Origin of the sequence: Nonomuraea mangrovi, assembly GCF_042681425.1 — a bacterium.
Lineage (GTDB): Bacteria > Actinomycetota > Actinomycetes > Streptosporangiales > Streptosporangiaceae > Nonomuraea > Nonomuraea mangrovi.
This window is the reverse complement of record NZ_JBHUFV010000029.1, coordinates 1-56,567: the sequence shown is the minus strand read 5'-3', so window position 1 is coordinate 56,567 and position 56,567 is coordinate 1. Positions and strand designations below refer to the sequence as shown.

The 56,567-nt window shown below is 67.8% G+C and carries 48 protein-coding genes and 7 pseudogenes (1 of these 55 running past the window's edge); 30 read left to right on the top strand and 25 right to left on the bottom strand.

All coding sequences use genetic code 11. The features are described 5' to 3' along the window. Window positions 1-245 carry the final stretch of a hypothetical protein gene (locus ACFSKW_RS18280; protein ID WP_379573455.1) on the top strand. It extends 331 nt beyond the left edge of the window, so the window shows 245 of its 576 coding nt (coding positions 332-576); its start codon lies beyond the left edge, outside the window; it ends in the stop codon at window positions 243-245. A 34-nt stretch (window positions 246-279) separates the two neighbouring features. Here ACFSKW_RS18280 and ACFSKW_RS18275 read toward each other — a convergent pair whose 3' ends face one another. After that, the gene (locus ACFSKW_RS18275) at window positions 280-552 is read right to left on the bottom strand and encodes an AAA family ATPase (protein WP_379573464.1); all 273 of its coding nucleotides are present in this window, start codon (window positions 550-552) and stop codon (window positions 280-282) included. Between the two features lie 567 nt (window positions 553-1,119). Between ACFSKW_RS18275 and ACFSKW_RS18270 the strand changes: the two genes are divergently transcribed. Both ACFSKW_RS18270 and ACFSKW_RS18265 read left to right on the top strand, forming a co-directional pair. Then, a complete protein-coding gene (locus ACFSKW_RS18270) occupies window positions 1,120-1,545 on the top strand; it encodes a nuclear transport factor 2 family protein (RefSeq protein ID WP_379573454.1) in 426 nt (141 codons plus the stop codon). Between the two features lie 304 nt (window positions 1,546-1,849). Then, window positions 1,850-2,461 (top strand): TetR/AcrR family transcriptional regulator, encoded by a 612-nt coding sequence (locus ACFSKW_RS18265; protein ID WP_379573453.1) that lies wholly within the window; start codon window positions 1,850-1,852, stop codon window positions 2,459-2,461. Between the two features lie 210 nt (window positions 2,462-2,671). Here the strand turns inward: ACFSKW_RS18265 and ACFSKW_RS18260 are convergent. Then, a pseudogene (locus ACFSKW_RS18260) lies at window positions 2,672-2,973 on the bottom strand (transposase); the annotation flags it as partial. Window positions 2,974-3,192: 219 nt separating this feature from the next. Then, window positions 3,193-3,938 (bottom strand): annotated as a pseudogene (locus tag ACFSKW_RS18255) (transposase domain-containing protein). Between the two features lie 517 nt (window positions 3,939-4,455). On the opposite strand from ACFSKW_RS18255, the gene ACFSKW_RS18250 reads away from it, so the two are divergent. Further along, window positions 4,456-4,878 (top strand): hypothetical protein, encoded by a 423-nt coding sequence (locus tag ACFSKW_RS18250; RefSeq protein WP_379573452.1) that lies wholly within the window; start codon window positions 4,456-4,458, stop codon window positions 4,876-4,878. Window positions 4,879-5,205: 327 nt separating this feature from the next. Beyond that, window positions 5,206-5,361: a hypothetical protein gene (locus ACFSKW_RS18245; RefSeq protein WP_379573451.1), complete on the top strand. Its 156-nt coding sequence runs from the start codon at window positions 5,206-5,208 to the stop codon at window positions 5,359-5,361. A gap of 670 nt (window positions 5,362-6,031) precedes the next feature. Here ACFSKW_RS18245 and ACFSKW_RS18240 read toward each other — a convergent pair. Then, a complete protein-coding gene (locus ACFSKW_RS18240) occupies window positions 6,032-6,949 on the bottom strand; it encodes a TIGR03619 family F420-dependent LLM class oxidoreductase (RefSeq protein ID WP_379573450.1) in 918 nt (305 codons plus the stop codon). A 146-nt stretch (window positions 6,950-7,095) separates the two neighbouring features. Next, entirely contained in the window at window positions 7,096-7,626 is a 531-nt protein-coding gene (locus ACFSKW_RS18235) for a GNAT family N-acetyltransferase (RefSeq protein ID WP_379573449.1), read from the bottom strand. 292 nt (window positions 7,627-7,918) lie between these two features. On the opposite strand from ACFSKW_RS18235, the gene ACFSKW_RS18230 reads away from it, so the two are divergent. Continuing rightward, on the top strand, window positions 7,919-8,317 hold the full coding sequence (locus tag ACFSKW_RS18230; protein WP_379573448.1) for a hypothetical protein: 399 nt from the start codon (window positions 7,919-7,921) through the stop codon (window positions 8,315-8,317). A gap of 170 nt (window positions 8,318-8,487) precedes the next feature. Continuing rightward, window positions 8,488-9,120 carry a LysE family translocator gene (locus tag ACFSKW_RS18225; protein WP_379573447.1) on the top strand — a complete coding sequence of 211 codons (633 nt, stop codon included), beginning with the start codon at window positions 8,488-8,490 and terminating at the stop codon, window positions 9,118-9,120. A 388-nt stretch (window positions 9,121-9,508) separates the two neighbouring features. Here the strand turns inward: ACFSKW_RS18225 and ACFSKW_RS18220 are convergent, their stop codons facing one another. Continuing rightward, entirely contained in the window at window positions 9,509-10,831 is a 1,323-nt protein-coding gene (locus ACFSKW_RS18220; RefSeq protein ID WP_379573446.1) for an FAD-binding oxidoreductase, read from the bottom strand. A gap of 123 nt (window positions 10,832-10,954) precedes the next feature. Here ACFSKW_RS18220 and ACFSKW_RS18215 point away from each other — a divergent pair, with 123 nt between their 5' ends. Beyond that, window positions 10,955-12,010 (top strand): glycoside hydrolase family protein, encoded by a 1,056-nt coding sequence (locus ACFSKW_RS18215; RefSeq protein ID WP_379573445.1) that lies wholly within the window; start codon window positions 10,955-10,957, stop codon window positions 12,008-12,010. Window positions 12,011-12,016: 6 nt separating this feature from the next. Here ACFSKW_RS18215 and ACFSKW_RS18210 read toward each other — a convergent pair whose 3' ends face one another. Together ACFSKW_RS18210 and ACFSKW_RS18205 are read right to left on the bottom strand one after the other, a co-directional pair. Beyond that, window positions 12,017-12,343: a hypothetical protein gene (locus ACFSKW_RS18210; protein WP_379573444.1), complete on the bottom strand. Its 327-nt coding sequence runs from the start codon at window positions 12,341-12,343 to the stop codon at window positions 12,017-12,019. A 63-nt stretch (window positions 12,344-12,406) separates the two neighbouring features. After that, window positions 12,407-12,586: a hypothetical protein gene (locus ACFSKW_RS18205; RefSeq protein ID WP_379573443.1), complete on the bottom strand. Its 180-nt coding sequence runs from the start codon at window positions 12,584-12,586 to the stop codon at window positions 12,407-12,409. A 788-nt stretch (window positions 12,587-13,374) separates the two neighbouring features. Between ACFSKW_RS18205 and ACFSKW_RS18200 the strand changes: the two are divergent. Both ACFSKW_RS18200 and ACFSKW_RS18195 read left to right on the top strand, forming a co-directional pair. Continuing rightward, a pseudogene (locus tag ACFSKW_RS18200) lies at window positions 13,375-14,305 on the top strand (MBL fold metallo-hydrolase). A 271-nt stretch (window positions 14,306-14,576) separates the two neighbouring features. Continuing rightward, window positions 14,577-14,849: pseudogene (locus tag ACFSKW_RS18195) on the top strand (ABC transporter substrate-binding protein); the annotation flags it as partial. A gap of 17 nt (window positions 14,850-14,866) precedes the next feature. On the opposite strand, the pseudogene ACFSKW_RS18190 reads toward ACFSKW_RS18195, so the two are convergent. After that, window positions 14,867-15,448: pseudogene (locus ACFSKW_RS18190) on the bottom strand (SGNH/GDSL hydrolase family protein); the annotation flags it as partial. 259 nt (window positions 15,449-15,707) lie between these two features. Between ACFSKW_RS18190 and ACFSKW_RS18185 the strand changes: the two are divergent. Further along, the gene (locus tag ACFSKW_RS18185; protein ID WP_379573442.1) at window positions 15,708-17,750 is read left to right on the top strand and encodes an ATP-binding protein; all 2,043 of its coding nucleotides are present in this window, start codon (window positions 15,708-15,710) and stop codon (window positions 17,748-17,750) included. 389 nt (window positions 17,751-18,139) lie between these two features. On the opposite strand, the gene ACFSKW_RS18180 is transcribed toward ACFSKW_RS18185, so the two are convergent. The 4 genes and pseudogenes from ACFSKW_RS18180 to ACFSKW_RS18165 all read right to left on the bottom strand — a co-directional run. After that, on the bottom strand, window positions 18,140-18,310 hold the full coding sequence (locus ACFSKW_RS18180; RefSeq protein ID WP_379573441.1) for a hypothetical protein: 171 nt from the start codon (window positions 18,308-18,310) through the stop codon (window positions 18,140-18,142). A gap of 46 nt (window positions 18,311-18,356) precedes the next feature. Next, on the bottom strand, window positions 18,357-18,644 hold the full coding sequence (locus ACFSKW_RS18175) for a hypothetical protein (RefSeq protein ID WP_379573440.1): 288 nt from the start codon (window positions 18,642-18,644) through the stop codon (window positions 18,357-18,359). Window positions 18,645-19,101: 457 nt separating this feature from the next. After that, window positions 19,102-19,326, bottom strand: coding sequence for a hypothetical protein (locus ACFSKW_RS18170; protein WP_379573463.1), 225 nt, complete (start codon window positions 19,324-19,326; stop codon window positions 19,102-19,104). 67 nt (window positions 19,327-19,393) lie between these two features. Next, a pseudogene (locus tag ACFSKW_RS18165) lies at window positions 19,394-19,504 on the bottom strand (D-alanine--D-alanine ligase family protein); the annotation flags it as partial. Between the two features lie 267 nt (window positions 19,505-19,771). On the opposite strand from ACFSKW_RS18165, the gene ACFSKW_RS18160 reads away from it, so the two are divergent. The 3 genes from ACFSKW_RS18160 to ACFSKW_RS18150 all read left to right on the top strand — a co-directional run bounded on the left by ACFSKW_RS18160 (window position 19,772) and on the right by ACFSKW_RS18150 (window position 22,784). Next, window positions 19,772-20,572, top strand: coding sequence for an NPP1 family protein (locus ACFSKW_RS18160; protein ID WP_379573439.1), 801 nt, complete (start codon window positions 19,772-19,774; stop codon window positions 20,570-20,572). Window positions 20,573-20,979: 407 nt separating this feature from the next. Beyond that, on the top strand, window positions 20,980-21,576 hold the full coding sequence (locus ACFSKW_RS18155; RefSeq protein WP_379573438.1) for a helix-turn-helix domain-containing protein: 597 nt from the start codon (window positions 20,980-20,982) through the stop codon (window positions 21,574-21,576). A 1,052-nt stretch (window positions 21,577-22,628) separates the two neighbouring features. Beyond that, window positions 22,629-22,784 carry a hypothetical protein gene (locus tag ACFSKW_RS18150; RefSeq protein WP_379573437.1) on the top strand — a complete coding sequence of 52 codons (156 nt, stop codon included), beginning with the start codon at window positions 22,629-22,631 and terminating at the stop codon, window positions 22,782-22,784. Between the two features lie 64 nt (window positions 22,785-22,848). Here ACFSKW_RS18150 and ACFSKW_RS18145 read toward each other — a convergent pair whose 3' ends face one another. After that, complete coding sequence (locus ACFSKW_RS18145) at window positions 22,849-23,337, bottom strand: MarR family winged helix-turn-helix transcriptional regulator (protein ID WP_379573436.1); 489 nt, start codon at window positions 23,335-23,337, stop codon at window positions 22,849-22,851. A 146-nt stretch (window positions 23,338-23,483) separates the two neighbouring features. On the opposite strand from ACFSKW_RS18145, the gene ACFSKW_RS18140 reads away from it, so the two are divergent. The 11 genes from ACFSKW_RS18140 (at window position 23,484) to ACFSKW_RS18090 (ending at window position 35,401) form a co-directional block, all read left to right on the top strand. Then, a complete protein-coding gene (locus ACFSKW_RS18140; protein WP_379573435.1) occupies window positions 23,484-24,413 on the top strand; it encodes an NADP-dependent oxidoreductase in 930 nt (309 codons plus the stop codon). Window positions 24,414-24,457: 44 nt separating this feature from the next. Next, the gene (locus ACFSKW_RS18135) at window positions 24,458-25,414 is read left to right on the top strand and encodes an alpha/beta hydrolase (RefSeq protein ID WP_379573434.1); all 957 of its coding nucleotides are present in this window, start codon (window positions 24,458-24,460) and stop codon (window positions 25,412-25,414) included. A 175-nt stretch (window positions 25,415-25,589) separates the two neighbouring features. Further along, on the top strand, window positions 25,590-26,174 hold the full coding sequence (locus tag ACFSKW_RS18130) for an isochorismatase family protein (protein ID WP_379573433.1): 585 nt from the start codon (window positions 25,590-25,592) through the stop codon (window positions 26,172-26,174). A 133-nt stretch (window positions 26,175-26,307) separates the two neighbouring features. Further along, window positions 26,308-29,277, top strand: coding sequence for a helix-turn-helix transcriptional regulator (locus ACFSKW_RS18125; RefSeq protein WP_379573432.1), 2,970 nt, complete (start codon window positions 26,308-26,310; stop codon window positions 29,275-29,277). Between the two features lie 133 nt (window positions 29,278-29,410). Then, window positions 29,411-30,406 carry an alpha/beta hydrolase gene (locus ACFSKW_RS18120; protein WP_379573431.1) on the top strand — a complete coding sequence of 332 codons (996 nt, stop codon included), beginning with the start codon at window positions 29,411-29,413 and terminating at the stop codon, window positions 30,404-30,406. Between the two features lie 165 nt (window positions 30,407-30,571). Beyond that, window positions 30,572-31,531, top strand: coding sequence for an alpha/beta hydrolase (locus ACFSKW_RS18115; RefSeq protein WP_379573430.1), 960 nt, complete (start codon window positions 30,572-30,574; stop codon window positions 31,529-31,531). After that, entirely contained in the window at window positions 31,528-32,238 is a 711-nt protein-coding gene (locus ACFSKW_RS18110; protein ID WP_379573429.1) for an alpha/beta fold hydrolase, read from the top strand. The genes ACFSKW_RS18115 and ACFSKW_RS18110 overlap by 4 nt, the downstream gene beginning before the upstream one ends. A 69-nt stretch (window positions 32,239-32,307) precedes the next feature. Next, the gene (locus ACFSKW_RS18105; protein WP_379573428.1) at window positions 32,308-33,081 is read left to right on the top strand and encodes an alpha/beta hydrolase; all 774 of its coding nucleotides are present in this window, start codon (window positions 32,308-32,310) and stop codon (window positions 33,079-33,081) included. 339 nt (window positions 33,082-33,420) lie between these two features. Next, a complete protein-coding gene (locus tag ACFSKW_RS18100) occupies window positions 33,421-34,164 on the top strand; it encodes an aspartate/glutamate racemase family protein (protein WP_379573427.1) in 744 nt (247 codons plus the stop codon). Window positions 34,165-34,242: 78 nt separating this feature from the next. Beyond that, complete coding sequence (locus ACFSKW_RS18095; protein WP_379573426.1) at window positions 34,243-34,467, top strand: FAD-dependent oxidoreductase; 225 nt, start codon at window positions 34,243-34,245, stop codon at window positions 34,465-34,467. Further along, on the top strand, window positions 34,406-35,401 hold the full coding sequence (locus tag ACFSKW_RS18090; protein ID WP_379573425.1) for an NAD(P)/FAD-dependent oxidoreductase: 996 nt from the start codon (window positions 34,406-34,408) through the stop codon (window positions 35,399-35,401). Before ACFSKW_RS18095 ends, ACFSKW_RS18090 begins: the two co-directional genes overlap by 62 nt. 67 nt (window positions 35,402-35,468) lie before the next feature. Here ACFSKW_RS18090 and ACFSKW_RS18085 read toward each other — a convergent pair whose 3' ends face one another. Continuing rightward, window positions 35,469-36,521, bottom strand: coding sequence for an MBL fold metallo-hydrolase (locus ACFSKW_RS18085; RefSeq protein WP_379573424.1), 1,053 nt, complete (start codon window positions 36,519-36,521; stop codon window positions 35,469-35,471). A gap of 340 nt (window positions 36,522-36,861) precedes the next feature. On the opposite strand from ACFSKW_RS18085, the gene ACFSKW_RS18080 reads away from it, so the two are divergent. Genes ACFSKW_RS18080 through ACFSKW_RS18070 form a run of 3 tightly spaced genes read left to right on the top strand, consistent with a single transcriptional unit; the run spans window position 36,862 to window position 38,129 of the window. Then, window positions 36,862-37,686 carry an alpha/beta fold hydrolase gene (locus tag ACFSKW_RS18080; protein ID WP_379573423.1) on the top strand — a complete coding sequence of 275 codons (825 nt, stop codon included), beginning with the start codon at window positions 36,862-36,864 and terminating at the stop codon, window positions 37,684-37,686. A gap of 17 nt (window positions 37,687-37,703) precedes the next feature. Beyond that, window positions 37,704-37,874, top strand: a complete 171-nt coding sequence (locus ACFSKW_RS18075; protein ID WP_379573422.1) for a nuclear transport factor 2-like protein — start codon at window positions 37,704-37,706, stop codon at window positions 37,872-37,874. Between the two features lie 30 nt (window positions 37,875-37,904). Beyond that, complete coding sequence (locus tag ACFSKW_RS18070) at window positions 37,905-38,129, top strand: nuclear transport factor 2 family protein (protein ID WP_379573421.1); 225 nt, start codon at window positions 37,905-37,907, stop codon at window positions 38,127-38,129. A 17-nt stretch (window positions 38,130-38,146) separates the two neighbouring features. Here ACFSKW_RS18070 and ACFSKW_RS18065 read toward each other — a convergent pair whose 3' ends face one another. After that, window positions 38,147-40,180: an ATP-binding protein gene (locus ACFSKW_RS18065; protein ID WP_379573420.1), complete on the bottom strand. Its 2,034-nt coding sequence runs from the start codon at window positions 40,178-40,180 to the stop codon at window positions 38,147-38,149. Window positions 40,181-40,431: 251 nt separating this feature from the next. Between ACFSKW_RS18065 and ACFSKW_RS18060 the strand changes: the two genes are divergently transcribed. Next, on the top strand, window positions 40,432-41,352 hold the full coding sequence (locus ACFSKW_RS18060) for an SGNH/GDSL hydrolase family protein (protein WP_379573419.1): 921 nt from the start codon (window positions 40,432-40,434) through the stop codon (window positions 41,350-41,352). A gap of 128 nt (window positions 41,353-41,480) precedes the next feature. On the opposite strand, the gene ACFSKW_RS18055 is transcribed toward ACFSKW_RS18060, so the two are convergent. The 9 genes and pseudogenes from ACFSKW_RS18055 to ACFSKW_RS18015 all read right to left on the bottom strand — a co-directional run bounded on the left by ACFSKW_RS18055 (window position 41,481) and on the right by ACFSKW_RS18015 (window position 50,613). Next, on the bottom strand, window positions 41,481-42,860 hold the full coding sequence (locus tag ACFSKW_RS18055; RefSeq protein ID WP_379573418.1) for a UDP-N-acetylmuramoyl-tripeptide--D-alanyl-D-alanine ligase: 1,380 nt from the start codon (window positions 42,858-42,860) through the stop codon (window positions 41,481-41,483). Beyond that, a complete protein-coding gene (locus ACFSKW_RS18050; RefSeq protein ID WP_379573417.1) occupies window positions 42,857-43,813 on the bottom strand; it encodes a D-alanine--D-alanine ligase family protein in 957 nt (318 codons plus the stop codon). The genes ACFSKW_RS18055 and ACFSKW_RS18050 overlap by 4 nt, the downstream gene beginning before the upstream one ends. A gap of 124 nt (window positions 43,814-43,937) precedes the next feature. Then, window positions 43,938-44,639 (bottom strand): ABC transporter ATP-binding protein, encoded by a 702-nt coding sequence (locus ACFSKW_RS18045; RefSeq protein WP_379573416.1) that lies wholly within the window; start codon window positions 44,637-44,639, stop codon window positions 43,938-43,940. Next, window positions 44,627-45,391 (bottom strand): ABC transporter ATP-binding protein, encoded by a 765-nt coding sequence (locus tag ACFSKW_RS18040; protein ID WP_379573415.1) that lies wholly within the window; start codon window positions 45,389-45,391, stop codon window positions 44,627-44,629. Before ACFSKW_RS18040 ends, ACFSKW_RS18045 begins: the two co-directional genes overlap by 13 nt. Then, window positions 45,388-46,974 (bottom strand): branched-chain amino acid ABC transporter permease, encoded by a 1,587-nt coding sequence (locus tag ACFSKW_RS18035; protein WP_379573414.1) that lies wholly within the window; start codon window positions 46,972-46,974, stop codon window positions 45,388-45,390. Before ACFSKW_RS18035 ends, ACFSKW_RS18040 begins: the two co-directional genes overlap by 4 nt. Further along, entirely contained in the window at window positions 46,971-47,882 is a 912-nt protein-coding gene (locus ACFSKW_RS18030; RefSeq protein ID WP_379573413.1) for a branched-chain amino acid ABC transporter permease, read from the bottom strand. Before ACFSKW_RS18030 ends, ACFSKW_RS18035 begins: the two co-directional genes overlap by 4 nt. Before the next feature lie 3 nt (window positions 47,883-47,885). After that, on the bottom strand, window positions 47,886-49,127 hold the full coding sequence (locus ACFSKW_RS18025; RefSeq protein WP_379573412.1) for a branched-chain amino acid ABC transporter substrate-binding protein: 1,242 nt from the start codon (window positions 49,125-49,127) through the stop codon (window positions 47,886-47,888). A 238-nt stretch (window positions 49,128-49,365) separates the two neighbouring features. Beyond that, window positions 49,366-49,983 (bottom strand): annotated as a pseudogene (locus ACFSKW_RS18020) (alpha/beta fold hydrolase); the annotation flags it as partial. A gap of 150 nt (window positions 49,984-50,133) precedes the next feature. Further along, window positions 50,134-50,613, bottom strand: coding sequence for an integrase core domain-containing protein (locus ACFSKW_RS18015; RefSeq protein WP_379573411.1), 480 nt, complete (start codon window positions 50,611-50,613; stop codon window positions 50,134-50,136). Window positions 50,614-51,644: 1,031 nt separating this feature from the next. Between ACFSKW_RS18015 and ACFSKW_RS18010 the strand changes: the two genes are divergently transcribed. After that, a complete protein-coding gene (locus ACFSKW_RS18010) occupies window positions 51,645-55,454 on the top strand; it encodes a LamG-like jellyroll fold domain-containing protein (RefSeq protein WP_379573410.1) in 3,810 nt (1,269 codons plus the stop codon). Window positions 55,455-56,567 lie beyond the last annotated feature (1,113 nt).

Below are 56,567 nucleotides of genomic sequence, written 5' to 3'. Positions count from 1 at the left end.
GCGGCAATCGACTGTTCGTCGCCCGATGCGTGGGCGGCAAGCAGACCCAGAAGTGGGCGTTCAAACTGGCGCTCGACGCTCCGGGTGCCTTCAAGGACGCCTTCGTCATCCAGAACTTCGCGACGAAGAAGTGCCTGACCAGCGCCGAGGCGAATGCGCGGCGCAACGCCGCGGTAGGAGTCGGCTCCTGCAAGAGCAGCAACCCGCTCCAGCAGTGGTTCGCCGCACCGCTCGCGGGCGACTAGTGTCCTGCGCGGCGGTCTAGGTCCATACGACGGCTTACCAGGCGCCTGGAGGCGTCATTGACCTTGGAGCGATGTCAGCATGCTCAGCGAGACCGACCAGAAGATCATCGATGAGCTCCAGACCAGTTCGGCGAAAGGCAGCGCTCTGCTCCTGCTGACGACCATCGGGGGCTGGACGGGCTACAGCCCGGCTCCTGGCCGCCGCGGCGACCAGCGACGACTTCCCGATGCCGGGTTCGCCATCGACCAGGACCACGCCGCCGGTGCCGGCTCGCAGCTGGGCGATGGCATCTCGCAGCACCGCCATCTCGGCCTCGCGTCCGACCAAGGGTGCCGAAGGGTGGAAGGACATCGTCGCGTTCCCCTGCTGCATCGGGACTTGGGGGATCCGTGACCAGTATCCCGCGCATTCGTCGTCATTGACCAGATGTCCCGCTGCCGTACCTGATGTCTCCCAAAGGGTACTTGCACTGCGGGATCATCCTCATCGTGCGGATCACGTCCTGTTGAACTGCCGGCCACGGCCCGCATCCGTGGCCTCACGATCTGACCGGGAATGCGCGCCGCCCTCGGCGTGGCTGACGCTCTATCCGGCTCACGATCCACTCCTGGGAGACGGAGCCAGGTAGCTGACTGAAGCCGCAGGTCACCAGGGGCGGCCCGTCGGCGCGGCGCCCCCGTTGCTGGAGGCAGGTGGTGAACGGCGCCGTACTCCAGATCGCCGCCAGGGCGAATCGCCGCGACAACGCCGGCATGGGCACGCCTGGGCATGAGCACTGCCCGCGCCGGCGTGGACAGGAGTTGGTGGCCGAATGGTCTGGGAAACGAGCAGTCCTTTGAGGTCGTCTAGGCCCAGACGACGAAGGAGCCGTACATGATGGAGATCGAGGCGAAGACCCTCACCCCGACCGAGTCGACCAACCGCAGGACCGTCGCCGAGATCTACTCGGCGCTGGCCACCGGCAACATGGAGGCGTTCGAGGAGCGCCTGGCGCCCAACGTGAAGTGGACGGTGATCGCCGGCGCCGGGAGCGGCGGCACTTTCTACGGCAGGCACAGGATCGTCGGCATGGCCCTCGCACCGATCGCCGCGGACTGGGCCGACTTCGAGGTGACCCCCTTCGAGCTCACTCCGGCCGGCGACAAGCTCTTCGTCGTGGGCGAGTACCGTGGGGTGCACCGAGCGAGCGGGAAGGTGGGAGCGGCCAGGTTCGTCCATGTCTGGCACCTGAGGGATGGGTTGGCGCAACGATTCGAGACTGTCTACGACAGCCACGCCATGTGGCGGGCGACACAGTAGCCTCCGACTTGCCAAGCCGAGACATATCCCGGCCTCTCCCGCTTCAGGCGTGATGCCTTGCGACGGCTGCTCAGATGCCATCGACGGTGACGACTGTCGTCAGTAGTTTCGTTGGTTCCGGGCGCCGCCGAGCTACATCACATTGACGGCCCGTGTGAATGCCCGGACGTGATGCGAGGCCCGCTTCCTGAACCGTCGTGCCTGGCAAAATGAGCACCTTGTGGACACGGACCGGCCTGGGAATTGAGCAACGATCCACCCGAGGCTGGTCCGGCACGATGCCTGACCGAGGGAGCATACGCACATGCTTGCCAAGCCTTCCGCTCCGCAGGAGCGCAGCGCCACCGCCCGCGCCCGGCTTCTGGCCGCTGCCGACGAGCTCTTCTACGCTGAGGGCATCCATGCGGTCGGCATCGACCGCGTCATCCAGCACGCCGGCGTCGCCAAGGCCACCCTCTACAACACCTTCGGTAGTAAGGAAGAACTGGTGCGCGCCTACCTGCGGGCCCGCCACGCCGCCACGCGGGAGCACATGAGCCGCGAGCTCGAACGGCGCTACCGCACGCCACGGGAGCGCCTTACCGGGGTCTTCGAGGTGCAGGGCCTATCCTTCACCGCCCAGGGCTTCCGCGGCTCCGCCTTCGTCACCGCCGGCGCCAACACGCCACCCGGCGGGGCTGTCGAGGAGGTGTCCTCCGACTACCGCGCCTGGCTCCACTCGCTCTTCCACGATCTCGCCGAACAAGCCGGGGCCAACGACCCCAAGGGATTGGCCCGCCAACTCGTCCTGCTGTACGACGGCGCGGGCATCAGTGCCTGGCTGGATCACGACCCGAGCGCCGAAGCCATTGCCCGGACCGGCGCTCAAGCGCTGGTCGACATCGCCATACCCGAGCCCATAGCCGTATCTTCGTGATGACTTTTGGTCACTTCTGGGGAGCGGGATTCGCGGTGGCGCGGTAGTGCCACATGGGCGGCCGTCCTCGGTGTCCAGCCGTCGCAGGCGGCCAGGCGTGATCCGGCCGCTGCAGAGCAGGAGCGCCTCGTACACACGGCGGCATTCGTGTGGCTGGCCGAGCGCCGACACGGCGGCGTCGCGCAGGCGGGTCGCTGACAACCATGCCCAGTCACGCGAAGCCTTCCGAGCCGACGGCGTTCGGTCCTTGGCCACGTAGTACGTCGAGGGAGCCAGCTCGAGCACCTGGCAGATCGGCTCGATGCCGAACTCGTCGCGATGGGCGTCGATGAAGGCGACTCCGCCGACTTCAAGATCTCATTCGCCCGGCGCAGCTCACGAACCTCCCGCTCGAGCTCGGCGATCCGCTGCGCGTCCTGGGTCGACGTGCCGGGCCGCTGCCCGCCGTCGATCTCCGCCTGACGCACCCAGCTGCGCAGCGCCTCGCGGTGCACGCCGAGCTGCTGGGCCACCGCACGCTCACGAAGCTCATCGGGGTACTTCCTGGGGCTGGCATCGCGTGTGAATCTCCCTTCCGCCAGCACGATCATGCTGGCTTTAGGGCCTCCCACCAACCCGGACCGGTTCAAGGATATGAAGTGGTCAGTAAACGGCCTGGGATTCGGACATCGCACCGCCCGAGTATGGGGGCGCAACGCGCACCGAACGTTCGTTCTCAAGCCGAAAGGTCGTCAACAATGTCTGCTCGCGCCAGGACGCGTCGGGGTGCCCCGACGCACGCGCTCTGTTCGGGACCGCAGCCGCCGCGGCCCTGACACTGGGCCTGCTCTCCCCTCCTGCCTCCGCCACAACGGTGGGCACGTCCGGCGCCACCGCCGGGGAGTCAAGGCGGCGGCCCTCCTGTTCAACATCAGCTCCAGTTGGGGATAGCCGCCATGAGCCCGCCGATCGAGCCAGGCCCGGTTCCGGCCGGCATCGGGAACCTTCAGTGAGCTGCAGCCGTCGAAGGAAACCGTCCGATAGCGGCCGAACCGCACCCCGGGCGTCACCGGCTGCGCCAGCGGGCCGCACACAACCTCGAACAGCGCCCGCATCGGCGCACCGCCCACCCGGCGGCGCAGGTCGCGTAACGCCTTCGCGGCCGGTGAAGCAACAGCGGGCAGCCCGGCCAGAGCGCTGGTCATCTTGTCCCAGACGAGCGGTAGCCGACCTCCGGGAACAGGCACATCGCCAGCAGAAAATACACCCCGACCCGCGAGGGAAGCTCCCGGAGCCGGTGCTGCACCCGGCATGTCTCCGCCAGCACCGCATCCACCAGCTCGAACGGCACCACCTGGGTGAGCTCTCCCCGGTGGCCCGGTGCGAACACTCCCGCGGCCACCCGCACCACCCGGGAAATGACAAACTGATCCCCCACCGGGACTCCACTCTTCGGATGATCTTCGCCGACATCTGATCTACAGGAGCCCCGTTGCATCTCTCATCCGATTGACGAGAACTGAAAAGCCTTAACTACCTGGCCTTGAGGCAGGGCCCCTGAACTGGTCGACCCGTTGCAGGTCCATGGCGATGACGCGACATATCCGAAGGGAGCGGACGGCGCCTCCTGAGCCGCCGTCACACGATGCCGAGTCGCGGACCACCACCATGATCTGGCCGTGATCGTGAGCACCGAGGCGGCGCAGGCGTCCATGGCGGTGGTCGTCCGTTGTGCGTCTTGGAGCCGAAGACCACCTCGTCGGAAACCGCCCCCGCAGTGAATCGACGCCCATGTTCCCCGCCGTCTCGATCGCACCCTCAAAGCCGAGAGTGATGACGAGTGAGGTGACCCGGTCAGACCGGCCGCGCTCAGGTGCCCGGACAGTTAGTGAACAGCTTTCGGATTGGTGGACGAATAATTTCGTCTACCAGACTCTGGCTGCTCAGAAACGTTTCTCCGAAAACTTGAGGAGCTATCAGTGTTCAGACCAATTGCCAAGGCGACGAGTTGCGCCATGGCCGCGGTCGCCCTCGCCGGGATCACCGCCGTGGTGACCGCAACCCCGGCACTCGCAGACGGCACCGCCTGTAAGAGCGGAACGCTGAAGTCCGTACGCTCGGACGCCATCAACGCCGAGGGGTGGAGTGCCGAGGCGCGGGTGAAGGTCTGCATCCAGACCAGCAATACAACCAGAAAAGCCCTCGTTTCCAGCTGGATCACCTGGGTGGACACGGACCCCGTCTGCAGCATCAGGTTGCAGTATCTCGGGCCGCGTGGCTGGAGCGACGACGGAGACCCGGTGCCCTGGTACGACAACCGCTACAAGTACCCGCACCCGATGGGCGGGGTGATCGGCAACTACACCGGCCGCGTCAAACTGTGGTGCAAAGGCGAGCGAGCCTACCTGGACTCACCCAGCCGGCATCTGACCTGGTAGTGACACGCCCGCAACTGGCAAGGAGGCGTGCGAGTCCCGGGGGCGACCGGAGTAAGGGACCGCAGTGATCACGCGTGTGCCTTCCCGACTGACGTTGGCGCGTCGGCAGGGAAGGCACATCCCTTTCCGACCGCACCCCTCGCGCTTCCTGGCAAGGCCGCGGAATGGACGTCATCTACGCGGACCAAAGAATCAGGGCACAAGAGTGAGGAGCATCATGCCAATCCCCACGACCGGGGACACCTGGCCGAACCCGTTCACCGCCGTCGCCGACGGAGAGCGGCACGCGATCTACGCGGAGCTCACCGACAAGGGCCCGTCCATCGCGTGACCCTGCCGACCAGCCGGCAGGGCTGGATGGTCACCAGCCACGCCGAGGCCAGGGCGCTGCTGTCGGACCCGCGGCTGGTCAAGGGCGGCTGGCAGACCGGCGTGTACGCGAGCAAACTGGGCAACGCGATCCGCCGCGACTCGCCTCGATGACGTCTACAACACGACGGATCTCGGACCGCCGGCCGACCAGCGTCACAGCGGGCTCGGCCGCACGCGTGACGCTGTGCCCGCCGTCTCTCCGACGCCTGCTCCGGAGGTGCTGGTGGACCGTGCGGGAGGGACACAACCGGTCAGTTCATCCACGGCGTGCTTCCTCTCCTGTCGCATCACTGTCCCGAGGCCTGCGACTACTCGACCATCCCCGCCGCAGCGCCGCAGCGGATTCACGCGTTCTCCCATCCTCCTCACCCAACGGCGGACACCGGGACTGTCCAGTAAACGGCTCTGTCTCTCCTCTTCCTGTCCCAACACTGACGCGTCGGGCGTTTGAAACAACGCGGCCGACGTCGGCCGTCCAATGCGGATTCTGTTTCATGGGTTGTTGCATTCGGCTGGACGACCGAAACACCCACATGAAACGATCTCGGGGCGCGCGACGACGACTTCGTGCGCATGGAAAGCCAACGACTGCCCCATACGGCCGCGAACAGCGCGGCGACAGCGCCGACTCCCCCGTGCGGGGAAGCCGTGCACGTACAACACGCTGCAGTCGGGGTCGTACGGACGGCACCGAAGGCTGCCAGTTCCTCCGCCCCTCCGGCTGAGCATGGCACCACAGCATCGGGCTTGCGACTACTCATTCGGGAAGCCCGTTGTCCGCTCAACCCGCGCGCAGCCCCGTGATGAGGGACTCCGCGACATCCAGCAGTTCGCCGCGCGATCGTGTCGTCGCCTGCACGTCGACGAACACTTCATGAGCGCCCGCCGCGCTCAGGGCGAACAGGTACTCGATGATCTGGCTGACGGTACCGGCATGGGGCACGTGGGCAGGGTCGGCCGGCTCATCAACGATCATCGGATTGAGCCGTATCACCATGCGCAGAGCCGATGGGTCCCGGCCGGCCCGCTCGGCGGCCTGCCGCGCCGTGCCCCACAACAACTCCAGGTACGGCTGAGGCAGTGCCACCCCCAGCCAGCCGTCGGCGCGCCTGCCGACGCGTTCCAGGGCCGCATGGGTGAAACCGGCGAGCAGGATCGGCGGACGGGGTCGTTGGGCGGGCTTGAGGTGAACGTGGGAAGGCGGCACCGTCCACAGCGGCCCCTTGTGCTCCACCACCTCCTCGACCCAGAGGGTCTCCATCAAGTCGAGCGTCTCCTCCAGCCGGACGCCCCTCCCCTGCCAGGGCACCCCCGCCGCCGCGTACTCGTCCCGCAACCAGCCCAGCCCGATGCCCACGTCTAGCCGCCCGCGGCTGAGCAGGTCGAGCGAGGCCAGGCTGCGAGCGAGCACGACGGCCGGCTGCCACAAGGCGTTGAGCGTGCTGGTCCCCAGCCGTATGTCGCTCGTGCTGAGGGCCGCCAAGGTCAGGGCGGACAACGGATCGAAGAACGTTGTGAAAGCCTCCGGGATCGTGCCGTCTCCTCCAGGATATGGATCACTGGGTGCCAGTGGCACGAGGATGCGGTCACTCGCCCACAGGCTGTCGTAGCCCATGCTCTCCAAACTCGCACTGGCACTGCCGATGAATTCCGGGTCGGCGAAGGCGCCATATTGTGGTACCGCGAAGCCGATGCGCATGCAGGATCCTTTGACCTTGAACGAAAAGTGGTTGTGGCGTGGAACGCCGCGTCCATTGCGGCGATCGCCACCAGGCAACGCCCAGGCACTCACTTCGGTGCGTCGCCCGGACGAGCCCCTAGAGACGCTTGCGGTAGACCACCAGGTCACATGGGGTGGCCGGCAACGGAGCCAGCGCCGGGTAGGACCCCTCGACCGGGCTGACGCCGGTCGCCGCGTCGGGTGTACCAGACGGGCAGGAACTCTTTGGATGGATGCGTCCAGGACCGGGGCGTGACGATTTCGAGCTGCATGACCGGGCGTCCGCTGTCGAGGGCGCGACACTCGGCGAAGGCGACCAACTCGTGGCCGATGCCGTGGCCGCTGTGCGCGGTATCGGCCGCGAGCATGCCGAACTCCGCCGCGCGGTGGTCCAGGGGCGGATGCGGACGCAGCCGACGATGTCCCAGGCAGGCCACTGCGACCTGCGCGGCGGCGGTCAGCTCGGCGACCTCCTCGAGGATCGTACGGGCCGCGCCCGCATGCCACAGGCCGCTCTCGGCCTCGGCGTAGACCTCGTTGACCAGGCCGGACAGCCGCGCGAGCACGGCGGGGTCGGCGTGCGCGCCGGACGGCAGCAGAGATAGACGAAAATCGTGCACGATGCCCTCGTTGGTGGGTGGGTGCCACAGCGGCACCGTATCGGCCGGGTCTATGCCGTCGCTCGCGTCACGTCAACCGGCGTCCGGCCGCCAGATCCAGTCCCGCCGCTGTACAGCGGGCGCAGCCGGCGCGGCGAGAGCCGTCGGCAGTTCTTCCATGTCAAACTCCTTACTGGTGAGTTGCCGTTCCCCAGCAGCCAGTGATCTTCGCGAAATCGGGCCGCAGTCTTCCGTATAGTCGGTGAGCGAACTGTCCACTTGCCAGCTCGTCCATTGCCCATGAACCGTCCGTTTCCGGGACGTGCGGCGTGGCGCGTGCCGTCAGCCGATGGCCTCCGTCGCCAAGCTGAGCGGCCGCTTTCCCGGCGGCCCGCTGGGCACGACCCTGAACGCGGTCGCGCTGCCCGATGGCAGCACCGATCCGTACATCCGGCAGGAGCGCTACCGCCAGCGGTTCACCGCCGATCTGTCACCGGGGCGCGCCACCTTGGACGCCGTCGCACCAGCGGCCGTTGAACGACCGGGCGCTCAATGCCTCCCGCCCCGCCGCCGTCGCCGACGTCATCCTCCAGGCCGTCAAAGCCATCGCCTGACGACCCTCGCCGCCGTGGGGCCGGCGGTGACGGCCGCCCAGTCGCGACGGAGATCGGACGCGAAGCCGCGCAACTCGATGATCGGGCTGAGCGGCTGCTCGGTGACCCAGTCCTGTGGTTCCGGCCCTCGCTGAACAACATGCACCGCGCGAACAAAAAGTGGGCAGGTGAAGATCTGGAAATGAGCAGCCGCCTCAGGTGCCCTTATACGAACGCGTCTCTCCTCCCCCACGCGGGGCCGCGGCGGAGATCCGCGCAGCGGGTGAGCGACGTGCATCAGCACCTGGATTCAAGGCGGATATCTATGATCAACTGGGTCGGCTTCATTCCTGCCGCTCTCCTCATCTCCCTCATCCCCGGAGCGAATCAGCTCCTTGGCCTGAGCAATGCCGTGCGCCATGGCACCGCGTATGCCCTGGCCGGAATCGGCGGGCGGCTGGCTGCCTTCGTCGTCCTCATCGGGCTGGTCGTGGCTGGGCTCGGCGCGATATTGGCCACCTCGGCCACGGCGCTCACGGTGATCAAGTGGGTGGGTGTCGTCTATCTCGCGTGGATCGGGTTCTCGAGTCTGCGCCGTGCCCGGCGCGCGCCGGCTGCCATCTCAACCGTCTCCCCGTCCGACACCGGCCAGAGGCTGCGGCCGCTCATCGTCAACGAATTCGTCGTGGGGATCAGCAATCCCAAGGCTCTGCTGCTCTTCGCCGCCTTGTTACCCCAGTTCACGGGCGGACCGGCAGATGACGCGGACAAGCAGCTCGTCTTGCTCGGGGTGGCCTACCTCGCCATCGAGTTCGTTGTCGGCCTCGGCTATATCGGAATCGGAAGCGGGATCGGGGCGATCGGGATCTCGGCGCGAACCCACCGCAGGATCGATCTCGGCAGCGGTCTGTGCTTCCTCGGCCTCGCCGGGCTCCTCGCCGTGGACGACGTCACCTGAGCCCCGGAACCGCCGTTCGGAGCCGGCTCGGCAGGATGCGTGCCGGCCATCGCGGGGGAACGGTCGCGATGGAGTGGCCGAGCACAAGCTCAGACCGACGACGGCAACGGCCCGCCGATCCAGGCCATGGAGTCGCTGACGCCGCCTCGGCGTAGGCACCTCGATGCGGCACTTGCCCGTGTGCAGGGTCAGTTCGGGCAGGAGCTCCACGGTCGGAGATCGGTGCCGTCACGTTACCCCAGCCGGGCACTGGGGTCCAGACCGGCGGGCACCCGTCGATGATGGGATCGGCCGGCAGCGACCATCCTTGGCCAGAGGGTCATCCGACGGGATTCGGCGGGATCGCGTGGTTGTTGAGCCGGAGCATGTCGCCGGGGTCGTAGGTGGTCTAGATCGCCCGGAGCCGCGCGTACGTCTCCGGCGTGTACGCCTCCTCCGTCTCGTCGGCGGCGGTCATAAAATTGAGGAACTTGTGGCCGGTCTGCCATTTGTCCAGGTCGGTGATCAGGGCGTCGAGCTGCGCGATCGGCGCGCGAGTCTGCTCCGGGGCGCCCACCGCCGCGCCGACCAGCGTGTACAGGGCGTCCCTGGCGCACACCGCGTTCGGTTGCTCGGGCTCCCGGGCCAGCGCACCGCCGAGATGACGCAGTTCCAGGAACATCCCGGCGAAGCCGGAGGCGGGCCCGGCGTGCCGCACGATCACCTCGACGGCCTCCGCCGTCAGCTCGGTCAGCAGCGTGCTGCGCTCGTCGTACGCCATCGGCTCGGTCGGGTCCTGGTGCACCTCGGCGTAGCGCGCGTAAGGCAGCACCTCCACCGTGTCCATGATCACGGGAGCGGCGGCACGGAGCGGCGCGAGCAGCCGCGCGCCCTCCGCCGCGTCCCCGGCGTGACTGACGCGCACGTGGACCACCAACCGCCCGCGCAGCGGCTCCGGCACGGACGGCAGCGCGGGCAGGCGGAGCAGCGCCAGGGAGGTGTTCAGCTCGTCAGGTGCGTCGATCGTGGTCCGGCGCCAGGCGTGCACCACGGCGGCGGTGTGCTCGCCGTCGAAGAACAGCCCGCCAGCGTAGGTCGAGGCGACCGGGAAAAGGGCAAACTCCAGCGCGGTGACGGCGCCGAAGTTGCTCTTGCCGCCGCGCACGGCCCAGAACAGGTCCGGCTCGGTCTCCGCGGTCACCCGGCGCAGCCTGCCGTCGGGGGTGACGAGGTCGAGGGCGTGCACGTGGTCGGCGGCCCAGCCGTAGGTACGGCCGAGCATCGGGCTGTGGCCGCCGCCGAGGACGTACCCGGCCACGCCCACCACAGGCGTGGAGCCGTTCAGCGGGGCGAGCCCGTGCGGGACGGCCGCGGCCACCACGTCGCCCCAGCGCGCGCCCGCCTCGACCCGTGCGACGCGGGCGGCCGGGTCGACGGTGACCGTGTTCATCTCTCGCATGGTGATCAGCACGGCGCCGTCGGCCGGGGTCAGCGGCTGGTGACCGGTGGACAACACAGCCGCCGGTAGGCCATGGGCCGCGGCGAAACGCACCGCCACCCGCACGTCCGCGGCCGTCGCGGCGGCGATGACCACGGCGGGGCGGTGGGCAACTGTCATGTTGAACGCAGCCGTCTCTGCCTCATACGCTGCGTCGCCCGGCAGCAGGACGGAGCCGGTGACCTCGGCGACCAGCGTGGCTGCCTCTTCCGAGCGGAAAAGGGGGACGTTCACGGAAGGTCACTCTCGAGGTCATTCTGCGGGCGGTCAAGGTCGTCGCCTGACGCGACGGGCCGACGGCGGGTGGCCTGTCCGGGGGCGGCCATCCGCCGTTGGCCGGCGGCAGGTGGACAGGAAATGGCCTGGCCGGTGGACAGGGAGCGGGGCGACCATGCCGGGACGGTTCACAGCATTCGATTTTCTGGAGAACACATGATAATGGTCCGGCCCGTCAGCCGGCGCAGTGTGCTGCGGGGCGCGGTGTTGCTCGGCGCCGCGGCGACCACCGTGGGCGTGACAGCAGCCCCTGCGGCCGCCGGTCCTGCCGGGATGCCGTCCTACCGCTACCTGCGTGACGCCCTGAACGTTTCGAAGTTGCGTTACAACCGCGATGGCGAGTTCATCTTCCCTACGATCCGGGGGGTGGGAGACAAGATCAGCGATGCTCGCGCCCGCTACTACCTCTACTACGCCCCGCACGAGAATCCCGGCGGCATCTGTGTGGCGTTCAGTGACTCTCTGAACCGGGAGTTCGTCGAGCACACCGCCAATCCGTTGATCGACAGATGGCTGCCGAGCACCACCGTCAGCCACGTCTCCTCTCCGCACGTCATCTGGGATTCGGCCACCAAGCAGTTCTTCTGCTACTTCCATGGTGAGAACACCGTGACCCGGGTGGCCCGCTCCCAGGACGGCATCAACTTCACCGACGAGACGCCCATCCTGAGCACTCGCCTCATACCGGGGACCTCTGAAACGTCATATGCGCGGGTGTTCGAGCACGCTCTGCCGGGGCGCAACAACAGGTACGTCATGGTCTTCATGGGTGTCAGGAACGGTCGGCGAATCTTCTACGGCTGGTCTCCCAACGGCTGGGACAACTGGCAGTTCAGCTCAACTCCGCTCGTCAACCACGAAGCCGACGGCGTGAGCGACATCTCAGGCCCCACGTTGGTCAAGCGCAATGGCACCGTGTACGTCGCATACCACGGCAGCGACGGCAAGATGCGCATCACTGAAGTCGGCGAGAACTTCGACAAGGAGGTCCACCTCGGCGTTTTCCACTCGCCGATCGCCTCGGACGAAGGCCGGGTGGCCGCGCCGTCCTTCGGCACGCAGGACGGCACCGAGTACATGTTCTACGAGGCCGGAGCGCGTCTGAAGGCGCGCATCTGCATAGCCCGGGCCGTCTGAGCGGCCTCAGCGCTCGCGCTCGCCGGCCTCTCTGAGCTGGGACTGGGAGGTGACGCCGAGGAAGGGGAAGGCCTGGTAGGGGCGTTCGCCCGGCGAACCCCCTGCCAGACGTGGTCCCAGAGCCGGAACAGGCTGACCAGGCGGCCGGAGCGGGTCCGCACCGGGTGCAGATGCGGCTTCGGGACTCCAGCCAGCTGTGTCGGGGCGGTAGACGTAGCGCAGCAGCTCCGTTCCGCCGCCCCCGTCACTGCAGTCGCGGACGGTGAGCTCCGTGCCGCTGTCGTGCACCGTGAGCCCTGCCCCGGTGCCCCGGCGGGTGGCCAGCGCGGTCATACGGCCTCCTTGACGCGCGGCCATAGCATGGCGCCACCGTCCATGGCGCGCACGAAAGGATCGTCACCGGTGAGTTCGCCGGCGGCGGAACGCGGAGGCGTAAGTGGCGGCGGCGAACTCCAGAGTGCGGCGCGCTTCGGCGAGGCTCACCGCAGGTTCGGTGCCGTGCCGCAGCGCGTCCAGGACCGCCGCGATCTGCAGCAGGTGCCCGCTCTCGACGTCGCCGCGTCGTCGCTCCGCCATTGGTCGGCCAGGTGCTCGTGGCCAGGGGCGGGAGTGAAGCGCCAGTGCTTCTCGCGGTAGCCGTGGAGGTGCTCCAGCTCGACGGTGGCGTGCTCGAAATCGAAGCGGAGGCGTGAGGTTTCGCGCGGGGCGAGCAGTTAATTGACGACATGGTGTCTGACGACCTTCTGCGGCATATGTGACAGCGACTTGCACGGCGTCGTCCGAGCCCGGCATGGGACGACCAGGAGGCGGCCACTTCGAGGAGGTCTGAGCGTACCGGGCCGCTGCGAGCGCATCGCCACGCTCGGCGGCGGCGCCCCCCGTTTCCCCGAGCGCGGCGCAACCCGAGCGAAGCTGCTCGCCGCTCTTGCCGGCTGAACGGGCGCCCGTCCTGCCCGAATAGGACGGCCGCCGTGGGCGAGAAGGGGTCGTGTCATCGGGTGATCGTGCCGAGCAGTTCCGCCCTCCTCAGGCCGGTCGCCGACGCGTCCGCCCCCCAGGGACTGGAGGGCTGGCTGAGGGAGCGGTGAGCGATCACCGTGATGTCCTTCGCTGAAGAGGGTGTGGCAGCGGGTGATTGGACGGTGAGATCATGCCGTCCGCTGTCTCCGCTTCCCAGACCACTTGGCTGCCCAATATCCGGCCATGTGCTGTTCACCGCCGCCGTGGACACCCCCAGACGGGCCACGGTGCTCGCCCATTGGCCAGAGGCCGGTCTGTGAAGTGGACAGTGCCGGACGCGACGCTGGGCCGGTGTGTTTGCGACAAGTGACGATGCCGGACATGGCCGGACGGGCGGAGTGGTGATGGTGGGAGAGCATGCCGAAGCGGCAGGGCTGCATGAGATCGTTCCTGGGGTCTTCGCCTGGGTGCAGCCGGACGGCACCTGGTGGGTGAACAACGCCGGAGTTGTGGCGGGCGACGACGGCGTTGTGGTCGTCGACACGTGCGCGACCGAGCAGCGTACTCGCCGATTCTTGGCGGCGGTCGCTGCAGCGGCCGGCGACGCCCCCGTGCGGATGGCGGTGAACACCCATCAGCACGGGGATCACTCCTCCGGCAACAGCCTGCTGCCGGACCACACCGTGATCTTCGGACACGAGGCGATGCGGGACGCGCTGCTGGCCGATCCCCTGATCGACGGGTGCCCGCCGATCTGGACCCCGGTCCCGGACTGGGGGAACGTGACGCGCCGCGTTCCTGACGTGGCGTTCCGGTCCGAGCTGACGCTCCACTCCGGCAGGCGCCGTCGAGCTGCGGCATCCCGGCCATGCCGCGCACACGACCGGCGACGTGGTGGCCTGGCTTCCTGAAGAGCGTGTGCTGTTCACCGGCGACCTGCTGTTCAACGGCCTCACGCCCATGGTTTTGATGGGGTCGCTGGAAGGGGCGCTGAAGTCGCTGGACTGGCTCGCGGCCTTCGAGGCCGAGCACGTGGTGCCGGGACACGGGCCGCTCGCGGGCAGGAGCGATCTGCCGGAGATTCTGGCCAGGCACGAGCGTTACTACCGCTTCGTGCTCGACGTCGCCGCGAAGGGACGCGAGAGAGGCCTTGCGCCGCTGGCCGCCGCGCAGGAGGCCGATCTCAGCGAGTTCGCCGAGTGGGCGGACGCCGAGCGACTGGTGCTCAACCTGCACCGGGCCTACGCCGAGGCGGCGGGCGGCGAGGTGGACCTCCTCACCGCCTTCGGCGACGCCATGACGTGGAACAGCGGGCCGCTGCCGACGTCCGTCTGAGCCGGGCAAGAACGAGCGTCCAGCAGCGTCGTGCTGCTCGGACGGGCACTCGAATTGGTCAGGTATTGAGCTGTCTTGCTTCCGATCTGAAGTGAAGTCACTGACGGGGCAAGGAGTTCCTACGTTGACAAGCAAGGTACTGACCGGACTGCTGGCCATCGGCGCGATACTGGGCGCCGGCGCGTGCGGCGCGGACAAGACGGAGGCGACGGGTGCGACCGGCGGCTGCGACACCAGCAAGGGCACGCTGGTCGTCGGCGTGATCGCCCCCATGTCGGGCAAACTGTCGGCCATCGGGCTGGGCATCCGCAACTCGGTGCGGCTCGCGGTCGAGCAGGCCAACGAGAAGTGCGCGGTCAAGGGCTACAAGCTCACGATGGACGCGCAGGACGACGAGGCCAATCCGGACAAGGGCGCGACGGCGTCCCAGCGGTTCGCGGACGACGTGGACGTCGTGGGCATCGTCGGGTCGTACAACTCCGGGGTGGCCAGGGCCATCCAGCCGAAGATCGCCTCGTCGAAGCTGGTGCAGATCTCGCCCGGCAACACCGACCCCGCGACCAGCGCGACCGTGGCTTCCGGGCTCTTGCGCTTGACGTCGGTCACCACGTCGGCGAAGCGCGACTTGACCGCGTCGAGGCGGGTGAGGATCTTGTCGGCCGTACCCTCCTTGTACGTCTGGCGGCACGGGTCGCCGGTCGGCTGCCGCAGGCCGAGGGTGGCGCAGGTGGTGACGAGCTCCGTGAAGCCGATGTCGTTGCCGCCGATGGTCACCGTGACCAGGCTGGTGTCCTTCTTGAGCGCGCTGATCTGCTTCGGCTCGCCACCCTCCGCGTTCCAGATGCTGCGGGTGGTGGCGCCGCTGCACGCGACGTTCTGGTAGCTCTGCGGTTGGGCCACCGCCCGCAGCACGGACGGATAGTTGGTCGCGCCGCGGCCGCACCTCGCGTCCTGGACGGGAGTGATGCCGTAGCCGGAGGCGTAGGAGTCGCCGAGCGCGACGTAACGGATGCCGGACGCGGCGCCGCTGCCGGCCGAGGCGGCTCCCGGGCCTGCGGTGACAAGCGCGGCACAGGTGCCAAGGACGGCGCTCGCCGTCACGGTCGCGCGCCGGACGGTGCGCAGGCGGTTGTAGGGGGACATGAAGCAAGCCTCCAGCGGAGTATGAGCATGATGGGGAGACCTGACCCGTCTTCGCCCTGGGGCGGGCGCCGCCCAGAGCGTGGTGGCGGGTCCAGATCTTCCTGAGGCACCCTCGTAGCCGGAGCTGTCCATTCGCCAGCGCGTGTCATGTCCATTCCGTTTTTCCTGGCGTCGGCTTGAACGGCCCAGGAGCAGAATGCGTAGAAGTACACGGAATGTACGCCTGGTCTGGCTGTCTGGAGTTACTACAGTTGTCCCCATGAGTTCGGGGGACGAGCAGGATTTCATGGTGTTGGAACGACGTCTGCAGGCCATGCGTGAGCGGACCTTCGTCGGCAGGGAGGAAGAGCTCGGCGTCTTCAGGTCGGCGCTGCGCGGCGCCTGCAGCGTCCTGTACGTCCACGGTCCTGGCGGCGTGGGCAAGTCCGCGCTGCTGAGGCGCTTCGAGCAGGAGGCGAAGGCGGCGGGGCGGCCCGTGACAACGCTGAACGCATACACGCTGGAGCCTACGCCCGCGGTGTTCGAGGCCGAGGCCGGATCAGTGCTCGGCGACGAGCGCGGGGTGCTGATTATCGATACGTTCGAGCGAGTGCAGGGTCTGGAGGGCTGGCTGCGCGAGCGGCTCCTCCCGCGCTTGCCGGTCGGCGCGCTGGTCGTGGTGGCCGGGCGCATCGCGCCGGACCTGCTGTGGGCGGCCGACCCCGGCTGGGCGGAGGCGCTGCGGGTGCTGCCGCTGCGCGACCTGGCTCCCGCGGACGCGGCGGCGTTGCTGGACGTCCGCGGCGTGGCGGACGACCTGCGCGGGCAGTTGCTGGCCTTCGCGGGTGGCCATCCCCTGACCCTGTCCCTGGGGGCGGCGGTGGCGGTCAAGGACCGTGGGGCGAGCTCGCGCTGGACGCCCGCGCGGGACGTGATATCCACCCTGCTCGACCAGCTCGTCGGTGAGGTGCCCAGCGCGGCCCACCGGCACGCGTTGGAGGTCTGCGCGCACTCGTACGTAACCACCGAGGACCTGCTGCGCGAGATCCTGCCGGACGACGCCACGGCCCTGTTCGCCTGGCTGCGCCGGTTGCCCTTCGTGGAGTCCAGCCGGCTCGGTCTGTTCCCCCACGACGTCGTCCGCGAGGTGCTGGAGGCCGACCTGCGCTGGCGCGACCCGCAGGGATACGCGGACATGCATCGGCGCATCACCGCCTTCCTGGCCGACCGCACGCGTGTCACGAGCGACGCCGAGGTTCTCGGAGCCGTCGGCTCGCTCTTCTATGTGTACCGCGTCGTCGGATCGACGGCGGAGTTCCACAGCTGGCGGGGCGACGGCGAGGTGTACGAGGACGCCTTCCGCCCCGAGGACGCCGAGGCGCTGGCACGGATGGCCTCGGAGGTGGAGAACGACGAATCGGGCACCGCCGTGGCCTACTGGACCGCCCGGCAGCCGCAGGCGTTCCGCCTCTACCGCAGGGCGGAGACCGGCGAGCTGGTGGGCTTCTGCTCCTGGCTGCGGCTGTACGAGCCCTCCGAGGAAGAGGCGCGTATCGATCCGATCGTCGCCACGGCCTGGGCCAACGCCCGCGCCATGGCGCCACTGCGGCCCGGCGAGCACCTGGCCGTCGGCCGGACGTGGGTGCGCGCGGAATACAGCGACGCATCCCCGGTCACGGACCTGATCCAGTGGCGAGCCGTCGGCTACTGCCTGCGGGCCGACCGCATGGCCTGGTCGTTCATGGCCATGCGCGACGACGACCCCATGCGTGACTACCTGCGGACCTACGACATGCACGACGTCGGAGAGCACGCCTGGCTCGGCAACACCGAGTACGCGCTGTTCGCCCACGACTGGCGGGCGGTCGCCGCGCAGGCCTGGCTCGACCGGCTCGACCGGCTGCTGCTCGAGGGCGCGCAGGAGGCCGTGGCCGTCCCGGCCTCCAGCATGGCGGTGCTGTCACAGGCGGATTTCGCCGACGCCGTACGCAAGGCGCTGCGTCACCTGTCCCGCCCCCGTGAGCTGGCCGCCAATCCGCTGACCCGCACCAGGATCGTCGTCGAACACGGCGGTACGGATCCCGCCAAGGCGCTGCGGGATCTCATCGAGCAGGCCATCGGCCGCCTGAGCGGTGATCCGCGTGCGGACAAGTTCCATCGGGCCCTGGTCACGACCTACCTCCGTGGCGCCCCGACGCAGGAAGCCGCCGCCGAGCGCCTGGGGCTGCCCTTCACCACTTACCGCCGCCATCTCGCCGCCGGCATCGAGCGCGTGTGCGAGGAGCTCTGGCACCACGAGATCTACGGGGCGGTCGACGGCTGAAGGTGGGTCGCGGCCGTGCCAGACGGTGTCCCAGCGTACCTTCCGTGCCCTTGACCCAGACGAGCCAGACGGCCACGCCGTTCTTGTCACCGACCTTCTTGCCCGGCTCACGCACCTCCTGCTCCGCATTGGCCAAGGCGGTCAGCCTGGTCTCCGCCTCCGTGTCCAGGAACTCGTCGAGCTCGAGCTTCGGCACGCGCTTGAGCTGGGCTCGTACGGCGCCGCCCGCCATCATCTGTTCGACACCACACCGCCGAGCGGCCTGCCGCCGCGACGATTCGGTCCGCGTCAGTTCGGCGGCTGCCCCGTCTCATGACCTTGGCGTTCCACCGCCGAATCACGCCTCGGCGGTGGACGGCCGGAGCATCACGCCCAACGTCGCCGTCACGTCACTTCTCACCGTGGATCGACAGAGGATCTCGCGCGAACCGGCCCTCGATCTCCCTGGTTCCCAGACGACCGCGCCGCTCCATCGGCCAGAGCGCGGGCTGCGGGCCGTCACGGAAGCGGGGCCGGATGTTGACCAGGTAGTCCTGGACCGCCTCCACCGCCCACGGCATCAGGCGGAGGACCGTCCGCCGCCGTGGCGGAAGGCCCTTCGCGCCCTTACCCGCCCGTACGTACAGGGAGCCGAAACGGGCCCAGCTCCGGTGCGTCTTCGTGCGGGTGGAAGTCGGTGACGTCCAAGGCGGACGCCTCCGAACAGCGCAGTCCCCAGGCGTAGAGGACCTTGAAGACGGTTGCGTCCCGGTAGCGGGCCAGGGCTCCCTTGTGACTGCGGCGCAGCGCCACGTCGACCTGTGCGTCGGCGTGGTCGAGAAGGTCCTGGATCTCTTCGCGGGTCATCGGCCGGCGTCCCGGGTCGCCGTGGTAGCCGACCAGATGGATGCCCATGTTCCAGTCATGGCAGACCTGCTCGGGCGCCCTGCCGAATTGAGACCGGCACTGCGCCGGCCACCCGCTGCGCGGCTCGGTGACGTAGCCACAGAAGAACCGCAGCGCGGCCTGGTAGCTGCGTACAGTCGAGTGCGCCCCGGCGCAGGTCGACGGTCAGATGGATGGATGATCCACCTGTCGACGTGTTCGGGTGACCACTGCCACGGGTAGGCGCCGGCGAACCTGGCGAAGCGGCGCACGATCTGCTCGCGGAAATCAAGCGTGGACGCCTGGAAACGTCCCGTGCCGCGCTGTTGCCGCAGCCAACCTTCGAGCATCGCGTCGAAGACGTCGTCCTCGGAGCAGGTCAGGATGGTCTCGTCCCCGTGCGTCCGCCTCGCGGACGCCACGCTCAGCACATCAGACATCGCCGTAACCGTTCCCTTTTCCCTTCATGTGCTGTTGACCGCGCCGATCAGGTTCCGGCCAGCTCAAGCGGCAGAGGCGCTGAGCCCGATCTCACTGGAGGCCTTGACGAACACCACATCCCCTGGTTCGACAAGCCCGGCGGCCAGGCTGTCCCATCGCGCGTCACGCCCTGGTCGACGATGACCACCCGGTCGTAGGTGAACGCCGGCTCGATGCCCGCGCGCAGTTTCTCCAAGGAGGTGACCCGTGAGACGCCGACGGAGGAGCCCATGTTGGCCGGTTTGACGTACATCGGCCGGCCACCTGCCCTGCCGGTCGATGATGACGAGGGTGGGCTTGTACAGATCCCTCGGCAGGGCGTCGAGCACTGCCTGCGCCGACTGGTGCGACACCTCGTGCTCGGCGGACGGCCCGCCTGCCAGCACGGCCACGCGCAGGCGTTCAGTCATGATCGATCTGCCTTTCCATGGGCGAGTGCGCCTAAAGCGCCGGCGACCACCGTCTGGACGCCGTTCTTCAGGGTGGCGATCGGTCATGCCGGGCGGCGGAGGCCGCAGAACAGGGCGCGATACTGAACACCGAATGATCTATCAAATGGGCAGAAGTCCGTACGACGCTGCGAGGGCCTTGTAAGCCCCACCGCTGCCCCGTCGCAGCCGGACATCCTGGAGACCGAGACCCCTATGGTCGCGCAACTCTCATCTCTTGTGCGCCGCGTGTCCTTGGCCGGTGCCACCATGGCGCTCACCCTGGCCGGCGTCACCAGCGTCACCACCCCTCCCGCCTGGGCCAACGAGCCCTTCTACCCCAAGGCGCCCGTTGACCTGATCATGCCGGCCATGCCGCAGTGGAACTTCGCGCAGGCCAACAACAACCCCACCTGCTGGCCTTCGGACTCCCTCGTCGGCTCGAATTTCGCCCAGTCCGCGTCCGCCGGCCGCAAGGCCTGGCCGGACGCCGACTCGGGCTGCCCCGCGGTCAACTCGTCGTTCCCGACCTACGTCTCGGCCAGGAAGTGCGCCGAGGGCGTAGTACGCACCAGTTACACGCTCTACTTTAAGAAGGATGGGTTCGCCCCCGGCGAGCTCGGACACGGTCACGACTTCGAGTACGTCATCGTGGAGTGGCGCAAGCGTGACGGCGCCTATTACCGGGACAAGCTGATCATGAGCAGGCACGGCAAGCACTTCGGCCGCAACTGGGCCGATGTGGAGAGCTGGAACGGCGCGCGCGCCGGCGCCGGCCTGGGCTTGGAGCATCCGGCCATCTACGTCGGCTGGGGCAAGCACGCCATGTTCAACAGCCAAGGCGGCCTGAAGGACCTCACCTCCCAGTTCACCAACGACGAATACCGCAGCACCACCTGGCGAGTCTGGCCCAAGAACACCTGGCTGGTCGGCGACAAGCTGCACGCCGGCCTGTGGGATCGATACAACTGGGGGTCTGCGACCAGCACCCCTGAGGTCGTCTCCCGCAACCTGTGCAAGTACACCTGGATCTACGAACCTGGCGTATGACCAGCTTCCGGCCGACCGGGGTTCCGGGGAGTGAGACCTGACCCAGGCGGCCGGAGCCTTTCAGGGAGCCTGCGAGTGGGCAGGAGTGGCGTACCTGTTCTACCTCGGCGGGCGAAGTCTGTGGTCATCGTGGCGGCGCCCAGCCGAGTCCGACCGGCCCGGTCGGCACAGACCCGACACCGGGGGAGTCCTGGCACTCGGTCGCGAAGAGTTCCTCGTCGCCGCCGGCAATCCGAAGGCCGTGCTGCTATTCGCCGCCTTGCGCTGCCCCAGTTCGTCTCGGGACCCGGATCGATCGTCGGTGGCCTGCTACGAGGGCCTGTCCCGCTCGAAAACACGGTTTCGGGCTCTGAGCTGGGATTCTGCTGCGCGATCAGTTCGGAGGCTGTCACCATCGCGGAGTATTGTTGTCGCTGATCTACCGGGTGGTTCGGTGCTTGTGCAGCCTTGTGGCGGTGCTGGTCCGCTCTGATCTGTCCAGGGACGTTGAGCTGCTGGCGCTGCGTCATGAGAATCAGGTGCTCCGCCGTCAGCTCGGTGGCCGGTCGCGGTGGGGTCACGTCGACCGGCTCTGGCTTGCGGCATTGTCTCGGCTGCTTCACCGTCGCCGGTGGGAGGAGGTGTTCCCGGTCACCCCGGCGACGATCTTGCGCTGGCATCGTAGCCTCGTGGTGCGAAAGTGGACCTTCACCGACAGGCGGCGCCCGGGACGGCCTTGTACCCGCCGGCCGGTCAAGGCGCTGATTGTTCGGATGGCGCGGGAGAATCCAACCTGGGGGCACAGGAGGATCCAGGGCGAGTTGGCCCGCCTGGGCTACCAGGTCGCGGCCTCTACGGTGTGGGAGATCCTGCACGCGGCCGGTATCGATCCGGCGCCCCGCCGGGCTGGGCCGACGTGGCGGCAGTTCCTGTCCGCTCAGGCGCACGCGATCATCGCGTGTGACTTCCCGGTGGCCGAGACCGTGCTGCTCAAGCGGCTGGCAGTATCTAGCCCGCAAGCTTAACCGCTGCATGACGTTTTGAGCTGCGACCAGCTCAGCGCCCGGAGAGCGTTTCGCGCATGCCTGCCGGAGTGGGCGGGCGGACGCCGGTGCGGTGGGGCGCTCGCTGCGCAGCTACATAGGCAGGTCCGCGCAGCTGCCGATGCCAGGCGACCGGGTTCACCCGGTCACCGACATCTACTACGGCGTGCAGATTTCCCCACTGCCGTGCAGGAGGACCCCCGTCTGTCGTCATCGTATACGGCCTTGCTGCTCCACCCGCAGACGTCGATACCGAAGAGATCTTCCTCTACGGTAATATAGCGCTTTCCCCGAAGATCGATGCCCTTACGGTCCTTACCTCCGACGATATTGACGTCCAGCCACACCCTGTCTCCGGGAGTGCGGACTACGCCCATCCGGAATTTTGTGGCCGACTCCTTGTTTCCGCTGCACTGGGCGCGAGAATTGCCGCTGGTGGTCGTTAAGATGCAGTAATCGGCAACGAAAAACGTGTTGTTCGTGTTGATCATGATGTTGTAGCGACCTTCGCCGACCTGCGCACTGGCACTGGGGCGCCCGTCCCAACGAGCAGGATAGTCGCGCTAACTAACGCCACAAATCCCGCGAGGCTACTTTTGATCATTTGCTTTGCATGCACCTTTCTAGCTCCAACTTGACCCGAATCCGGATTTCGCACTGATGTGGCGGCACTTGATACATCCTGGCGGACATATGTTTTGCCGCAGCGCCATCGTGGCGTCGAGATCAACACTAGCCCCCATATGAAATCGGCGACATGCCACATGACTATCCATTTTCTGCCCATTCACTGCTCGCCCTGCGGTGAAGGCATGCGAGGAACAACGCCTTCGGCCCGCGTCCCGCCACTCTCGAAGTTCCTCGACGATGCTCCGCGACGGCCGTCTCGTCCCCGTCACCCGCGATGCGTTCGAGCAGGGCATCGCCCAGCTCGGCAACGGACCGGCGGACCCGGACGCATGTGAGCAGGTGGCGCAGCAGCTTGTCGGCGCACGCGGACCCGCGTGAGCGGGACGAGGAACTGCCGGAGCCAGGTGTCCAGCGCCTTTCTGGATAACCCGGCTTCGCTGGCCGTCTCCGGCAAGCTCGGCTACCAGCCCGACGGCCTGTCGGTGCACCAGGTACGCGGCCAACGGGCCGTCCTGCAGCGCCTGCGCCTCGAGAGCGGGAACCGCAGCTACGAGCGGTAAAGGTGCTGCTGGACGCGCTGGTAGACGGTATCGGGCGTTTCGTCGTTGCTGAATGGCTGGGCTCTTACTTGCGGGATTTGCGGGGGGCGGCGGAGCGGGGCGGCTCGGCGCGCATGTGGTTGCGGACGCGGGTCATGATGTCGCCGAGGTCGCGCAGGTCCTCTTCAGCGAGGGGGTTGAACAGCAGGCGGCGCACGACCTCGATGTGGCCGGGCAGGACGCGCCCGACGAGGGCGAGGCCACCGTCGGTGATGGTGACCAGTGTGGCACGCTCGTCGTCGGGGCTGGGGCCGCGCGTGACGAGGCCGGCCTTCTCCAGCAGGCCAGCCTGATAGGTCAGGCCGCTGCGGCTGTAGACGACGCCGTCGGCCAGTTCGGTCATGGTCAGCTGCCTAGCGTCGGCGAGGTGGGCCAGGAGCTGGAACTGCACGTAACTCAGGTCGCCCTCCGCCCGCAACTGCTGCTCGACGGCGTGCTGGAGCAGGCTGACGGCCTCCATGAGCGCGAAGTAGGTGCTCAGCTGCGCGGGGTGGAGGGCGTCGGTGTCAGGCATCCGCCCATCCTATATGTTTCGAATTCAAAGCACACCTCGAAAGCGCGGTGGCGAACGTCACATCCTTCCCGGGATTGCTTTGAACTCGAAGCAGGTTACTGTCTTCGCATCGCTTCGAATTCGAAGCAACAACTCGAGGAGAGATCATGAAGGCAGTCCGGTACCACCGCTACGGCGACAGCGACGTCCTGACTTACGAAGAGGCGGACCGCCCCGTCCCCGGCACGGGGCAGGTGCTGGTGAAGGTGGCCGCCACCTCGTTCAACCCGGTCGACGCGGCGATCCGCGCCGGATACCTGCAGCAGGTGTTCCCGCTGGTCTTCCCGCACGTGCCAGGCATCGACGTCGCCGGCACCGTCGCCGAGCTCGGCCCGGACGTCACCGGCTGGAGCGCCGGAGACGCGGTCGTGGCATTCCTGCCGATGAGCGCGCCCGGCGCCGCCGCCGAATACGTGCTCGCGCCGTCCGAGGCACTGGCCGCCGCTCCGCGGACGGTGGATCTGGCCGACGCCGCCGCCCTCCCCGCGACCGCCCTGACGGCCTGGCAGGCACTGTTCGAGCACGCCGAGCTGAGGGCCGGGCAGACCATCCTGATCAATGGCGCCGGCGGCGCGGTCGGCGGGTACGCCGTCCAGCTCGCCAAGCGGGCCGGAGCCACCGTCACCGCGACCACGAGCGCGCGCAGCGCCGACCGGGTCCGGGCCCACAGGGCCGACCGGATCATCGACTACACCGTCACCCCCGTCACCCAGGCCGCCGGCGTCCGGTTCGACGTCGTGCTCAACCTGGTGACCACCTCGGCGGAGGAGACCGCCGCCCTGGTCGGCCTCGTCAGCGACGGCGGGGTCCTGGTCAGCACCACCACCCCCGCTCCCGAGGACACAGCGCGCGGGGTGCGGACGGTGCGGGTGTTCGCCCGCAGCGACGCCGCCCGGCTCGCGGAGCTCGTCGCCCTCGTCGACGCCGGCGAGCTGCGGATCGACGTCGCCGACCGGCGCCCGCTGGCAGACCTCGCCGACGTCCACGAGCAGGCCGTCACCGGGAGGCTCACCGGCAAGACGGTCATCACTGTCTGACCCTTCCTCACCCTCATCCGACACATCCAAGACGGAGTACTGTCATGCCTTTCGCTCTTGATCCCCAGGTTGCCGATGCCCTTGCGCCGATCGCCGCGGCGATGGCCGGCAGCACGCCCCCGCCGGTCGGGGACGTCGCCGGCCGCCGCGCCGCGCTGGAAGGGCTCATCGCCCACGCCGACACGGCCCAGCCGAGGCCTGCCGACGTCACGATCACCGACCACCACCTGCTCGCCTCCGACGGCGAGAAGATCCTGCTGCGCTGGTACACCAAGCAGGGCGCGCCCAGCGAGCCCGGACCGGCGGCCGTCTACTTCCACGGCGGCGGCATGATCCTCGGCCACGTCGGGCTGTTCGACGGCGCTATCTCCCGCTACGTCTCCGCCAGCGGCACCCCGATCCTCTCGGTGGACTACCGGCTCGCTCCCGAGCACCCGCACCCGACCCCGGTCGAGGACGCCTACGCCGGCCTCGTATGGCTGCACGAGAACGCCGCCGTACTCGGCGTCGATCCGGCCCGCATCGCGGTCTTCGGCGACAGCGCCGGCGGTGGGATCGCCGCGGCGGTCTCGATCCTGGCGCGAGATCGGCAGGGGCCCGCGATCGCCCAGCAGATACTGGTCATGCCGATGCTCGACGACCGCACCCTCACCCCCGACCCGCAGCTGGCGCCGTACGCGCTGTGGTCCTGGGACGACAACCGCACCGGCTGGGGCGCGCTGCTGGGCGACGCCATCGCCGGCCCCGACGTGCCGGCCCACGCCGCACCCGCACGGGTGGCCGATCCGGCCGGACTGCCCCCGGCCTATATCGAGGTCGGCCAGCTGGACATCTTCCGCGACGAGGACCTCACCTACGCCCTGCGGCTCAGCCAGGCCGGCGTCCCGGTCGAGTTCCACCTTCACCCGGGCGTGCCGCATGAGTTCGAGAGCATCGCCTTCACCTCCGACGTGGCCAAGCGTGTCATGGCCGACCGGATCCGGGTCCTCTCCTCGCTCTGACGGAATGCGCCGGTGCCAACGGCGGGGCCGCCCGACCGGCCCCTGCCGGTGGCACACCGGCGGAGCCGTCCCCGCCGGAGGACCTGGCACAGGTGCACGGAATGACCTCTGGCCAGTCACATACACCTATGTCGCTGGCCATCTCTCCATCGATCACATCGCAAGGAAACGCACCATGACAACCACCCTTTTCACCCCGGACGACGCCGCGATCCTGCTGATCGACCACCAGGTCGGCACCATGCGATGGGCTGCCTCGACCCCGTTCGAGGAGCTCAAGACCCGGGCGCTGGCCCTGGCGCGCGGCGCCAAGGCCCTGGAGATGCCGCTGGTGCTGACCTCCTCGCTGGAGGAGCAGGCTCAGGGCCCGCTGCTGTCGGACTTCGCCGACGTCGCCCCCGAGGAGTATGCCGGCCGCATCCGCCGCCAGGGCACCGTCGACGCTCTCCAGGACCCCGCGTTCGCCGCGGCGGTAGAGGCCACCCGCCGGCGCAATCTCATCGTCGCCGGCGTCACCAACGACGTCTGCACCGTCTACCCGGTGCTCACCGCCCTGCGGCAGGGCTACCGCGTCCAGGTGGTCGCCGACGCCGGCGCGTCCATCACCAAGGATGCCGATGACATCGCCCTGCGCCGCATGGAACGCGCCGGCGCCGACATCACCTCCACCAACCAGGTCCTGGCGGAACTCGCCGCCGACTGGGCTTCACCTTCCGGCCAGAAGGTCCTGCCCATCATGTTCGACCTCATCCCGGCCTGAACCCAAACCGGCATCCGACCCGCCCGACATCGACCAACGGCCGGCCGCACGCATCGGTCCACCGCCCAGGCGTTTGGCCACCTCGATCAGAGACCAGCCATGAGCGACGCCATCGGATGCTCCCGGGTGGCCGATGCCATGTGTGAGCGGCATGGGAGGATGCGTTACCGCTCCGGCGCTGTGGCCTGCCTGGCCGAGTAGTCGCCGGCCTCAGGACAGTGATGCGACGGGAGAGGAGGCATGCCGTGAACGAACTGACCGGTTGTGCCCCTTGCGCCTGGTCCACCAGTTCCTCCGGAGCAGGCATCGTAGAGACGGCGGGCACAGCGCCACGCGTTGGGCCGAGCCGGCTATGACACTGGTCGGTCGGCGGTCCGAGGTCCGTCGCATCCTGGACGTCATCGAGGCGGAGCGCGGCGAATCGCGGATGCTGATCCTGCTTGGCGAGGCCGGCGCGGGCAAGACGAGGTTGGTGGCTGCCGTCGCCGACCATGCGCGTGGCAGCGGAAGAGTCGTACTGACGTGTCAAGGCAGCGAAGCGGAATCGCAGCAGTCCTTCGCGTCCTTGCACCAGTTGCTTCTTCCTGTCCTGCCGGAGGTCGGCACTCTTGCCGAGCATCTGCGGGGGGCGCTGGAGAGCGCGGTGGGCATCGCTCCGGTGGGCGGGCAGCTTGATCCGATGCTGCTGCGGGTGGCCGTCCTGACGTTGCTGACAGGCGTCTCCCGGCGGCGGCCCGTCCTGCTGGTCGTGGACGACGTCCAGCACTGCGACCGCGACTCTCTCGACGTCCTCGGCTTCGTGGCCCGCCGTATCGCGGCGGAGGACGTTTCGGTGCTGCTGACTTCGCGTGGGCAGACGCCTCCGGACGGTGTCGCAGGGGACCTGCCCACGCTGCTGCTGGGGCCATTGAGCGAGCAGGCCGCGGCCGAGCTGGTGGACGCTCAACCGCACCCGCCCACCGGCCGTACGCGGATCGATGTGCTCCTGCAAGCCGGCGGAAACCCGCTGGCCATCATCGAGCTGTGCCGGGCGGCCAAGATGGGTGGCACGAGAGCGCTGCCCGGTGGTGGGCTGCCTCAGACGGAGCGCATCCAGCAGATGTACGCAGCGCGTCTGCACGGCCTGCCGGAGATCACCCGGCGGCTGATCCTGTACGCGGCGGCGTCGGAGTACGAAGACCTCGCCACGATCATGGCCGCCGCCGGCGCGGGGCCGGATATCGCGGTATGGGCTCCCGCCGAGGCCGCCGGCCTGGTCACCGTCGCGGACGGGCGAGTCGCCTTCCGGCATCCGCTGGCACGGGCGGGCTCGTATCACGGGGCCCCGGCCTACCTCCGGCAGCGGGCGCATCGCAACCTCGCGGCCGTTCTGACGGCGGATCCGGCCCGCCGGGCCTGGCATCTGGCCGCCGCGTGCCTCGGCCGCGACGAGTCGGTGGCGGCGGCCCTGGAGGACACCGCGGAGCTCGCCGAGCGGCGTGGCGGGTTCTTCGCGGCGGCGCGGGCGCTGGAGCGGTCGGCGGAGTGCAGTCTCGCCGCCGGGGACCGGGCACGCCGGTACGCCAAGGCGCTCAGGGCCGCCAACAACGCCGGCGACCCATCGTGGGTGCGCGAGCTGTACGACAAGGTCACGGCGCTGACTCATGATCCGGACGTGCTGGGCCTGGCGGCGTGCGGCGCCGGCATGGCCCTGTCGTTGTTCGGCCACCAGCGGGAGTCGTTCAAGGTGCTGCTCGAAGCGCTGGAGCCGAAGCCCCCGAAGCATGGTACGACGGCGCTCGCCCTGACCGCCGTGCTCCAGGGAGTCGCGTTCCAGTCGGGGCTGCCCGAGGTCAGGGAGCGGATAGCGGGCCTGCTCGACCGGATCGAGACCGGGGGCGGCGACACGCCCTACGCGGAGCTGGGGACCATCGCGGCCTTCGACGCGGTCCGGGCCTCCACCCTGGCCGGGGCCGAGCCGACGAACGCCCCCGAGCTGTTGCGGCGGACCTTGCGGCCGAATCCGCCGGAGCCGCTGGTCGGCGTCGCGCAGATGAACCGGTTGAGCGCCGTTGGCTGCATCGCCTGGGCGGCCGACGAGTCCGAGCTGTGCGTGGAGTCCCTCCGGCAGGCGTACGCCATGTTCCGCACGTACGGCTCCATGGGCGTTGCCGCTCCTACGCTGGCGTTGACGGGTTCGGCGCTGATCGACACCGGGCGGTGGGCGGAGGCCGACGACCTGCTGGAGGAGGCCGGGACGCTCGCGGCCGTCCACAAGCTGCGGCACCTGGAGATCGACGTCGAGGCGCTGCGGGTGACCCTCCAAGCCCTGCGCGGTCAGCCCGTCGTCATGCCGGCCGACCCGGCTTGGACGGCCGTCGGCCTGGAGGAGAACCGGGCCACACACGCGCGCTTGCTGCACGCCGCCGGCATCGCCGCCGTGTCGGCGGGCGACTTCGACGGCGCGTTTCGCCAGTTCCGGCTGCTGTTCGACGAGGACGGCGCACCTTTGCACTACTTCCTGTCGCACCGGTCGGTCGCCGACCTCGCCGCGGCCGCCCAGCGGACGGGCCAGGGGGAAGAGGCGGCCCGCATCGTGGCGGCGGTGCGCACCGCGTTGGGCCCGCGGCCGACGACCCGGATGACGCTGCTGCTTCACCACGCCGCCGCACTTATCGGCGACCCGAAGGACGCCGAGCACCACTTCCGGCTCGCCACGGTGAACCCGGCGGGCGAGGAGTGGCCGCTGGCCCGGGCCCAGGCGAGGCTGCACTACGCCCAGTGGCTGCGCAGGCGGCGGCGCCCGCTGGACGCCCGCCCGCTCCTGGCCACGGCGCTGGAGTCGTTCAACCGGCTCGGCGCGATCGGCCTGGCCGAGGAGGCACGAGGTGAGCTGCGGGCGAGCGGCGTCGCCGGCTCTCCCGCACCGGCCGATGCGCTGGCGGGGCTGACCGCCCAGCAGCGCCAGATCGTACGGCTGGCAGCACAGGGACTGCGCAACCGGGAGATCGCCGAGCAGCTCATGCTCTCGCCCCGCACGGTCAGCTACCACCTCTACAACGTGTATCCGAAACTCGGTGTGACCAGCCGCAACCAGCTCCGCGCTCTGCTGGGCGATCTGTGACCGCCACGTCGAGCCCTCTGGAGGACGCTCCTTCCGGCCCTCGCGGATCGAGAGCGGAGACGAGGATGCTCGCCGCAACGGCCGGTGCGCCGCTGCTCGATGATCCCTTCGACGACTGGAAAGGTGAGGCCGCGTGAGTTTCGAGCCCGTCACGGGCGCAGGAGGGCCCGACCGCTGTGCGGTCGTCCTCGATCCCGTCGTTCAGCGGTTCGTCGAGGCCTCGGCCGCACCGCCCTACCTGCACCAGCTCGGCCCGGTCGACGGCCGGCAGGCGCTCCTGGAGATCCAGGGCCACGCGCACGACGACTTCGATGTGGACGCCGAGTACGCCGTGGCGCCGGTGGGCCCGTCCGGGCTCGTCGGCTTCTGGATCTTCCGGCCTCCACGGACGGCCGGTCCTCTACCCATGGTCGTGTACCTGCACGGCGGCCGCTGGATGCTCGGCGACGCGCGGACGCACGCGCGCATGATCTGTGAGCTCGCAGCCGCCAGCGGCGCCGCTTTCGTGGTCCCCGAGTACACCCGCACCCCGGAGGCCCGCTACCCGGTCGCGCTCGAAGAGTCCTACGCGGTGCTGACATGGCTGGTCGAGCAGGCGTCGGGCCTGGGCCTGGATGGCCGGAGGGTGGCGGTGGCCGGCGACTGTGCCGGTGCGACCATGGCGACGGCGCTCACCATGATGGCCAAGCAGCGCGGTGGCCCCCGCATCCGCGCGCAGCTGCTCTACTATCCGACGACCGCCCCGCACTGCGACACCGCCTCCCGGAAGCAGTTCGCATCCGGCTACCTCCTGACGCGCGCGGCTGTGGAATGGTACTGGCAGCAGTACACCGACGACGGCGATGAGCTCGCCGAACCCACTGCCTCGCCGCTGCGGGCCACCACGGCGGACCTGTCGGGGCTGCCTCCCGCCCTGGTCGTATCGGCGGAGGCGGACGTCGTGCGGGACGAGGGCGAGCAGTACGCCCGCCTGTTGCGGCGGGCGGGCGTACCGGTGACCTGCGTGCGCTACCTGGGGACGGTCCACGACTTCGCGTCCCTCAATCCGCTGCGCGACAGCCCGCCCACCGTGGCCGCGCTCAGGCAGGGCGGCAGCTTTCTCAAAGCCGCCCTGGCCGACCGGCGCTGACACCGACAGGCCGTCTCCCCGCCCGCGGAGGAGATAGGTCCCCTCTCTTCAGGATGCAGCCGGCGACAGACCAGTCAATTTACTGATGTGTCCGGAAAGGCAGGTTTGCCAGCCTGAGGTGCGTGAGGCCGCAGCGGCACGTCATGCACAGGGAAAGAGGCCAGGATGTCCACTGTCAAACCGGTTCTCGAAAGGGCCGCGCAGGCCTTCGCCGAGGCCACCGCCAACCCGCCCTTCCTCTTCGACCTCGATCCCGCCGACGGCCGCAAGGCCGTGGACGAGGCTCAGACGCCCGAGATCGAGGTGCCGGGCACCAGCAAGGAGATTCTCACGGTCGCCGACGGACTGACGGTGAGCGTGTTCCGGCCGGCGGGCGTGAGCGGCCCCCTGCCGGTGATCATCTATGTGCACGGGGCGGGCTGGGTGTTCGGCAACGACCACACCCACGGCCGTCTTGCCCGCGAGCTGGCCCGCGGCGTGGGCGCGGCGGTGGTGTTCGTCAACTACAGCGCTTCGCCCGAGGCCCGCTACCCGGTCGCGATCGAACAAATCCACACCGCCGCCCGCTGGGTGGTCGAGCACAGCGCCGCCCATGGCCTGGACGCCTCCCGCCTGGCGGTCGCGGGCGATTCGGTCGGCGGGAACATGGCCATCGCGCTGACGTTGATGGCCAAGGAGCGTGGCGGGATCGCGCTGGCGGCGCAGGTGTTGTTCTATCCGGTGACCGACGCCGCCTTCGAGACCGGCTCCTACCACGAGTTCGCCGAAGGGTATTTTCTGCGGCGCGACGGCATGCAGTGGTTCTGGGACCAGTACACCACCGATCCCGCCGAGCGTGCGCAGATCACCGCCTCGCCGCTGCGGGCGAGCCTGGAGGAGCTGGCAGGGCTGCCGCCGGCGCTGGTCATCACCGCCGAAGCCGACGTACTGCGCGACGAGGGTGAGGCGTACGCGAGCAAGCTGCGGGCGGCCGGGGTCGCGGTCACCGCTGTGCGCTACCAGGGTGTCATCCACGACTTCGTGATGCTCAACGCCCTGCGCGGCACCCACGCCGCCGAAAGGGCCATCCGCCAGGCCGTCGACTTCCTGTCCACCGCGCTGAAGACCCTCAAGGAGGGATCATGACCACGTCGCCTACCGTCGTTCTCGTCCATGGGGCTTTCGCCGAGTCGGCCAGCTGGAACGGCGTCATCACCAGGCTGCGTGAGCATGATCTGAGCGTGATCGCCGCCGCCAACCCGCTGCGCAGCCTGTCGGGTGACGCCGACGTCGTCGCGGGCCTGGTGGCCTCGATCGACGGCCCGGTCGTCCTGGTCGGCCATTCCTACGGCGGCCAGGTGATCTCGGGTGCCGTCCGTGGCGACGACCGGGTCAAGGCGCTGGTGTTCGTGGCCGCGTTCGCCCCCGAGGAAGGCGAGAGCATCGCCGAGCTAAGCGGCCGCTTTCCCGGCAGCACACTCGGCGAGACCCTGAACGCGGTCGCGCTGCCCGACAGCAGCACCGATCTGTACATCCGTCAGGAGCGCTACCACCAGCAGTTCGCCGCCGACCTGCCGCCAGAGCGCGCCGCATTGGACGCCGTCACCCAGCGGCCGTTGAACGACCGGGCCCTGCAGGACAAGTCCGGTGCACCGGCCTGGCGGCATCTGCCGTCCTGGTTCGTCTATCCCGAGCTCGACTTCAACATCCCGCTTGCCGCCCACCGGTTCATGGCGGAACGGGCCGGCGCCCGCGAGCAGGTAGAGATCCCCGGCGCCTCGCACGCGTTGCCCGCCTCCCAGCCCGCCGCCGTCGCCGATGTCATCCTCAAGGCCGTCAAAGCCGTGGCATGACGCGGCACACCCGCGACTCGCCCCCGCAAGACCGCCATCTCCCGGCGACAACCTCGAAGGAAAACCGTCATGTCTCGTTCCTCCCCCACCCGCTCGGTCGTTCGCACCCTCGCCACCATGGCCATCGCTCCGATCGTGGTCGGCTCGCTGCTGACCGCCACCGCGGCGAGCAGCAGTGCCGCCGCCTCGCAGCACGACGAGACATCCAAGGCCAAGCCAACCATCGTCCTTGTCCACGGCGCCTTCGCCGACGCCTCCAGCTGGTCCGACGTCATCCGGCGCCTGCAACGCGACGGCTATCGCGTCATCGCCACCGCCAACCCCCTGCGCGGACTGAGCAGCGACGCCGCCTACCTGCGTAGCGTCCTGGACACTGTGGACGGGCCCGTGGTCCTGGTCGGCCACTCCTATGGCGGCTCGGTCATCAGCCAGGCCGCCGCCGCCGACCCGGACGTCAAGGCGCTGGTCTACATCGCCGCGTTCATCCCCGACGCCGGCGAGAGCGCCGCCGAACTGGCCGGCAAGTACCCCGGCAGCACCCTGGGCGAAACCCTGAGCAAGGCCTCCTACCCCCTGCCCGACGGCGGCACCGGCACCGAGCTGACCATCAACCAGGACAGGTTCCGCAAGCAGTTCGCCGCCGACGTGCCTGCCACGACCGCCGCGATCATGGCAGCCACCCAGCGGCCGGTCTCCACCCTCGCCCTGGAGGAGAAGGCCACGAAGGCCGCCTGGAAAGACATCCGCTCCTACGCCCTGATCGCCGGCAAGGACTACAACATCCCGCCCAGGGCCCAGCGGTGGATGGCCAAGCGCGCCCGCTCCCACACCGTCACCATCTAGCGCGCCTCACACGCGATCTCTGTCTCCGAACCCGCAGCCGTCACCGACCTCATCCGCCGCGCCGCCGGCGACATCCGCTGACACACCTCGGCCTCACCGGCCACGGCCGGTACCCGCTCACCGAAGGCGGCCTCCTACCGGAGGCCGCCTTCGGCCGTTCTCTCTGACGCCACGCGGCCGGGCCGTCCCCCTCGCCGGTACGGCGCTCGCGTCGGCGCCGTCAGCAGGGGATCGCAGAGCCCTTTTTCCCTGGCCAGGGACGACTGGGCAGTTTTCGGCCTGTGAAATGAGCATGCAGTCCACCTAGCCTGCCACCACGAGGTAACGAAACGGAGTCTCATGCGTACTATCGGTCTTATCGGCGGGCTGAGCTGGGAATCGACCGTCATCTACTACCAGATCATCAACCAGCGGGTACGGGAGCGCCTGGGCGGCAGCCACTCCGCGAACAGCCTTATCTGGTCGGTCGACTACACCACGGTCGAAGATCTCATCTTCGCCGACCGCTGGGACGAGGTGAGCACGCTGCTCGTTGACGCCGGGCGGAAACTGGAGGATCTCGGTGCTGACGTCCTGCTCATTTGCAGCAACACCTTCAACCGCGTGGCTGATCAGGTAGCGAGGACCTCGAGTGTTCCCCTGCTCCACATCGTGGACGCCGTAGGCGCCGAAGTCCGCTCCGAGGGCATGCGCAAGGTCGGCCTGCTGGGAACCCGTTTCACCATGGAAGAGCCCTTCTATCGGGACCGGCTGGCCGCGCAGGGCTTTGAGGTAGTCGTCCCGGAGCGCGAGCAGCGCGAGCTGATCCATCGTGTGATCTTCGATGAGCTGGTGCGCGGAGTTCTGAAGGAATCATCCAGGAATGCCTATGCACAGATCATCTCCGATCTCGCCGACGACGGCGCCGAAGGCGTCGTCCTCGGCTGCACGGAAATCGAGCTCCTGATCGATGAAAGGTACAGTTGCATCCCGATGTTCCCGAGCGCGCGGCTGCACGCGGAAGCAGCGGCCGACTTCGCCCTCGCTCCGGAGTCGGCGCATCGCCTCATGGCAGCCGGGAGCCCATCGGACCGGAGCACATGAGCAGTCGCCGCGCATGGGCAGAAGGTGGACATCATCCGGCCTGGTGAACGGACGGCCCTCGGGCCGACCGTAAGCGGTATGACCATGAACGTGATCGTTATCGGAGCCGGGCCGGCCGGCCTGGCCACCGCAATGCTTCTCGCCGGACGGGGCCACCAGGTCACCGTGCTCGAACGCGACCCCGCAGAACCACTCTCGACGGGCCCGCAGTCATGGGAGTCCTGGGAACGACCATGCCGGAGTGGAGACCCGCGACGGGGAGGTTCTCCACGCCGACCTGGTCGTGAACGCGAGCGGCCGTAACTCGCAATTCTCCAGGATGTTCGCCGAGCTCGGCCCGATCCGCGACACCAAGGAGCGAGCCGAGGCGGGGTTCGTCTACTACGCCCGGCACTACCGTGACAGCGGCAACGGGTTGCCTGAGGCCACGCGCTGGCCGCTCATCCACCAGGAGACCGTCACCGCCGGCACCCTGCCTGGCGACAACGGCACCTGGTCCCTGATCCTCGTGGCCTCAAGCCGCGACCAGGACCTGCGGGCCTTGCGGGAGGTGGACGCGTGGGACCGCGCCATCGAACTGTTCCCCGAGTACGCCCACTGGGCACGACATGGCGAGCCGCTCACCGGCGTACAAGTCATGTCGGCCGGCCAGACCAGGCGGCGGGACTTGGTCGCCGACGGGCTGCCGGTGGTGACAGGCCTGCTCGCCGTGGGCGACGCCTGGGCGACGACGAACACCACCTTCGGGCTGGGGCTGTCGATGAGCCTGGTACAGGGCGCCCTGCTGCGGGACGCGATCGACACCGTGGACGTGGTGGATCACGTCAAGCTGGGCCTCGCCTTCGCCGAGTCGCTGGAGACCACGGCCGCACCCTACTACCGGGCGCTGGCCGACTGGGACACGCACCGGCTCGCCGAGATCGACTCCGTGCTCAAGGGCGAGCGGTACGAGAGCGCCGACCCGGCCTGGCTGGTCATCAGGGCGCTGGACGCGGCCAAGATGTCCCACCCCGACCTGGTGCGGGCCCTCGCGGACGTAGGCTCGATGCTCGAGCCCCGCCGAGCACGCCCTGGCCAGACCCGGCCTCATCGACCTGATCATGAGCCTGGGCGCCGACGCCTCCCGCTATCCCGCCCCCGGACTGTTCCGCCGCGAACTGCAGGCCGCCATCGGCTGACGGTCCGCGCCACCACCGGTTCGACGCCGAACTGGATCCGGCGTCCGGACGCCGGCTGATCGCGACGAAAGGGCGCCCTGCCGCTCCATGCAACGGCGGGGCGCCCTTTTTCGTCAAGGCTTGGCCCTAGACAGACGTCGGCAGCGGGCCGCCGTTCCAGGTCATCGTGTCGCCGAAAGCGGCGAGGAGATCCACCTCGCCGCCGACGGCCTCGGCGTAGGCGCGATGGAGGTTGAGCACCAGGCGTTCGGCGTCCCCCCATCCCGCGAACTCACCGAGGTCGGCTTCCTGAGCGGCTGCCAGCGGTGTGAGCCCGTTCTCGCGCCCCTTTCGGGCGACCTCGAGCACGAAGCGGTAGTAACGCTCGTGAACGGCCAAGATCTCCGGCAGATCGCTCGCGGCCGCGAGAGGCCCATGCCCCGGTACGACGTGCTCGGCCTCGAAGTCCGCCAGCCAATCCAGCGACTTCAGCGCCCCTTCCACCGACCCCATCAGCAGCAGCGGTGTGAGGCCGTTGAACACCAGGTCGCCGGTGTACAGCACACGCTCTTCAGGAAGCCTGACCACCACGTCCCCTGCCGTGTGCGCTGCATGGCCAAGGTGCCGCAGCTCGATGCGGCGCTTGCCGGCGAAGAGGGTCAACTCGGACTGAAACCCCACGGACGGGACGCGGCGCGTCACGTTCCCCCAATCGGGCACCGGCGTCCAGATCGGCGGGCACCCGTCGATGAGGGGGTCGGCCAGCAGCGCGTCCCGCATCGCCGCATGCCCGAAGATCACCGTCTGGTCCGGCAGCAAGCTGTTTCCGTATGAATGATCCCCATGCTGGTGCGTGTTCACCGCCATCCGCACGGGGGCATCGCCGGTCGCCTCGGCGACCGCCGTCAGGAATCGGCGGGTACGCTGCTCAGTCGCGCACGTGTCGACGATCAGAACGCCGTCGCCGCCCGCCACGGCTCCGGCGTTGTTCACCCACCAGGTGCCGTCCGGCTGCACCCAGGCGAACACCCCCGCGCTGACCTCGTGCAACCTCGCCGTGTCAACCTGCTTCTCCACGATCAAAACTCCCTTCTCCAGCCATGCCGGCCCATCCTCGGGTTCGGCGCTGTTGATTTCACAGACCGATCCATGGCCGATCAGTGCTCCACAACGGCTCCTTGGTGCTTCCGAGCGCGCCATGTCGACCACTGACCCGCAGACCGACCACGCTGCGCTTTTCGGCCGCGTCGCGCCCAGAATGAGCCATCCGGTAGTTCATGTTGCAGGCCGTTTCCCGGCCGATTCCCGTCCGGCAGCACCGCGTCGCCAGGGTCAGACCGGCCATGCCGTCCTCGCAGACCGCCCCACGAACGCCGCCTGGCGACGAGCCCGCCGCAGCGCACAGGACCCCGCCGTCCCAGGCGATCAGTCAGACGGAATGTGGACAGGGAACGGTCTGGGGAATGGCAGGACGATGGCGCCACGGTGGGGTCTCGTTCGCGCCCGCGTCTTGAAGGAGTCACGTGTCCGGGAGTGTGTCATGCGTGTAGAGGTCAACGGAATCGGTCTCGAGGTTCAAGTCAGCGGGGAGGGCGCGGCAGTGCTGCTCGTGCACGGCTACCCGGACACCCACGCGCTCTGGCGCCACCAGGCGGCCGCGCTCAACGCCGCCGGCTACCGTACGATCGCCCCCGACCTGCGCGGCTTCGGCGCCTCCGACAAGCCGCAGGACGTGGACAGCTACGACCTGGCCCTGCACGTCGGCGACCTGCTGGGCATCCTCGACCACTTCGAGGTACGGCAAGCGCACCTGGTCGGCCATGATTGGGGAGCCACGCTCGCGCAACTGACCGCCATAGCCGCGCCCGCCAGGTTCACCAGCCTCACCTGCCTGTCCGTCGGCCATCCCGGTGCCGTGGGGTCCGCCGGCCTGGAACAGCGGGAGAAGTCCTGGTACTTCCTGCTGTTCCACTTCGCGGGAATCGCCGAGGAGTGGCTGAGCCGGGACGACTTCGCGAACATGCGGGACTGGCTGTCCACCCACCCCGAACCCGACGAGGTCATCGACCTCATGCGCGATCCCCGAGCACTGACCGCGGGACTGGCGATCTACCGCAAGGGGGTTCCGCCCGAAATGGTGCTCGGCAGGCCTGACGACATCCCACCCCTTCCCGTACCCACCATGGGCGTGTGGAGCGACGGCGACCGCTATCTCACCGAACAGTCCATGACCGGCACAGCCGAGCACGTCACCGGCTCGTGGCGTTACGAGAGCCTGGACGGCATCGGACACTGGATGCCGCTCGAAGCACCCGAAGCCGTCAACAAGCTGCTGCTCGACTTCCTCTCGTTCGCTGACCAGTGAACACCCAGGAGCCGTACATGATGGAAACCGGGACGAAGACCCTCACCCCGACCGAATCGACCAACCGCCGAACCGTCGCCGAGATCTACTCGTCGCTGGCCACCGGCAACATGGAGGCGTTCGCGGAGCGCCTGGCGCCGGACATCAAGTGGACTGTGGTCGCCGGCGCCGAGACCGGTGGCACCTGATACGGTCCGCAGCACGTCCTCCACAAGGCGTTGGCACCGATCGCCGCGGACTGGGCCGACTTCGAGGTCACCCCGTTCGAGCTCACTCCTGCCGGCGACAAGCTGTTCGTCGTGGGCGAGTACAGGGGCGTGCACCGGGCCAGCGGCAAGGTGGGGCAGGCCAGGTTCATCCATGTCTGGCATCTGCGGGATGGGATCGCGCAGCGGTTCGAGACCGTCTCGGACACCCACGCTCTGTGGCGTGCCACGCTGTAGCCCGCGCGGGTTCGTCCTCAGCCCTGGTTCGTTCCGTAGAGTTCGCGGTGCCAGAGGCCTTCGCAGATGCGGTCGATGCCGGTGAACAGATGGCGGCGGTAGGTGGTGAAGGGCAGATCGAGGCGTTCCGCGGCGGCTTCCTGGGTGGGTGCGCCCCGGCGGTAGGTGACGTCGACGGCTCGCTGGAACTTGGTCGCGCGCGGGTCTTGACCCAGGTCGTCGATGGCTTGTTCGAGGAGCTGGCGCAGAGCTTTGGCGGGGTCGAGGTCGGGGTGTTCGGCGACGAGCCTACTGCGGGTGAGGGGGCTGGCGGCCAGCTCGGCGGGCCGGGACAGGTTGCGCAGGGCCTTGCGGACGGCGTCGGTGAACTCTGATTGTGACAGCACCTCCAGCTCGGGTGTCTGGGCGGCGGAAACGTCTTGCGCGCCGGTCAGCAGCAGCCGGTTCAGCCACGCCTGAACGGGTACCGCCCGCCAGTCGTGGGCGAACAGGGCGTACTCCGTGTCTCCCAGCCACGCGTGCTCTCCGATGTCGTGCATGTCGTAGTGCCGGAGGTAGTCACGCATGGGGCTCTCACTCGGCATGGCCATGAAGGACCAGGCCATGCGGTCGGCCCGCAGGCAATACCCGATGGCCCGCCATTGGATCAGGTCCATCACCGGCGACATGCCGCGGTACCGCTCGCACACCCAGGTCCGGCCGACCGCCAGGTGCTCGCCCGGCCGCAGCGGTGCGATGGCGCGGGCGTTCGCCCAGGCCGTCGCGGTGATCGGGTCTGCCGCCGTCTCCTCGTCACGGGGCTTGTCGAGGCGAACCCAGGAGCAGAAGCCCACCAGCTCGCCGGTCTCCGTACGCCGGTAGAGGCGGAACGCCCCGGGCTGGCGGCTGGCCCAGAAGGCGACGCCGGCCGCCGACTCCTCGCCATCCGCCTCGGCGGCCAGCCGCACCAGAGCTTCGGTGTCCTCGGGCCGGAAGGCGTCCTCGTAGACCTCTCCCTCTCCGCGCCAGCTGTGGAACTCCGCCGTCGATCCGATGTCGCGGTGCAGGAAGAACAGCGAGCCGACGGCCGCCAGCACATCGGAGTCGGCCGCGGTGGGAATCTGGGCGGCCAGGTGGGCGTGGATGCGATAGTGCATGTCGGCGTACCCCTGCGGGTCGCGCCAGCGCAGGTCGGCTTCGAGCACCTCCCGTACGACGTCGTGCGGGAACAGGCCGAGACTGCTGGATTCGACGAACGGCAGCCGCCGCAGCCAGGCGAACAAGGACGCGGCGTCCTCCGGCACGACCGCACGCAGCAGGTCTTCGGTGGTCACGTAGGCGTGCGCGCAGACTTCCAGGGCGTGCCGGTGCGCAGCGCTGGGCACGTCGCCGACGAGTTGGTCGAGCAGGGTGGCGACCACGTCCTGCGTGGGTATCCAGCGGGAGCTCGCCTCGCGGTCCTTGATCGCGACCGCCGCGCCCAGCGACAGGGCGAGGGGATGGCCGCCCGCGAAGGCGAGCAGCGGCCCACGCAACTCGGCGGCCACGCCGCGGGCGTCCAGCAGCGCCGCGGCGTCCGCCAGCCCGAGGTCACGCAGCGATATGACCTCCAGCGCGCCCGCCCAGCCGGGGTCGGCCCGCCACAACATGTCCGGAGGGTTCCGGCCGGCCACCACGACCGTCGCATCGACCGGCACGCGGGGCAGGAACCGCTCGCGCAGCCAGCCCTCCAGCCCCTGGATGCGCTCGAAGGTGTCGATCAGCAGCACCGCGCGCTCGTCGCGCAGCACCGATCCGGCCTCGGCCTCGAACGCCGCCGGAGTCGGCTCGAGCGTGCGCCCGTCCAGCACCGTCACCGGCCGTCCGGCGGTCGCCGCCTCCTCTGCGAAGCGCCGCACCAGCGCCGACTTCCCGACCCCACCGGGACCGTGTACATACAGGACACTGCCGCCACCGCGCAGCGCCGAGCCGAAGGCGCTGAGCTCCTCTTCCCGTCCGACGAAGGCCCGCTCCCGCGCGGCCTGCAGCCGCCGCCCCAGTAACGCGACGTTCTGATCATCCCCCGAAGGCATGGGGATAACTGTAGCTTTCCGGACGCTCTGATTCGGCGGTTTGCCACCCGTGCCAAAGACCGCGGGTGTCCCTCCGCATGAGCACCGAATGGACATGAAACGCACTGGTAGATGAGCAGTCCGCTCCGCGAAGGTGCTGCAGGAAATCCCGGCCTGCCACCGTCGCGGATCGCCGCCGGCCCGGCCTGACGGCCTGGCACCGGGCGGTGGCGGGTCATGACCGCTGCATCACCTTCACCCCTGGAGACTTCATGTTCCGCTATGCCCGCTTTCGACCCGTTCAGCGCGCGACCGTGGTGACTACCGCTGTGCTCGGCGCCTGCGCAACGCTCGTCACCGCGGGCGGGGGAACCGCCGCAGCTGCCGGAACCAGCGCGAGCAGCTCGATCGCCGCGCGGTACGTCGCACTCGGCGATTCCTACGCCTCCGGATACGGCATCGACGGTGTGGAGAACGCGGCATGCGACCGTTCCACGAGCAGCTACCCGTCCATCGTGCGCAGCACGTACAAGTCGCAGAGTTTCAGGAGCGTCGCGTGCAGCGGCGCCACCACGCGTAGCATCTGGAACGCGCAAGGCAGCCAGGCTCCCCAGATCAAGGCGCTCAAGCCGGACACCAGTCTGGTCACGCTGACCCTCGGCGGCAATGACATCGGCTTTACGCAGCTCGTCGTCACCTGCGCTTCTCTCATGCAATCACAGCCGAACGGCGACCCCTGCCGCCAGAACTTCCAGAAAGGCGGCGAAGATCAGATCCTCGCCCGCATCGACGCTTTGAAGCCGCGGATCGCCTCCGTGCTGACCGACATCAAGAGGAAGAGCCCCAAGGCCACGGTCGCGCTGGTCGGCTATCCCTCGCTGCTGCCGGACAGCGGCGAGAGCTGCCGCTCGACGCAGGTGCCCTTCGCCGACGGTGACTTCGGCTACCTGCGCAACATCACCAAGAGGCTCAACAGCGCGCTTCGCGAGCAGGCCGCCAAGGTCGGCGCCGTTTACGTCGACACCTATACGCCGACCATCGGCTACGACATGTGCCGGGCGCAGGGGCGCGTGATCGAGCCGCTGTTCACCGCCGATGGCCGCGTCGCCCCAGCCGCGGCCCACCCGAACCTCGGGGGCACTCTCAGCATGGCGGCCATCATCAAGGAGAAGCTGGACACGCTCGGCCGCTGATCATCCCCCAGGAGCCACCGGAGGTCGCACAGGCGGCCGTCGCCTCCGCAGGCGGTGGCCGCTTCCTCGTGTCCGGCTGCCCTGGCAGGTCACTGCATACGCTCTCTCTGTGCCGCTGACCGCGTCGGTCAGGCCCTGGCCAGTTCGTGCGCGCAGGCGCCGAGCCCGATCTCGCTGGAGGCCTTGACCAGTACCACGTCCCCCGGTTCGAGAAGCCCGGCGGCCAGGCGGACGGCCCCGGCGACGTCCTCAGCGAGGTGGACGGTGACGCCCAGGTTCGCGGACTGCGCCTCCTGCGCCATCGCGACCGGATCCCCCGAGCCGACCGCGATCAACACGTTGATCCCGAGCTCGGCCACGAGCCGGCCCACCTGCGCGTGCCGGGTGCGCGAGGTGTCCCCCTGCTGCCCCATCGCGCCGAGCACGGCCATGGAACGGCGGGCGCCGGCCAGCGCCGTCAACGTGCGCAGCCCGGCGCGCATGGACTCGGGGTTGGCGTTGTAGGCGTCGTTGACGATGGTGACGCCATCAGGTCGTTCGAGGATCTCCAAGCGGCCCGCGGAGCGACGCCTGGCCGCGTTCAGCCCGTCGGCGACCTCGTCGGCGGACAGGCCGAGCGTCGTGGCCACGGCGGCGGCGGCCAGGGCGTTGCTCACCTGGTGCTCGCCGATGAGGTCGAGCTCGACGCGGGCCCGGCCGGAGGGTGTGACCAGCTCGAACGAGGGCCGTGCCCCGTCGTGCATTCGCACGTCGGCGGCACGTACGTGCGCTCCTGCCGACCTGCCGTACAGGGTGACCTGCGCTCGGGTGCGGCCGACCATGCCCACGACGTACGGGTCGTCGGCGTTGAGCAGCGCGAATCCGTCGGTGGGCAGCGCCTCGACCAGTTCGCCCTTCGCGGCGGCCACGTCGGCCAGCCCGCCTCCCATTCTCACCACGTGGGCGGCGCCGACGTTGAGCACGACGCCCACGCGCGGCGGCGCAAGCTCGGTGAGGTACGTCAGATCGCCCTTGCGTCCGGCACCCATCTCCAGCACCAGGTACCGGGTCGTGGCATCGGCGCGCAGCACGGTGAGCGGCAGCCCGATCTCGTTGTTGAACGACTTGTCCGTGGCGATCGTCGGCGCGTGCCGTTCGAGCACCTGGGCCAGCAGGTCCTTGGTCGTGGTCTTGCCGACGGAACCCGTCAGGCCGATCACGGCCGGGCTGATGTGGCCGAGCATGTACCTGGCCAGCAGGCCGAGCGCAGGCTGGACGTCGGGAACCACGAGGGCGGGCACGCCGACGGGCCGGGAGGCCAGCACGGCCACGGCGCCGTCGGCGACGGCCTTGGCCGCGTAGTCGTGACCGTCGACCCGCGCGCCCACCGTCGCGACGAACAAGCCGCCCGGCACGACGTCGCGGGAGTCGACTGCCGAGGGCGCCGTCACCAGCGCCTCCGGGTGGCGGACGTCGCTCAGGTCGGCACCGAGAACCTGCGCGATCTCACTCAGCCTCATGGGGATCATGAGCCACTCCTCGTGAACGCCAGGTCGATGAGGCGTCGTAGTAGGTCGGGATACGGAACGCCGCTGGCCGCCCAAGCCTTGGCGTAGACGGAACGGGAGGTGAAGCCGGGCATGGTGTTGATCTCCAGCACATACAGGCTTCCCGCTTCCTCCTCGTACAGGAAGTCGACGCGGGACAGTCCGTAACCGTCGATCACGCGGAAAGCACGCAGTGCCAGCTCGCGCACGTCCTCGGCCACCCGCTCGGGCAGCGCGGCGGGGATCGTGGCGATGTTGCCCTGGCTGAGGTATTTGGCCTCGTAGTCGAGCCACTCGCCACTCATGTGGAGCTCGCCGGGCACCGACGCCTCTGGGGCGTCGTAGCCGCCGAGGACGCCGCAGATGAGCTCACGCGCGTTCACGCCCTGCTCGACGATGACGACCCGGTCGTAGGTGAACGCCAGCTCGATGCCCGCGCGCAACTCCGCCATGGAGGTGACACGCGAGACGCCGATAGAGGAACCCATGTTGGCTGGTTTGACGTACATCGGCCACTCGAGCGACTTCACCAGGTTCCAGGGGTCGGTTGTGGCACCCCATTCGTGCTTGGTGAACCACACGTACGGGGTGACGGGAATGTCCTCGGCCAGGAACGCGCGTCGCATCGCGACCTTGTCCATGGCCACGGCCGAGGCGAGAACGCCGCAGCCCACGTACGGGATGCCCAATGTCTCCAGGTGTCCCTGCAGGACTCCGTCCTCGCCGAACGGCCCGTGCAGGACGGGGAAGGCCACGTCGAACAGGTCTCGGCCCAGCTCCAGCGGCCACCTGCCCTGCCTGTCGATGATGAGGGCGGTGGGCTCGTACAGCTCCCTCGGCAGGGCGTGGAGCACCGCCTGCGCCGACTGGAGCGACACCTCGTGCTCGGCGGACGGCCCTCCCGCCAGCACGGCCACGCGCAGGCGTTCAGTCACGATCGATCAGCCTTTCCAACGTTGAGCCCGCCGCTGTCCGCGACGGACCTGGCGAGCATCGGCTCATCGCCCGGCCGGTTCCCAGGCCATTCGCTGTCCACTTCCTGGCCAGGGCAGCCCGTGGCTAGTGGCCGAGGTATGCCTCGCGTACGCGATGGTCGGCGAGCAGTTCCCTGCCCGTGCCGGAGTGGGTGGTGCGGCCGAGGTCGATCACGTAACCCTGGTCCGCCAACGTGAGCGCCGCGAGGGCGTTCTGCTCGACCATGAGAATCGTCGTCCCCAGCTCGCGGAGCACGCCGACGGTGTCCAGAATGTGCTGGATCATGATCGGGGACAGGCCCATGGTGGGCTCGTCGAACATGAGCAGCCTCGGCCTGGCCATCATGGCCCTGCCGATCGCCAGCATCTGCTGCTCGCCACCGGAGAACAGCCCCGCCCGCTGTGCTCGCCGCTGCCCCAGGACGGGGAAGAGCTCGTACACGCGGGCCACGTCCGCCGCGATGCCGCGGTCCCTTCGCAGGTAGGCGCCCAGGAGCAGGTTCTCCTCGACGCTCATCCCGGCGAACAGCCTGCGGCCTTCGGGGCAGTGCGCGATGCCGGCGGCGAGTACGGAGTGCGCGGGCAGGCGGTGGATCGGCTCGCGCTGGAAGAGGATCTCGCCCCGGCGCGGGCGGATCAGGCCGGAGATGGTTCTGAGCGTGGTGGTCTTTCCTGCGCCGTTGGCGCCGACAAGGCAGACGATCTGCCCTTCGGCGACGGTGAAGCTGACATCTTTGACCGCTTCGATGGCGCCGTGGGCGACCGAGAGTCCGTTCACTTCGAGCATTCGGTGGTTCCCAGGTAAGCCTCGATGACCCGAGGATCGGTGCGCACGGCTTCCGGCGGGCCGCTGACCAGTATCCGTCCACGCACGAGCACGTGGACGTGGTCACAGAGGGAAAAGATGAACTTGGTGTCGTGTTCGATCACGACCACGGCGATCCCGCGGTCGCGGATGGCGCCGATCAGCGCCCGGATGGCGGTGGTCTCCGCGCCGTTCATGCCGGCGGTCGGCTCGTCCAGCATGAGCACCGCCGGGTCGCCGGCCAGCGCTCTGGCGATCTCCAGGCGGCGCTGGTCGCCGTAGGCGAGGCTGTGGGCGGGAACGTGGCCGTCGGGGTCGAGGCCGACGAAGGCCAGCTCGGCGCGGGCCCGCCCGGTCGCCTCGGCCTCGCTTCGGCGGAAGGCCGGACCGTGGAACAGGGCGCTCATCAGCCCCTGGTTGATGCGGGTGTGCCGGCCGACGAGGACGTTCTCCAGCGCCGACATGCCGGAGAAGAGCCGGATGTTCTGGAAGGTGCGCGCCACCCCGAGGCGGGCGGCCTCGGCGGGATCCGCCTTGAGCGGGCGGCCGCCGAGCAGGACGCGACCCGATGTGGGGGCGTACAGCCCGGTCAGACAGTTGAACAGCGTCGTCTTGCCCGCTCCGTTGGGCCCGATCAGACCGATGATCGCCCTGTCAGGTACGGTCAGCGTCACGCTGTCCAGCGCGACGAGCCCGCCGAAGGCCATGGAGACGCGCTCCGCGGTTAAGCTCATGACGACGACACCAACCCTTGCGGCCGGAAACGCATGATCAGGATGAGGGCGAGCCCGAAGAGCATCAGCCGGTAGTCGCTGAACTCCCGCAGCTTCTCCGGAAGCACGAACAGCAGCGAGGCGCCCACGACCGCGCCGGGCACCGTGCCCATCCCGCCGAGGACCACGGCGGCCAGCAGCGTGACGGATTCACTAAAATCGAAGCTCTCGTACCCGACCGTGCCCAGCTTGTGCGCGAAGACCGCGCCCGCGAGGCCCGCGAGCGTGGCGCCCACCAGGAAGGCTACGATCTTGGCACGTCCGGTCCGCACGCCCATGGCGCGGGCCACGTCCTCATCCTCCCTGATCGCCAGCCATGCCCGCCCCGTACGGCTGCGCCTGAGGTTGGCCAGGACCACCATCGCCCCGGCGACCATGAGCACGGAGACCATGTAATAGAGGGATCCGCCCGCAAGCCCGCCGACGGGCTCGTCGAACGCCTGGCCCAGAACAGTGATCGGCGGGATGCCGGGAATGGAGTTGGCGCCGCCGGTAAGTCCGCCGATGTCGTTCTGCGCCGCCCGGAAGAAGATCTCGCCGAACGCGAGCGTCACGATGGCCAGGTAATCCCCTCGTACGCGCAGGGTGGGCGAGCCGACCACCACGCCGAAGAAGCCGGCCGTCACCGCCCCCGCGAGGGCTGCCACCGGGAAGGGGACCGTGTGGGCCAGGTTCGCCGCGGTGAAGGCGCCGATCCCGAGGAAGGCCACGTAGCCGAGGTCGAGCAGCCCGGCCAGGCCCACCACGATGTTGAGGCCGATCGCGGTGGCCGCGTAGACCCCGATGCTGGACGCCACGGTCATCCAGTAACCCGTGCCCGCCTCGGTGAACGGCAGCATCAGTGCGCAGGCGAGCAGGACCGCCATGCTGAACACCCGGTGCCGCTCGGCCAGGGCGGCGATCCACGCGAGAACCCCGTACGAGGCCAGCACGCCGACCACGGCCAAGCCGAAGCCGCAGAACGCCAGGAACTCGGCGCCGCCGTACGGGTTGGTCGCCCGGCTCTGCCCGCCCGCAGTCAGCGTCGCCGAGACCAGCCACAGCAGGGCGGCGAAGGCGGCGAGCAGGACCGGCCAGGCCACCGCCCGGTCTGGAAGCCTCCACACCGGCGCCGGTGCGACAGTCCGGCCCGGCCACACCAGGAGGGCACCGCCGGCCAGCGTGACCGGACCGCCGATGGACAGCGTGCCGAGGACGGTGAGGAACCACACGTGCACCAGCGCGATGGCGATCACACCGACGCCCACGGGCTTGCGGGCGCGCGGGAGGATCGCGATCAGGCCCAGCAGGACCAGATGCAGGCGGAACCCGGTGACCAGGTGCGGGGCGTCGAAGAACTGCAGCGTGGCCCGGTCGGGGTAGGCTCCGCCGGGTAGTACGACGCCGGCCCAGGGAAGCAGGGCCCCCGCCACCACGAGCGCGGCGCCCGCTGCCGGACGGGAATTCCACGCTCGACGCGATCCGCGCCCGCCGTCGTGGAGTTTCCGGTCGTCGGAGACCGGGAGAACCTCCGAACTGCGGAGTTGGAGACCCTCTGGTGTCATGCCCGCACCCCTTCCGGCCGACCGAGGAATCCTTGGGGACGGAACATGAGCACCAGGATCAGCAGCACGAAGACCCAGACGTAGTCGTACTGGGCCCCGCCCCAGGCGTACTGTCCGGCCAGCGACTTCACCATGCCGATGCAGAAGGCGCCGAGCATGGCGCCCCGGATGCTGCCGATGCCGCCCAGCACAGCCGCCGTGAAGGCGAAAATGCCGTTCTGGAAGCCCATCGCGGTGTCGATCTGGCCGTAGTGGATGCCGTACAGCACGGCGCCGAGCCCCGCCAGCACCGCACCCAGGACGAACGTCGCCAAGATCACCCGGTTGAGGTCGATCCCCATCAGGCGGGCGGTGTCCGCGTCCTCGGCAACGGCCCGCATGGCCCGGCCGAGCCGCGAACGCTCCACGTACAAGTGGAGCGCCGCGGCCAGCAGCGGAGAAACGGCCACGGCCAGCACCCCGGTCCACAGCACGATCGTCGATCCCACGACGAGCTGGGAGTCGAAGAAGACCCGGGGAAACGGCAGCGGCGCGGTGGCGCCCGGGTAGAACACCCGGACCACCTCCTGCAGCAGGATGGACACGCCGAGCGCGGTGATCAGCGGTGCCAGCCTGTGCGCGTCCCGCAGCGGCCGATAGGCCAGCCGCTCCATCAGGACCGCGACGGTCACCGACGCGGCGACCGCCGCCACGCAGAGCACCGGCAGCGCCACGTACCAGGGGACCCCGTCGGGCAAAAGGTACACGGAGGTGAAGTGGGCGCCGAAGGCGCCGGCCATGAACACCTCACCATGAGCGAAGTTGATCAGCTTGATGATGCCGTAGACCATGGTGTAACCGAGCGCGATCAATCCGATCAACGCGCCGAGCACCAGACCGTTGACAATCTGCTGGGCCAGGGTCGCCACAGGTCACTTCGCCTCGAACTGGCCGCTCTCGACGTCCTTCCAGTCACCGTTGGTGACCTTGTAGACCGTGAACAGCTTGTTCTTGCTGTCGCCGTACTCGTCGAAGCCGACCACGCCGTTGGCGCCCTGGTCGGTCGAGTACGCCTGGACCTCCTTCACCAGCGCGGTGCGCTGCTCGGGCGCGCCCGTCCAGGCGCCGTTCGCGGTCACCTCGCCGATCGAGAAGACGAGCACGTTGGCCGCGTCGTAGGCGAAGGCGCCGAAGCCGCCATAACCCTCGGCGAAGTTCCTCTTCTTGTACGCTTCGACGAACGCCGCCCCGGTGGACAGCTTGTCGATGGGCGCGCCGACCGAGGCCGCGATGTCCCCGTCTCTGCCGCCCAGCGCGATGAACTGGGCGTCGAACAGGCCGTCGTTGCCCGACATGGGCACGTTCAGCCCGAGGTCCTTGGCCTGCTTGGCGAGCGGGCCGCCGATGGAGTAGTCGGTGCCGGTGAAGATCGCGTCCGGCCGCAGAGATTTGATCTTGGTCAGGACGCTGGAGAAGTCGCTGTCGTTCTCGTTGACCTTCTCACGGCCGACGATCGTGGCGCCCAGCTTCTCGGCCTCCTTGGCGAACTCCGTCGCCATGTTCTCCGCGACCGCCTTGCCGTCTGTGACGATCGCGATCCGCCTCATACCCTCGCCCCCCACCAGGTAGCGGGCATTGAACGGGCCCTGCAGATCATCGGTGCCGACGACGCGGAAGTAGTTGTCGTACTGCCGCTTGGGCGCGGTGGCGTATTCGGCACCCCTGGTCAGCGCCGGGTCGGTGTTGCCGGGCGAGATCTGCACCAGCTTGGTCGAGGCGATCTTCGGCTGGATCGCTCGGGCCACCCCGGAGTTGTAGGAGCCCACGATGCCGACGACGTTCGCGTCGTCCGCGAAGCGCTGAGCCGCCGCCGCGCCCTTGTCCGGGTTCGCCTCGTCGTCCTGGGCGTCCATCTTGAGCTGGTACCCCTTGACCGCACACGTCGTGTTGGCCTGATCGACCGCGAGCTGCACGGAGTTGCGGATGCCCAGCCCGATCGCCGAGAGCTTGCCCGACATAGGGGCGATCACGCCGATGACCAGCGTGCCCTTGCTCGTATCGCAACCGCCGGTGCCCCCTGCGACCTCGGTCTTGCCCCCTCCGCACGCGCTGGTCGCCATCGCCGCGCCGATGGCCAACAGGCTCGACAGTACGGCGGTGCTCTTGCTTCTCAACGGAAACTCCTTGCCTTCAGTGGTGACTCGCGCTTCAGACCGGAGGCAAGCTATGGTCCCTAACCGACCATTTGACAGCTCAATCGCTGGCCGGTAACTGTCCAGCTCCGCCACCTCCGCGGGCCCGGTTTCGCTGCTGAAACCGATCCTGGGTTGAGTTCGAGCCAGATGCCTGCCGGCGATCCGGCGGCAACTGTGCGGGCCGGCGCCCTTGCGCGACGCCGGCGCCTCAGGCAGTTCAGCGGGTGAGGAGGTCTCGAAGAGCCTTGGCAATGACGGAGGGCGCTTCCTCGGCCATGAAGTGGCCGGAGGTGACGGTGACGTGCCGCAGGTCTGGCGCCCAGGCGCCCCACAGGGCCGCCGCGTCGAAGCCGAGGACGGCGCCCCAGTCCTGCTGGAGTACGGTGACCGGCATCCGCAGCCGGTTGCCGGCCGCCCGGTCGGCCTGGTCATGGTCGACGTCGATGCCGGCCGAGGCGCGGTAGTCGGCCACGATCGAGGGCACCGCTTCGCGGCAGGCCTCCAGGTAGGCGGCGCGAATGTCGGCGGGGATCGCATGCGGGTCGTTGGTCCAGATGTCGAGGAAATGACCGAAGAATGCGTCCGGGCTGGCGCCGATCAGCTGCTCGGGCAGGCCCTGGGGCTGGGCCATCAGGTAGAGGTGGAAGCCGATGGCGGCGCTCGTGCCGTGCAGCACCTCCCACATGTCCAGGGTCGGCAGCACGTCGAGGGCGGCCAGATGGGTGATCGTCTCGGCGTGGTCGAGTCCGGCGCGGAAGGCGACCAGGGCTCCTCGGTCGTGTCCGGCCAGGGCGAAGCGCTCATGACCCAGCGCGCGGGCCAGGGCGACGATGTCGTCGAGGTGAGGTGCCCCTGATCTTCCGGACACGGCGCCAAGTAAGGTGCTGAGTAGTCTGGAAGGAAGGGGCCGTGGCGGGCAAGAACTATTCAGAGGAGTTCAAGGGCGAGGTCGTAAAGGCCTGTGTGTGCTAAGAACTCGGCTACCCTACGCGACCTGCGCGTATTCGTGGATCAGCCCTCCGAGGCGGTCACGCCGGATGACCTTGATATCGTCCTCGATCGGGTCGGGAAGGGCTCGTAGCGGAGCGGCCCGGCCCAGGGAGCGATGCGGGCGAGGCTCATTGAAATGGGCCTCGTAGGTCGCCAGCACGCGCCGCAAGTGGCGGGCGTTGACGATGAGAATCCGATCAAGGAGCTCTCGGCGCAAGCCGCCGATCCACCGCTCGGCGAACGCGTTGGCCCGTGGAGCCCGAGGTGGCGTCTTGAGGATACCGATGCCCTCGGCCGTGAAGACGTCGTCGAACATCGTGGTGAACTTCGCATCCCGATCGCGGATGAGAAACCTGAACCCCTCCGCCCTGTCCCCCAGCTCGATCACCAGGTTCCTGGCCTGCTGCGCAACCCACGACCCGGTCGGATGCTCGGTGACGCCGAGGACGTGTAGCCGGCGGGTGCTGAGCTCCATGACGACCAGGCAATAAAGGCGCTTTTAACAGCACGGTGTCGCAATGGAAGAAATCGCACGCCAAGATCCCCGTAGCTTGAGCACGCAGGAATTCACTCCAGGTCGGTCCCACGCGTCGCGGCGCCGGGTCGATGCCGGCCTTCTTCACGATGAGCCACACCGTGGATGCTCCCACCCGGTAGCCCAGAGCAGCGAGTTCGCCGGCGATCCGCCGGTAACCCCACAGCGGATTCTCCCGGGCCAGACGAAGTAACAAGGCCCGGATGGAGGCGCGGGTGGGAGGCCGACCCTGGGCGCGGCGTTTGAAGGTCCAGCGCCGCCGTACCAGATCGGCGTGCCGGCGCAGCAGCATGCCCAGCGTCACGAACAACCGCCGACGACCGGCTGGAGACAGCAGCCGCGCCAGCGCGCTGATCACCGCACGATCCGCCCACGACGGCCGGGGCCTTGCCACCTGCCGACGCAACACCGCGAGCTGATGACGCAAGACGAGGATCTCCGCGTCTTTCGACCTCTGCGAACGACCCAGCAGCACCACCCAACCCGCGAGTTGGACGAAGATCAGATAGAGCAGCCGCAACGCCATAGACAGCGATCACGCCTGCAGGAACGGGAACGCCAAATCTCAGGTCAGCCCCGACGGCCGAGTTTCGGGCACCCACAAGTTCGTCGAGGAGGGCCGTTACTCAGGATGAAAAGGGATCAAGGGATCACAAGGACTCCACAGGGGACGCGTCCCGTCGTCCCGACTACCAGCCCTAATGACGGAAGGGCGCTTATCAGACACAAAGACGATCTTTACTGCGCCTTTACAACATGCCATGATCGCCTCGTTTTGTCCGATTAGACGCGAAAGGGTATATGTGAAACGCACTCGCACGTCCGGCTTATCAGCCGCGACGCGTCGCCGAGGCTCCATCCTGGCAACCTTCGCACTCTCGGCTTCGCTCCTTGCGCCATCGGCGATCGCCGAACCCACGCCGACTGCGACGGCAACCACACCATCGAACACATCTCACACCCCAAACCCGGTGGACGCCGCCAAGGCCGAGGCCCAGCGCACCGAGAAGGAGGTGGAGATCCCCAGCCTGCACACCGAGAACATGACCACCGTCGCCATGCCTGGCGGTAAGACGGTTCGAACCTATGTTTCGAGCTCCATCGTCCGCGTCCACCGCGACGGCGCCTGGCACAAGGTCGATCCAACGCTGGTCGTGGAGAACGGCGTCGTCAAACCCCGGATGACCAAGCTGGACCTCCGACTATCCAATGGCGGCAGCGATGTTCCTCTGCTGACCGCCAAGGGCGACTCCCTTGGGGTCAAAGAAGGCCAGCCTGGCGAGATCAGAATCGCCGCGCCCGGCAAGCTGCCCGTACCGGAGCTGTCCGGCAACACGGCCACCTACAGCTCCGCTTACGGTCGCAACGTCGACCTGGTCGTGATCGCGACCCCCGAGGGCTATCAGCACCAGATCGTGATCCGTGAGCGGCCTGGCAAGCCGCTCAAGCTTCCCGTGCCGATCGACCCGCCCTCCGGCATGCGGCTGGGCAAGTCCTCCGGCGGCAAGCCTGCCGCCCTCGCTGACGGTAAGAAGGTCGCCGACCTATCGACGCTGCCGGTCCTGGATGCCAAGGCGATGGCCGCACCGGGTACCGGTAAGGCCGGTACCGCGACCGCTGCCCTCACTGGTAGCGGCGACAATTCCAGTCTCGTCCTCACACCGGACGCCACGTTCCTGGCCGACCCGGCCGTGACCTACCCGGTGACGGTGGCCGCCGGTAACCCGACCCCCTGGCACGGGGCCGGTGCTCCCGACGACACCTTCATCGCCAACGGCGGCAACTACGTCAATGGCAGCTACTCCGCGAACTCGGCCGCTTTGTTCGCCGGGCGACGGGACGGCTACAACTACCGTTCCTACCTGAAGTTCAATCTCTCCGGCGCACCGTTCTTCGGCCGGCAGATCCTGGACGCCAACATCATCCTGTGGAACTACCTTTCCCACCAGTGTGGCTCCAACGTCGGCGACATCTCCATGCATCGCATCGCCAGTAGCTGGACTGTCAACACGCTGACCTGGTCCAACCAGCCGCTCGCCGTGGCGGATGGCCACGTGATCAATCCCCATGGCCTCGACCAGAGCTGTTCAGGCTGGATGGACGAGGGTGAACTCTGGTATTCCATCGAGGAGATCACCCAAGCTTGGGCGGACGGACAGCCCAACCACGGGGTGATGATCCGCGCGGTAGGCGAATCCGGTGCGAACAACTGGCGACAGTACCTGTCCGGCAACTGGGCGGGCGGCTCCGACGGCAGCCATCACCCCTACTTCTTCGTCGAATATGAGGCTCCAGACCCCTCGATTGGCGCCGTTGGATGGTTCGCGCCAGACGAAGCCGGAATGGAAAATCGCGCTGATATCGAAAGGTATGCAGCCAATCCATCTGCGGTAGGTGCCACGGATGCTGAACCGGTAGTACCCTCCCTCTCGGATGTGGAGGCCATCGAGGCGCGAGATACGGTCGGTCACGCTGACACTGAGCTTCCGGTAATCGACGCGATCGAAGAAGATCCCGACGATCCTTCTCCAGATCCTGATGCACTCGCACCCGCTGTCATATCAACGGAGCCAAACGCAAGCGCAACGTCCGTACCCAGAAACACGGCAATCCGAGTTAAATTCAGTGAAGCAACGACAGAAGCTCACATCGTAGTCAAGGACTCTGCAGGTGCGAACGTAGCCACACAGTCCTCAACCCAGGATAACGGTCGTATTCGGATCGAGACCCCTCTAAGCATTCTAGCCCCAAGCGCTACCTACACAGTCGAAGTGAGCGGCGCCAAGGACGCGGCTGGCAACACTATGACAGTTCCGCATCAGTGGAGCTTCATGACAAGTGCAGCTGTCTCCACGATGGGCCTGGTCGCAGCCTATGGCCTGAATGAAGCTTCGGGTGCAAGTGTTCCTGACTCTTCTGGAAACGGGAATTCGGGCACAATGAGTGGGGCTTCGTGGGTTCCAGGAAAATACGGGCGTGGACTCTCGTTCTCGGGACTATCTGAAAGCTGGGTCACGGTAGGCGCCAGCGACTCCCTGAAGCTCAGCCAAGGAATGACGCTTTCGGCATGGGTGAATCCCACTGACCTCTCCAGCTATCGCACCGTGGCCATGAAAGATCACACAGCCGGATCCGCGTATGGGCTATACGCATCCAACGGGGAAAAACCGTCTGCGTGGATGCTGTCAGGCGGCGCAAGTGAGCATCATATTGTAAACGGTGGGTCTACGCTGCCTCTGAATAGCTGGAGCCATCTAGCAGTTACATACGATGGGGCGATTTCTCGGCTCTACGTCAACGGCCTGGAAGCAGGACAATTGACAATGTCGGGAAACCTAGCGGATGATGGCGGGGATCTTCACATCGGTGGCAACACCCGCTGGGGTGAGTTCTTCAATGGGATCATTGACGAGGTTCGCATCTACGATAGGGCGCAAACTTCGGATGAGATCCAAGCGGACATGAATATCCCTGTTAGCACGCCGACGCAGGCGAGCACCTCACTGAATACGGCAGCAACTCTCGCAGGCATTCCCGAGGCTGAGAACGTTCCGCCTAAAGCTGGAGGTGCTTTTGAGCGGATGACTCCACAGAAATGCGCCGAGCAGAGGGCACTCGCCGGTCGTGGCGTCGGCTGGGTCATGAATCACTACTCATGGTGCCAGATAGGGAAGGTCGTCGCGGCTGTCGATCACGGGCTCCAGTTCGAACGCTACATGGCCGATGTGATGCTAATCGGCTACACCTTTACTGGCGTCGGAGGACGCGACAGGAGCAAGGGGGAGACGTCTCGAGATTTAGTTGTCGAGGCATATGTCTACAATCACAACGTCTACGGCACAATGCCGCCGACCAAGACCATGGTTCTGAAAATGGGAATTGGGAACAACCCGCGATGCGAGAGTGTTTCCACGTGGAACGGACAGCCGTGGTCCAACCAGAAGCAAGCGCTAATTAGCAGCTGGGTAGCCAACGGCCGCGCCACGTTCCGATTCAAGTGCGATCCCGCCAAAGCTTCCGAAAAGAGGCCTATTCGTTGGCAGGAACCTAATGCGCAGGGAAACACCTGGGAGGAGGTGGACAACCTCGAAAAGGTATCGAACGGGACCTTCCAGGCATGGGTAGACTTCCCTGACTGGCCAAACACCCGCGGGTATCGATACGTCATGGCCAATAAGGATATTCAAGGTTTCAAGGGAAATATTATTCGCTGCGATACCGCTGAATACATCAAAGCCATTGGCGGATGTACGTTCTATCTGACCAAGCCGGCGATTAAGTGGTCCTATACAGCGCAGGCTTCCAAGCGGCTTCTAGAAATGAAGCAAGCCTACCAGCACTACTGGAACGCCTGCACTGACCCGGACGGGGAGACCTGGCCGGACAACCCGGATAAGCTAATACGAGGCTGCGACGTTCCCGGGAGCTCAATTCCATACGATCATCTGTATATGCAGCGAGTCGCGAAAGCCGAAGCCGATTCGAACCACACCAAGACCACGCCGATCTGCAAGTCTATGTTCGGTGAATATCCGAGCCTCGGCAAGGAGTGCGACGAATTCCCCTTCGCCTCAACACGCGAGCGTACGAACGGACCCAATACTAAAAAGTGGTCGTTCTGTCCTATTATAGCCAAGCATAATAGTGACGCAGGCCTGGCGCTCGAGGCTTTTTACCAAAAAGATCGAGTGCTCACAGGAGATCTATTCTCCAATCGCTTCGACCAAAAGTACGATGAGCCTATCTCTAGGGAAGATCTCTGTGGGGAATCGGCTTACTAGAAGGTGAATGCCGTGATAGGGTGCAGGTGCTTGTTTCATCCGCACCCTATCATGGAGTGGGCTGCATGGATATAGATGACATTCTCGATCACTACGAGACGCTCCTGACTGAGCATGAATGGCTTCTGTGGGTTCCTGCGAGCTGGAGTGTTGTACGCCCCACAGGGGGCGTCTTGGAGTTGGAAGAGGTCGCTAGACGGGTTGCGCGTGATTGCGCATATCACTTCGAGTATCTTCCCGCACGAGAGGCTTCGGATCTTGTAGAGGATCCATGTTTGTTGATCCAACAGCTTCCATGGGGCTACTGGTTCCTGGACACGAATGACATAGCCGGTACGCAGCGCAAGCTCCTTGGGGATCTTGGAACACAAGCCCAATTCTGGTCGGTAGGCTGGCTGCAGGCCTCTCGCGGATACGAATTCATTTACGCCGAGCGGGGGCAAGAGAGGGTTCGCCGAAGCGACTTTAGATCACCCCTTGATGCAACTCCAGATGTCCCTCAATCGCTTGCGGCAAGTATGGATATTGTGAGATCCGCCTGGATTGTTAAGCCCCGACGGTATATCGAAGCTGGGATCTTGTCTGTCATTACGCTCGAAACTAGTGCGATACTTGAGTCGGACTGGTTTTATGAAGATCAGCTGACCTTGGTTTGTAGCGGACTATAGATTGTTCCAGGCACGTGTGCCAGCGACTTGTGAGTCAGGTTTCTTTGCGAAGGGTCTGGGGCGCGGTGTACCGCATCAAAAACTCATTACATCGGGCTTGAGCTGGAAGTTCTCTGGAGTGGTTACGCTCGGTACATGCCAGGTCAGAGCAAGTCGGCACCTACACGTCGATGAGTGTCTCGCGGTTGGCGCTGGTGAGCTGACGGATGTGGGCTCCATTGGAGGGATCTGTCATCCGCTGACGGATTGGCTGACGCCTGGCCAACGAACACCCCAAAACGGCCCAGCTGACAACCGGCCTCGAACAACCCGAGACGAACCCCACCTGCCCTGGCAAGAAAAGGCAAACCGCACTCTGCGCGCCCCCATCTCTGCACCAGACACGGAGCCCTTTTCATCCTGCTTCGCGGAGTTGGAGTATGAGGATGGCTTTGACGAGCTGACC

Bases quoted from the DNA above. Each gene is read 5' to 3' on its own strand.
- ACFSKW_RS18275 (WP_379573464.1), bottom strand. From the start codon at position 552: ATGGCGGTGCTGCGAGATGCCATCGCCCAGCTGCGAGCCGGCACCGGC.
- ACFSKW_RS18270 (WP_379573454.1), top strand. From the start codon at position 1,120: ATGATGGAGATCGAGGCGAAGACCCTCACCCCGACCGAGTCGACCAAC.
- ACFSKW_RS18265 (WP_379573453.1), top strand. From the start codon at position 1,850: ATGCTTGCCAAGCCTTCCGCTCCGCAGGAGCGCAGCGCCACCGCCCGC.
- ACFSKW_RS18250 (WP_379573452.1), top strand. From the start codon at position 4,456: ATGGCCGCGGTCGCCCTCGCCGGGATCACCGCCGTGGTGACCGCAACC.
- ACFSKW_RS18240 (WP_379573450.1), bottom strand. From the start codon at position 6,949: ATGCGCATCGGCTTCGCGGTACCACAATATGGCGCCTTCGCCGACCCG.
- ACFSKW_RS18230 (WP_379573448.1), top strand. From the start codon at position 7,919: ATGGCCTCCGTCGCCAAGCTGAGCGGCCGCTTTCCCGGCGGCCCGCTG.
- ACFSKW_RS18225 (WP_379573447.1), top strand. From the start codon at position 8,488: ATGATCAACTGGGTCGGCTTCATTCCTGCCGCTCTCCTCATCTCCCTC.
- ACFSKW_RS18215 (WP_379573445.1), top strand. From the start codon at position 10,955: ATGGCCTGGCCGGTGGACAGGGAGCGGGGCGACCATGCCGGGACGGTT.
- ACFSKW_RS18210 (WP_379573444.1), bottom strand. From the start codon at position 12,343: ATGACCGCGCTGGCCACCCGCCGGGGCACCGGGGCAGGGCTCACGGTG.
- ACFSKW_RS18205 (WP_379573443.1), bottom strand. From the start codon at position 12,586: ATGGCGGAGCGACGACGCGGCGACGTCGAGAGCGGGCACCTGCTGCAG.
- ACFSKW_RS18185 (WP_379573442.1), top strand. From the start codon at position 15,708: ATGAGTTCGGGGGACGAGCAGGATTTCATGGTGTTGGAACGACGTCTG.
- ACFSKW_RS18180 (WP_379573441.1), bottom strand. From the start codon at position 18,310: ATGCCGTGGGCGGTGGAGGCGGTCCAGGACTACCTGGTCAACATCCGG.
- ACFSKW_RS18175 (WP_379573440.1), bottom strand. From the start codon at position 18,644: ATGGGCATCCATCTGGTCGGCTACCACGGCGACCCGGGACGCCGGCCG.
- ACFSKW_RS18170 (WP_379573463.1), bottom strand. From the start codon at position 19,326: ATGGGCTCCTCCGTCGGCGTCTCACGGGTCACCTCCTTGGAGAAACTG.
- ACFSKW_RS18145 (WP_379573436.1), bottom strand. From the start codon at position 23,337: ATGCCTGACACCGACGCCCTCCACCCCGCGCAGCTGAGCACCTACTTC.
- ACFSKW_RS18140 (WP_379573435.1), top strand. From the start codon at position 23,484: ATGAAGGCAGTCCGGTACCACCGCTACGGCGACAGCGACGTCCTGACT.
- ACFSKW_RS18135 (WP_379573434.1), top strand. From the start codon at position 24,458: ATGCCTTTCGCTCTTGATCCCCAGGTTGCCGATGCCCTTGCGCCGATC.
- ACFSKW_RS18130 (WP_379573433.1), top strand. From the start codon at position 25,590: ATGACAACCACCCTTTTCACCCCGGACGACGCCGCGATCCTGCTGATC.
- ACFSKW_RS18125 (WP_379573432.1), top strand. From the start codon at position 26,308: ATGCCATGTGTGAGCGGCATGGGAGGATGCGTTACCGCTCCGGCGCTG.
- ACFSKW_RS18115 (WP_379573430.1), top strand. From the start codon at position 30,572: ATGTCCACTGTCAAACCGGTTCTCGAAAGGGCCGCGCAGGCCTTCGCC.
- ACFSKW_RS18110 (WP_379573429.1), top strand. From the start codon at position 31,528: ATGACCACGTCGCCTACCGTCGTTCTCGTCCATGGGGCTTTCGCCGAG.
- ACFSKW_RS18105 (WP_379573428.1), top strand. From the start codon at position 32,308: ATGTCTCGTTCCTCCCCCACCCGCTCGGTCGTTCGCACCCTCGCCACC.
- ACFSKW_RS18100 (WP_379573427.1), top strand. From the start codon at position 33,421: ATGCGTACTATCGGTCTTATCGGCGGGCTGAGCTGGGAATCGACCGTC.
- ACFSKW_RS18095 (WP_379573426.1), top strand. From the start codon at position 34,243: ATGACCATGAACGTGATCGTTATCGGAGCCGGGCCGGCCGGCCTGGCC.
- ACFSKW_RS18085 (WP_379573424.1), bottom strand. From the start codon at position 36,521: ATGGCGCGCTCGGAAGCACCAAGGAGCCGTTGTGGAGCACTGATCGGC.
- ACFSKW_RS18080 (WP_379573423.1), top strand. From the start codon at position 36,862: ATGCGTGTAGAGGTCAACGGAATCGGTCTCGAGGTTCAAGTCAGCGGG.
- ACFSKW_RS18075 (WP_379573422.1), top strand. From the start codon at position 37,704: ATGATGGAAACCGGGACGAAGACCCTCACCCCGACCGAATCGACCAAC.
- ACFSKW_RS18065 (WP_379573420.1), bottom strand. From the start codon at position 40,180: ATGCCTTCGGGGGATGATCAGAACGTCGCGTTACTGGGGCGGCGGCTG.
- ACFSKW_RS18060 (WP_379573419.1), top strand. From the start codon at position 40,432: ATGTTCCGCTATGCCCGCTTTCGACCCGTTCAGCGCGCGACCGTGGTG.
- ACFSKW_RS18055 (WP_379573418.1), bottom strand. From the start codon at position 42,860: ATGATCCCCATGAGGCTGAGTGAGATCGCGCAGGTTCTCGGTGCCGAC.
- ACFSKW_RS18045 (WP_379573416.1), bottom strand. From the start codon at position 44,639: ATGCTCGAAGTGAACGGACTCTCGGTCGCCCACGGCGCCATCGAAGCG.
- ACFSKW_RS18040 (WP_379573415.1), bottom strand. From the start codon at position 45,391: ATGAGCTTAACCGCGGAGCGCGTCTCCATGGCCTTCGGCGGGCTCGTC.
- ACFSKW_RS18035 (WP_379573414.1), bottom strand. From the start codon at position 46,974: ATGACACCAGAGGGTCTCCAACTCCGCAGTTCGGAGGTTCTCCCGGTC.
- ACFSKW_RS18015 (WP_379573411.1), bottom strand. From the start codon at position 50,613: ATGGAGCTCAGCACCCGCCGGCTACACGTCCTCGGCGTCACCGAGCAT.